We start from the raw sequence: 55,752 nt of genomic DNA, 5'->3' as shown, positions 1-55,752 counted from the left end.
TGCTCGACGGCGCGGGCGACCGCGGCCTGTGCGCGGGCGGCGACATCCGCGAGCTGCACGCGTCGGTCGTCGCCGGGCGGCAGGCCGACGCGCGCCGGTACTTCCGGCGCGAGTACGCGGTCGACGCGGCGCTCGCGGAGCTGCCGGTGCCCGTCGTGACGATCATGGACGGCATCACCATGGGCGGCGGTGTCGGCCTCGCGGCCCACGCGCCGGTCCGCGTCGTCACCGAGCGCTCGCGCGTCGCGATGCCCGAGACGCGGATCGGCTTCACGCCCGACGTCGGCGGGTCGTGGCTCCTCGCCCGCGCGCCCGGGCGGCTGGGGGAGATGCTCGCGCTCGGCGCGGTGACGATGGACGCCGCCGACGCGATCCACGTCGGGCTCGCCGACCACTACGTGCCGAGCGAGCGGCTGCCCGTGCTCGGCGCAGACCTCGCCGCGCTCGCGAGCGCGGGCGTCGACCCGCTCGACGTCGAGGCCGTGCGCGACGTCGTGCGGCGGCACGCCCTCCCGGCGCCGGTGTCCGGGCTCGTCGCGCGCCGCGCCGCGATCGACGCCGCGTACGCGGCGGGCACGGTGCCGGAGATCGTGGCCCGGCTGCGCGCGGCCGCCGCGGACGGCGACGAGCGTGCGGGCGCCGAGGCGGACGAGCTCGAACGGCTGTCGCCCACGGCGGTCACCGTCGCGCTCGCGGCCGTCCGCAGCGCGCGCGGCCTGCCCGACCTCCGCGCGGCGCTCGCCCAGGAGTACGGGCTCGTCTGCTGGTTCGTCGACACGCAGCCCGACCTCGTCGAGGGGATCCGCGCGCAGGTGGTCGACAAGGACCGCGACCCGTCGTGGCGCCCCGCGACGCTCGCGGAGGTCGACCCCGCGCTCGGCGCCGAGGCGCTCGCCTACGTGCCCGCGGAGGCGCTGTGGGACGACGCCCTCGGCCCGCGGCTCGCGCGCCGCGCGGTCGAGGCCGTGGTGCGCCGCTTCAGCGAGGGGGAGCCGACGCCCGACGAGCTCGCCGCGGCGCACGACGACCTCGTCGTCGAGCTCGTGGAGCGGCACGAGGACGGGAGCGTCGTCGTGCACCTCGCCGACACGTGCGGCGAGCACTTCCTCGACGGCTACTGGCCTGCCGTGCGGTTCGACGCCGTCGGTGACGTCCTCGAGGTCACCGTCGAGTCCTGAGCGGTCCCGGACGCACGACGGCCCGCCCCGGTCTCCCGGGGCGGGCCGTCATGTCGTGCGGGGTGCGGACCGCTCAGTCGGTCGGCGGGCGCAGGCGCGTCGCGTCGTCGATCTCGTCGTCGGGACCGGCCTGCGCGCCCGGGCCGTCCTGGCCCGCGGGGCCCGGCTGCGGCGGGAGCGGCTGGGTCGGTGCTGGCGGCTGGTGCGGCGGGAGCGGCTGGGTCGCGCCCGGCGGGACGGGCGGCTGGGCGGGCAGCGGCGTCGTCGGGGACGACTGCGGGTGCGGCGCGCCGGGGGGCGCGAACGGCGCGGCGCCCGGGTAGCCGCCCTGCTGCGGCGGTGCCGGCGGCTGGCCGCCGTACGGGCCACCCTGCTGGCCCGGGCCGGACGGCGTCCCGTAGCCCTGCGGCTGGCCGGGCTGGCCGGGGTACTGGCCCTGCTGGCCGGGGTACTGACCCGGCTGGCCCGGGGCTCCGGGGTACTGGCCCTGCTGGCCGGGGTGCGCGCCGGGCTGGCCGTACTGACCCGGGTACTGGCCCTGCTGGCCCTGACCGGGGTACTGGCCCTGCTGGCCGGGCTGGCCGGGGTAGGGCTGCTGGCCGGGGTACTGGCCCTGCTGGCCGGGCTGGCCCGGGTACTGACCCGGCGCGCCGTAGACGCCCTGCTGTCCGGGCTGGCCGGGGTACCCGCCCTGCGGGAAGCCCGTGCCCTGGCCGTCCTGCGTGCCGGGCTTCGAGCGGAGCACGAGCCACAGCACGAGGCCGATGATGCCGAGCAGCACGAGGCCGCCGACCAGGAACCAGATCCACGCCGACGAGCCGGACCCGTCGGAGCTCTCGGCGTCGGGCGCGGTCGCGCCGTCGTCGGTGCCCTCGTCCGTGCCCTCGTCCGTCCCCGAGCCCGCGGAGCCGCCGGGCACGGCCGAGCCGCGCGCCGTCATCTCGTTGACCTCGCCGACCACCGGGGTCCACGTCACGGTGTTGCCGTCGACCTCGCCGTTGGACTCCGCCACCTCGCCGGGGAACGTGATGGCGATCTTGATGTCGAGACCCTCCATCATCTGCCGCGACATCTCGTCGGTCGCCGCGTCACCCGTGTCCGGGTTGAACTCCTCGCCCGTCATGTCCATCGAGCCGCTCACGACGTAGTCGTCGCCCTCGCGGGTGACGGAGATCGAGTCGGCGGCGCCGGTGTCGAGCTGCGCGATCGGCTGGTCGGCGTAGGTGATCTTGGTGCCGGTGTAGCCGTCCTGCGCGTACGGCTCCTGCGTCGCGCCCTCCGGCATCTCGGACTCCATCTCGGAGCCCATCTGGTCCCAGAGCTCCTGGGGGTCCGAGCCCATCGACTCGGCGACCTCGTCCGAGAACGCCATGACGACGCTGCCGTCGAACGTGTCGTCCTCGTTGAGGGTGATGGCCATGTCCATCCTCATGCACCCCGTGAGGAACAGTGCGAGGGTGGCGAGGAGGGCACCGAGGCCGAGTCGTCTGCGCAAGGGTGAGGAGTTCACCCGCCCAGCATGTCGCGGATCGTCGCCCGGGGCGAGGGTCGATGCCGTTTTGAGACGGAATGCGGCCGGACTTCATCCGCTCCGGGGACGCGGGCGAGCGAGGAGAGGCCGCGCGGGGGTGCCGATCGAAGTTGAGCGGAATACACTCAACTTAGGAGTCGTTCCACTGGTCAGACCATCTTTTCGAGCAGCACACGGAGCACCTATGGAAACGAAGTTCACCACGATGTCGCAGCAGGCGATCGGCGAGGCGATCCAGACCGCGTCGGCCGCCGGCAACCCCCAGCTCGAGCCGACCCACCTCCTCGCCGCGCTGCTCACGCAGGAGGGCGGCGTGGCCGTCGGGCTCCTGGACGCCGTCGGCGCGGACAAGCAGGCCGTCGGGCAGAAGGTGCGCGCGGCGCTCGTCGCGCTGCCCACCGCGAGCGGCTCGGCCGTCGCGCAGCCGACGCCGTCGCGCGCCACGTCCGCGGCGCTCGACGCCGCCGCGAAGGAGGCCCAGGCGCTCGGCGACGAGTACGTCTCGACGGAGCACCTGCTCCTCGGCATCGCGGCCGGGTCGTCGCAGGCCGCGACGATCCTCCAGCAGGCCGGCGCGACCGCCGAGGCCCTGCGCTCCGCGCTGCCCGCCGTCCGCGGGAGCGCGCGCGTCACGAGCCCCAACCCCGAGGGCACGTACAAGGCGCTCGAGCAGTACGGGACCGACCTCACGGCGCGGGCCGCCGAGGGCAGGCTCGACCCCGTCATCGGTCGCGACTCCGAGATCCGGCGCGTCGTGCAGGTGCTCAGCCGCCGCACCAAGAACAACCCGGTGCTCATCGGCGAGCCGGGCGTCGGCAAGACGGCCGTCGTCGAGGGTCTCGCCCAGCGCATCGTCGCGGGCGACGTCCCGACCTCGCTCCAGGGCAAGCGCCTCGTGTCGCTCGACCTCGCGAGCATGGTCGCGGGCGCGAAGTACCGCGGCGAGTTCGAGGAGCGCCTCAAGGCCGTCCTGGAGGAGATCAAGTCCTCCGACGGCGAGGTCGTCACGTTCATCGACGAGCTGCACACCGTCGTCGGGGCGGGCGCGGGCGGCGAGGGCGCCATGGACGCGGGCAACATGCTCAAGCCCATGCTCGCGCGCGGCGAGCTGCGCCTCGTCGGCGCGACCACGCTCGACGAGTACCGCGAGTACATCGAGAAGGACCCGGCGCTCGAGCGCCGGTTCCAGCAGGTGTTCGTCGGCGAGCCCTCGGTGGAGGACACGGTCGCGATCCTGCGCGGGCTCAAGGAGCGGTACGAGGCGCACCACAAGGTGACGATCGCCGACTCCGCGCTCGTCGCGGCGGCGTCGCTCTCCGACCGGTACATCACCGGGCGCCAGCTCCCGGACAAGGCGATCGACCTCGTCGACGAGGCGGCGTCGCGCCTGCGCATGGAGCTCGACTCCTCGCCGATCGAGATCGACGAGCTGCAGCGCGCCGTCACGCGCCTCGAGATGGAGGAGGTCGTGCTGTCCGAGTCGACCGACCCCGCGTCGCTCGAACGGCTCGAGAAGCTGCGCGCCGACCTCGCGGACCGTCGTGAGGAGCTCGCAGCCCTCACCGCGCGGTGGGAGGCCGAGAAGGCGGGCCACAACCGCGTCGGCGACCTGCGCGCGAAGCTCGACGAGCTGCGCGTCCAGGTCGAGCGCGCGATCCGCGAGGGTGACCTCGAGACCGCGGGCCGCCTGCAGTACGGCGAGATCCCGCACGTGCAGCGCGAGCTCGACGAGGCCGAGGCGGCCGAGCAGGCCGACGACGCGTTCGCCGCGTCCGGCCCCGAGGCCGCCCCGATGATCGCGGACAAGGTCGGCGCCGACGAGATCGCGGAGGTCGTGTCCGCGTGGACGGGCATCCCCGCCGGCCGCATGCTCCAGGGCGAGAGCGAGAAGCTCCTGCACATGGAGGAGGTCATCGGGGAGCGCCTCATCGGCCAGCAGGCCGCCGTCCGCTCCGTGTCCGACGCCGTCCGCCGCTCGCGCGCGGGCGTCGCCGACCCGGACCGCCCCACGGGCTCGTTCCTCTTCCTCGGCCCCACGGGCGTCGGCAAGACGGAGCTCGCGAAGTCGCTCGCCGACTTCCTCTTCGACGACGAGCGCGCCATGGTGCGCATCGACATGTCCGAGTACTCCGAGAAGCACTCGGTCGCCCGGCTCGTCGGCGCGCCCCCGGGGTACGTCGGCTACGAGGAGGGCGGCCAGCTCACCGAGGCCGTCCGGCGTCGGCCGTACTCGGTCGTGCTGCTCGACGAGGTCGAGAAGGCGCACCCCGAGGTCTTCGACATCCTGCTGCAGGTGCTCGACGACGGTCGTCTCACCGACGGCCAGGGCCGCACGGTCGACTTCCGCAACGTCATCCTCGTGCTGACGTCGAACCTCGGCTCGCAGTTCCTCGTGGACCCGATGCTCGACGACGCGGAGAAGCGCGAGGCCGTCATGAGCACGGTGCGGGCGTCCTTCAAGCCCGAGTTCCTCAACCGGCTCGACGACGTCATCGTGTTCGAGCCGCTGACGATCGAGGAGCTCGGCCGGATCGTCGACATCCAGGTCGCCGCGCTCGGCCGGCGCCTCGCGGACCGGCGCATCACGCTCGACGTGACGACGGCCGCCCGCGAGTGGCTCGCGCTCGAGGGCTTCGACCCGGCGTACGGGGCGCGCCCGCTGCGCCGCCTCGTGCAGCGCGAGATCGGCGACCGCCTCGCGCGGATGCTGCTCTCGGGCGACGTCGCCGACGGCGACGTCGTGCGGGTCGACCGCGACCCCGAGGGCGACGGCCTCGCCCTCGGCACGGAGATCCTCACGGCCTGACCGACCAGCGGCCCGTGCCGCGCCCTGCCCCCGCGGGCGGGCCGCGGCACGGGCCGCGGCACGGGCCGCGGCGTCTTCGCGCCTCGGCGGTCCTCGGCGGTCCTCGGCCGCGCGTCCTCGCGGCGACCGGGACATACTCGGTCCGTGCCGACCGACGAGACGACCTCTTCCGCGACCACCTCCGCGCAGCGGCGGCCCGACGACGTCCCGCGCCGCTCCGCGGTCATCGTCAACCCGAACCGCGTCGAGGGGCTCGACGCGCTGCGCGAGCTCATCGTCGCGCGCCTCACGGACGCCGGGTGGCCCGAGCCCGCGTGGCTCGAGACCACGGCCGAGGACCCGGGGACGGGGCAGGCGCGCCAGGCCGTCGAGGACGGCGCCGAGGTGGTCTTCGTGAGCGGCGGCGACGGCACGGTCCGCGCCGTCGTCGAGGGGCTCGCGGGCACCGACGCCGCGCTGGCGATCCTGCCGGGCGGCACGGGGAACCTGCTCGCCGCCAACCTCGGGGTCCCGTCGGACGCCGAGGAGGGCATCCGGCTCGTGCTGCGCGGCGGTCGGCGCACGATCGACGTCGGGGTGGCCGACGGGCAGACGTTCGCGATCATGGCGGGCATGGGCCTCGACGCCGCGATGATGCAGGACGCGCCGACGGCGCTCAAGGCCCGCGCGGGCTCGATCGCGTACGTCTTCTCCGCGCTCAAGCACCTGGCCGACGACGAGATGCACGTCGAGGTCACCGTCGACGGGCGGACGCGCCGCCGTCGGGCGCGCACCGTCGTGGTCGGGAACGTCGGGCGGCTCCAGGCCGGGACGAACCTCCTCCCGGACGCGGAACCCGACAACGGCCAGCTCGAGGTCGCGATCATCGCGCCCCGGAACCTCCAGCACTGGGTCCAGCTCCTGTGGGGCGTGGTGCGCGGCAAGAGCCGGGTGCCGAGCCGCGAGGTCGTGCGAGGGCGCGAGGTGTCCGTCGTGTCCGACCGGCCGCAGCCCCGCCAGCTCGACGGCGACGTCATCGATCCGGACGAGCGGCTCGACGTCAGCGTCCGGCCCGACGCCCTGCACGTGTGCGTCTACCACCCCGAGGAGTCCGAGGACCTCACGCGCGGCGCTCCCGGCAACCGCTGAGCCTGTTCTGACCGGTGCGCCGACCTCGTGCGAGGGCGGGCGCGGGGGAGCACCGTAGGGCCATGAGCCCACGACCGCCCGAGCGTCCCGGCGCGCAGGAGTGGCTGCCCCGCGGCCGCGCCGTGCACGACGTCGAGGCGCTCGACCGGGCGGCGCACGACTGCCACGGGTGCGAGCTCTGGGCGGACGCGACGCAGGTCGTGTTCTCGCGCGGGTCGCACGACGCGCGGCTCGCGCTCGTCGGCGAGCAGCCCGGCGACCACGAGGACCGCGAGGGCGAGCCGTTCGTGGGCCCGGCCGGGCGCCTCCTCGACGACGCCCTCGACGCGGCCGGGCTCGCGGCCGACGACGTGTACCTGACGAACGCCGTCAAGCACTTCCGGTTCGAGCAGCGCGGCGGGCGACGCCTGCACAAGAGCCCGGACGTCGCGCACGTCCGCGCGTGCCTGCCGTGGCTCACCGCCGAGGTCGCCGCCGTGGGGCCGCGCGTCGTCGTCGCGATGGGCGCGACCGCGGGGCGCGCCGTCCTGGGGCGGCCCGTGCGCGTGACCGCCGAGCGGGGACGGGTCCTCGACCTCGGCGACGCGGAGCCGGCGTCACCGTTCTCCCTGGGCGCACCCGGCGGCGGTGGGCGCTCCGAGCCGTCCGACGGCGCCCGCCTGCCCCGGCCGACGGACGCGCCGCGCGTCGTCCTCACCACCCACCCGTCCGCGCTGCTGCGCGTGCGCGACCGCGCCCAGCGCGAGACGGCGTTCGCCGCGCTCGTCGACGACCTCCGTCTCGCGGCCGACGCGGCCGACGCGGCGGGCACGCGGTGAGCGCCCACCCGGCGGCCCCGCCCGGTGCGGGGCCGAGCACGCCGCCGCCCGGTGCGTCGCCGCACCCGGCACCGCGGGTCGTGGTGAACGCCCAGCGCTGGGAGGCCCTGACGTTCCTGCACTGGCCCGTCGACCCGGCCGTCGTGCAGGGCTGGCTCCCGCCCGGCCTCACCGTGCAGCAGGCGGGCGGGACGACGTGGCTCGGGGTGGTCCCGTTCTCCATGGCGGGCGTCCGGGTCCCGCCGCTGCCGCCGCTGGGCGCGTGGTCGGCGTTCCCCGAGCTCAACGTCCGCGTGTACGTGCGCGACCGTGCGGGCACCGAGGGCGTGTGGTTCCTCGGCCTGTGGGCGACGTCGCGTGCGTTCGTCGCCGCGACGCGCGCGGCCGGCGTCCCGTACCACCCGGCCCGCGCGGCGGTGCACGCGCGCGGCGACCGGGACAGGGCGCCGTCCGCGGTGCGCTACCGGTTCCGGTCCGACGGCCGCGGGCCCCTGCGCGTGCCGCACGAGCACCCGGGGCTGCGTGATCTCTCCCTGCACGCCGAGGTGCGCGCGCACGAGGAGGTGGACGCGTCGTCGGGCCTCGTGCGGTGGCTCACGGCACGGTGGTCCGCGTACGGCGCGCGGGCCGGGCGGCTGTGGCGGTTCCCCGTGGTGCACGAGCCGTGGTCCCTGCGGCGCGGCACCCTCGACGTCCTCGACACCGACCTGCTCGACCGCCTCGGGCTGCCGTCTGCCGACCCGCCGCTCGTGCACGTCGCCGCGCCGGTGCACGCCCGGTTCGCGGTCCCGCGGCCCGTGCGCTGAGTCAGGCGGCCGGGTCGACGATCCCGTGCCGGAACGCCCACACGACGAGCTGCACGCGGTCGCGCGCGCCCGTCTTCGTCATGGCCCGGCTCAGGTGCGACTTCACGGTGCTCGGTTCGAGGAACAGCGCCGTCGCGATCTCCGCGTTCGACGACCCCCGGCACAGCAGCGTCACGATGTCGAGCTCGCGCGGCGTGAGGAGCGCGGCCGCGTCGTCGTCCCGCGCCACCGGGGCACGACGCCGCGCGAACTCGCCGAGCACGCGGCGCGTGAGCGACTGGTCCACGAGGCCGTCGCCCGACGCGACGCGGCGGACGGCGTCCACGAGCACCTCCGGCTCCGCGTCCTTGAGCAGGAACCCGCTCGCCCCGGCCTCCAGCGCCCCGAACACGTAGTCGTCGAGGTCGAACGTGCTCACCACGAGGACGGGCACCGGGTCCGCGACGTCGGGCCCGGCGAGCGCGCGCGTCGCCGTGATGCCGTCGCCGCCGGGCATGCGCACGTCCATGCACACGACGTCGGGGCGCTCGCGGCGCGCGACCCGCACGGCGTCCGCGCCGTTCGACGCCTCGCCGACGACCTCCAGGCCCTCGCTCTCGAGGATGACGGTGAAACCGGCGCGGACGACGGCCTGGTCGTCCACCAGCACGACACGGGTCACGAGGCCTCCTGGGCGGGGGTGCGGGGGTCGCGCGCGGGGGCGCGGGGGACGGTCAGCCGGACGAGCCACGCGCCGTCGGGCGTGCGCCGCGCGTCGAGCGTGCCGCCGAGCACGGCCGCGCGCTCGCGCATCCCGACGAGGCCGTGGCCCGGTCGCGCGTCCTGCGGGGGAGCGGCGCGACCGGCGGGGTTGCGCACGGTCACGACGACGGCCGCCGGGCTCCACGCGAGCCGCACCGCGACCGGTCGCCCGGGTGCGTGCCGCCGCGCGTTGGCGAGCGCCTCCTGCAGCACGCGGTAGACGGCGATCTGCGCGGTGGGCGCGGGCTCCCAGGGCTCGCCCTCGGTCTCGACGGTGACCGTGGTGCCCGCCGCGCGCGCCGTCTCGAGGAGCGCGGGGAGGTCGGCGAGCGTCGGCTGCGGGGCCTCGCGCTCGTCGCCCTCGTCGTCGCGCCCGCGCAGGATGCCGACCACGAGGCGCAGGTCGTCGAGGGTCTCCCGGCCCTGCGACCGGATCCAGCGCACCGACTCCTTGGCGCGCTCCGGGTCGGCGTCGACGAGCCGTTCCGCCGCGGACGCCTGCACGACGATGCCCGAGAGGTGGTGGGCCGCGACGTCGTGCAGCTCGCGCGCCATGCGGGCACGCTCCTCGAGCACGGCCTGCGCGGCGAGCGCCTCGCGCTCGCGCTCGGCGCGCACCACGCGGTCGCGCAGCTCGGCGACGAGCTCGCGCCGCGTCGCGACGTACGAGCCGACGAGGGCCGCGCCCACGAACGTGAGGATCGCCGAGAGCAGCGCGCCGCCCACCTGGAGCGCGTGCTGCGCGGGCCCGGCCCCGGCGGGGACACCGAACCCGCCGAGCGCGAAGACGAGCAGGACCTGCGCGAGCGCCGCGAGCGCCGGCGCCCCGAGGCGCGCGCGGCGGGGCGCGTAGGCCCCGGCGGAGTAGGCGGCGACGAGCGTCGCCGGGGCCTGGAACCCGACGTACGGCGGCAGGAGCGCGGTGATCGCGACCTGCGCGACGACGGTCAGCGCGAGGCAGACCAGCGGCGCCCGACGGCGGAGCACGAGCGCTGCGGCCTGGCCGACGACGAGCGCGAGCACGGTCGCGCGCACGCCCGGGCCGATCACGCTCTCGCCCGGGCCCGCGCCGAACGTGGCGCCGACCTCCGTCGCGAGGACGCGCTCGATGCCGAGGAACAGCGCGACGGTCGCGAGGGCGACGACACCGGCCAGCACGGCGTCGCGGCCGGTGTCGGTGCGGACGCCGACCCGGTCGAGCGCGCGGCGCAGGGTCTCGGTCACGGTCCTCCTCCAACGGGCGACGGGTGCGGGGACGGGGTGCGCCGTCGGGCCCGCCCACCCTACGGGGCGGGCGGGCCGACGGCGCCGTGCGGCTCCCGGCCTGTGGACGACCGGGTCGTCGCGTCGGGAGCCGAGCCGGCTGTGGTCAGACGAGGTCGCGCCGGCGCAGGCTCACGGCGCCCCCGCCGAGCAGGAGCGCGGCCCACGCCGCGAGCCCGGCGAGGGCGGCGAGCGCGCCGAGCGGGGCCGCACCGCCGAGGAGCGTCGCGGCCGACCCGCCGGTCGACGCGAGCGCGCCCAGCCCGAGCGGGAGCCACTCGGCCGCGGCCGAGTCACCGCCGGACAGGAGCGTCACCGCGCCGCGGACGATCGGCTCGGCGAGCGCGAGCGCGGCGACCGTGACGACGCCCGCGACCTGGCCGCGCACGAGGGTGCCGATGCCGAGCCCGAGCCACGCGAGCAGGACGAGCACCGCGAGCCCGCGGGCCCAGACGCCGAGGACGTCGCCGGGGCCGAGCGCGAGGCCCGCGCCCGGCGTCGTGACGATCGCGATGAGCAGGCCCAGGGCGCCCAGGAGGGCGAGGACGACGCCCACGCCGAGCGCGACGGTCGCCGTCGCGCCCGCCTTCGCGCCGAGGATGCGCAGCCGTGACGGCTGGACGAGCGCCGTGGGCACGATGCCGCCCGTGCGGAAGTCGGTCGTCACGGCGAGCACGCCGAGCAGGAGCATGCACACGGTCGCGACGCCGACGGAGCCGGAGCCGCCGAGGCCGGTGCCGAGGAGGTCGAGCATCGAGCGCTGGAACGCGGGCTGCGAGACGTCGGCGAGCGCACCGAGGTCCGGCGCGAGCTCGGCCACCATCTCAGGCGGGGCCTGGAGCCCGACGGTCGTGCCGCTGCCGGCCGCGTCGGCGCTGCGCAGGATCGTGGGGAGCAGCAGGGTGAAGGCCTGGACGACGAGCATCCCGGCGACGGCGACGGCCGCGACGACCCACGTCGCGCGGGTCGTGCGGAGCTTGAGCATCTCGGCGCGGTACATCAGCGCACCCCTTCGGTCGTGGCGGTCAGGTCGAGGTAGAAGTCCTCGAGGGACTCCCCGTGCAGCAGCTCGTCGAGCGGCCCCTCCGCGACGACGCGCCCCTGCCCGACGACGACGAGGTCGTCCGCGACCTGCCGCACCTCGGACAGCACGTGGCTCGCGAGGAGCACGGTGCCGCCGTCGTCGGCGAACGCGCGGACGAGGTCGCGCAGCCAGCGCATCCCGGCGGGGTCGAGACCGTTGGCGGGCTCGTCGAGGACGAGGACCTCCGGGTCGCCGAGCAGCGCGGCCGCGATCCCGACGCGCTGCCGCATCCCCAGCGAGTAGGTGCGCACGCGGCGGTCCGCGGCGGGCGTCATGCCGACGAGCGCGAGCACCTCGTCGACGCGCCGCGCCGGGATCCGCCCGGCGGAGGCGAGCACGCGCAGGTGGTCGCGCCCCGTGCGTCCCGGGTGCAGGCCGCCCGCGTCGAGCAGCGCGCCGACGGTGCGGGCCGGGTGCGCCAGGTCCGCGAACGCGCGGCCGTCGAACGTCGCGGTGCCCGCGGTCGGGGCCGCGAGCCCGAGCAGGACGTGGAGCGTGGTCGTCTTTCCGGCGCCGTTCGGGCCGAGCAGCCCGACGACGCGGCCCGGCGCGGCGGTGAACGTCACGTCGTGCACGGCGTCGAACGCCCCGTACGCCTTGCGCAGCCCGGAGACGTGGATGGTGGTCATGCCGGTCCCTCCCTCGTGCGTCCCGCACGGGCCTCCCGTGCGGTGCCCTACCAGGCTGTCGCGCGGGCCCCCACCGGGTCTTGCGGCGCAGGGCGGAACCTGCGTTGCGACCTCCGTGGGAGGCGCGGCGCCGCCCCGCTGGACCGGGGGAGCCGTGGCGGGTATCGCCGCAGGTGAGGGCGTCGGGCGTGACACACGAGCCGGGATGGGGCAGGGTGGACGTCCACCCGACCGCCCCGGCGGGCAGCGTGTCGCGCCGTCCGCCCCCTCGACAGCCCCGGAAGGAGGCGACGTGCGCCGACGCCACGACCGGTCCGGACCCGCCGAGCGGGACCGCACCGCCCCCCTCCAGCGGCCCGCGCGCCGCACCGCCACGCCGTGGGTCACGGTCGCCGCCGGTGCCGGGGCGGTGACGCTCGTCGTCGCCGTCGCGGGCATGGTCGGTGCCGCGACGGGCGGTGGCGAGGCGGTCGTCGTCGGCGGGGTCTCTGCCGAGGGCGGCGCGAACGGCGAGGACACGGTCCCCGCGGTCACGCCGCGCCCCGACACCCCCCGCCCCGAGGTGACCCGCATCCCTCCGCCCGACGCGGCGGACGGCACGTCCGACGACGCGCGCCCGGCCCCGTCCCCGCGCCCGTCCGCGAGCGGCCAGGGAGAGCAGGCCGCGCCCGGCGCGCCCTCGCCCACCACCGAGCCCGCGCCCGCTCCCACCGCGTCCGAGCCGACCCCGGCACCGACCGAGCCCGCCCCGACGTCCTCCCCGACGACCGACCCCGGCACCGGGTCCGTCTCGTGGGTCCAGGAGCGGCTCCGGGTGCACGGTGCCGACGTCGCCGTCACGGGGACGATGGACGACGCCACGCGCACCGCGCTGCGGTCGTTCCAGAAGGCGCACGGCCTCACACCCGACGGCACCGTCACCGCGGCGACCGCCGAGGCCCTGCGCGCCGCGCCGCCCGACGTCGAGGACCCCACCGGACCTGGCCCGACGCCCCCGGCCGAGCCCGCGCCGACGCCCTCCACCGACCGGCCGTCGGTGGCGGTGCCCGGGCCGTCGTCGAGCGCCGACGAGCCCGCCCCGACGCTCGCCCCCGCACCCTGAACCTTCTCCGCCCGGGCGCGGGCACCCCGCCGGGCCGCACCGCGGTCGGTAGGGTGTGCCCTCGTCGGACGACGGACGGAGCAGTGCCATGACGAGCGCGGCCATCGGCGCCGGGCAGGACCGCACGGGCTCCCGCCGCGCCGCGGCGCCCGACCCCGCGCGCGGGTACGCGAAGGGGCGCGCCAAGCGCGAGGAGATCCTCCAGGCGGCCGTCGTGCTCTTCGGCGAGGTCGGCTTCCACGCCGCGTCGCTGCGCGAGCTCGCGTCCCGCGTGGGCATGTCCCACCCCGGGCTGCTCCACCACTTCCCGACGAAGACGGCGCTCCTCGAGGCGGTGCTCGACCACCGGGAGACCGTCGACCGCGCCGACCTCGAGGAGGACCTCGCGCGCGGGACCGACTTCTTCGACGCGCTCGTGCGGCTCGTCGAGCGCAACGCCCTGCGCCGGCCGATCGTCGAGCTGTTCACCGCGCTCGCGGCCGAGGCGACGTCGCCCGACCACCCGGCGCACGCGTACTTCGTCGAGCGCTACGAGTCGACGGTCGCGCGCATCGGCGAGCAGCTCTCCCGCCGCGCCCGGGCGGGCGGCCTGCGCGACGGCGTCGAGCCGGAGGTCGCGGCCCGCCAGCTCGTCGCGCTCATGGACGGTCTCCAGGTCCAGTGGCTGCTGTCCCTCGACCGCCCGCGGCCCGAGCGCGTCGACATGGCCGCGGACCTGCGCGCGTACCTGCGCCTCGTGCTGTCCGACGCCGAACGCTGACGGTGCCGGACCGGCGACGGTTCACCGGTCCGGCACCGAGCCTCCCCCTTCCGCGCCCCACCCGGCTCCGACGGCGGTCGAGAATCGCCCGATGACGAGGACGCTCGAGACGACCCACCCGGACGACTACCTGGAGCGCCTCGCGGCCTCCGACCTCGGGCGGCGCTCGAAGGCGGTGGCGACGGCGGCGCTCGACCTCGCCGAGGGACAGGCGGTGCTCGATCTCGGCTGCGGGCCGGGCGTCGACCTCCCGGCGTTCGCGGCCGCGGTCGGTGCGGGCGGGTCGGTGCTGGGCGTCGACCACGACCCGCGCGCCGTCGAGGCCGCGCGCGAGCGCGTCGCGGGTGCCGGGAACGTGCGGGTCGTCGTCGGCGACGCGCACGCGCTCGACCTCGGGACGGGCAGCGTCGACCGCGCGCACACGGACCGGGTGCTGCAGCACGTCACCGACCCGCGCGGTGTCGTCGAGGAGATCGCCCGGGTCCTGCGCCCGGGCGGGCGCGCGGTGCTCGCCGAGCCGGACTGGGGGACGCTGGCGATCGACGGGCCGGACGCGGGCACCACCGACGCGTACCAGGCGTTCGTCGTCGAGCAGGTCGTGCGCAACGCGTGGCTCGGACGCCGCCTGCCCGGCCTCGCCGAGCACGCCGGGCTCACGGTCGACCGGGTCGTCCCGCTGACGGCCGTCTTCCGCGACGTGGTCGAGGCGGACAGGTTCCTCGGCCTCGGACGGGTGGCCGAGAGGGCGCGGGAGGCCGGGTACCTCACCGACGAGGGCGCCCGCCGCTGGACCGACCACCTCCTGACGGCGCGGTTCTTCGCGTCCGTGACCCTCTTCGTGGTCGTTCTCGATCGCTGAACGACGACCGGGCACCCGGGCCGCGCACGGCAGGATGCCCGGATGACACACGTCTTCGAGCTGACGGCGGACGACGAGGCCCACGACGGGCAGACCGCGGGGGGCGGCGCAGCGGAGGCTCCGGCGGCCGACGAGCCGACCCCGCCGGCGGCCGTGACACCGGTGCTCGGGATCGGCGTCGTCCTCGTGGCGGGCTCTCTCCTCCTGCGGCCGGTGCAGCACGCCCTCGACGCGTACGCGGTGGACCGGTTCGGCAGCTACGACCCCGAGTCCTGGCAGGCGGGTGCGCTCGGCGTCGCCCTCGCGCTCCAAGTCGCCACCGCGGCGCTCGGTGCCGGGGCGCTCACGCTCGCGCTGCTGCGGGCCGCGCGCCTCCTCGACCGGCAGCGGGACGGCGTGGTCGACGGGCCGCGCACCGCCCGTGCCCCGTGGAGCCGCCTGGGCGCGACGGCCGCGTTCCTCGTGGCGGCGGCCACCGCCGCGCTGCTCCTCCTGCCCGACCGCTCCGAGCCGTCGTCCGTGGTCGTCCAGGACACCCGGGTCGGTCCGGACGGCGGGCTGCTCGTCGACATCCTGCCGGGCGGTGCCGACGAGCAGTGACCCCGGGTCAGGCAGCCTGCTTCGAGGGCGTGCCCCTCGCGTCAGCCGATCAGGTCCGCCGGGAGCGGGGCCTCGCTGCTCGCCAGGCACAGCCCGGTGCGGTCGCCGCCGCGCCAGGACGCCTCGGTCGGTGCCCACACCACGAGCCGCACGTCCTCCGGGGCATCCGGACCGAGGGTGTCGGGCGTGCACACGCGCGCCACCCGGCGGTCCACGGCGTCCTGGCCGGGCCAGACCTCGTCCGCGCCCAGGTCGGTGCGGCCGACGACCTGCGCCCGGTGCTCGTCGGCGCACGGGACGGCGCGCACGCGCGACACCTCGCCGTCGGGCGGGAGCTCGTCGAGGCACGTCCCCAGCACGAGCTGCACCGCGCTCACCGTGCGGGGCGCGTCCACGTCGCCCGCGAGCGGCGTGCGCGCCTGCTCGCCCTGCCACCAGGCGATCCCGCCCACCACCCATCCGAGCGTCGCGACGGCGCCGAGCACCATCCCGGTCACGGCCAGGCCGCGTCCGCGGGTGCCGCGGGAGCGGACGCGCGACAGGGCCGCGGCGCCGAGGCCGACCCCGACCGGCCCGAGCACCACGCCCGCGGGCACGCTCGCGACGGCGAGCGGCTCGACGCCGGGCGCCGCGGGCTGCCACCCGGGTGCGTAGTACGTCTCGGGGGCGAAGCCGGGCCGGTCGCCGGGCCCGGGCGGCGGCACGGGTGCCGCCGCACCCGAGGGGCCGTGCGGCGTCGGGCCGGGCCGGGGCGCGCCGGCTTCCGCGGCGCGAGGCTCCGCGGCCCCGGGCGCTCCCGAGGGGGGCGGGACGGGCGGGCGTCCCGAGGGCCCGGACGCGGCGTCGCCGGGCGGGGCGAAGAGGTCGTCGTCGCTCACGGTGCCGAGTCCCCGAGCGTGCCGGCGAGGACCACGAGCATCGCGAACGCCGTGCCGACCGCGCCGACGACGATCCCGGTCACCGCGAAACCGCGCCCGCGCGTGCCGTCGCGCATGACCTGGTTGAGCGCCACGATGCCCAGCACGAGGCCGACGAGGCCGGGGAAGCCCGCGCAGAGCACGAGGCTCGCGATCGACACGATCATGGACGCGAGCGCGAGCCCGTTGGTCCGCGGCGGGGGCGCGTAGGGCGCGCCGTACGGCGGCGGGTAGCCCCCGTAGCCCGGCGTCGGGTACGCCGCGGGCCCGGGCGGCGCCGCGTACCCGGGCGTCCCGCCGTACGACGGCGTCGCCCCGGGGGCGTAGGGGGAGCCGGGGCCGTAGGGCGACCCGGCGGGCGCGGCCGGCGCGCCGTACGGGGCGCCGGCGCCCGACGTGCTCCCGTACCCGCTCCCGCCGCCCGGCGTGCTCCCGTACCCGCCCCCGGCGCCCGACGGCGCGACGAACCCGCCGTCGTCCGGCGCGGCGGGGGCGTCCTCGGTGGGCGGGTGGTACGGCGTGAGCGGCGGCTGGTGCGGACGCCGCGGGGCGTACGGGTCGGCGGGCTCGTCGGGGGACCCGTACGGAGGGACGGGTGGCGTCGTCATGGACACACCGTAGCGAGGAGATGCGCCCTGCCCGGCCCAAACCCGCGGCTCGGACCCGCGGCCCGAGCCCGACGGCGGACGCCCCGGAGGTCAGCCCGCCAGGTCGACGACGACCGGCACGTGGTCCGACGCGCCCTTGCCCTTGCGCTCGTCGCGGTCGATCGTCACGCCCGTGACGCGCGCGCGGGCGGCGGGCGACAGGTACGCGAAGTCGATGCGCATGCCCTCGTTCCGCGGGAACCGCAGCCGCTGGTAGTCCCAGTAGGTGTAGGTGCGCTCGGCGGGGATCGCCTCGCGCGTGACCTCGGTGTACCCGGCGGCGCCGAACGCGGCGAAGGCGTCCCGCTCGGCGGGGGTGACGTGCGTCTTCCCGGCGAAGTACGCGACGTCCCACACGTCGGTGTCGAGCGGCGCGACGTTCCAGTCCCCGACGAGCGCGACCTGCGCCGCCGGGTCGGCGGCGAGCCAGCCCGCGGCCTGCGCGCGCAGCTCGTCGAGCCAGCGCAGCTTGTAGGCGTAGTGCGGGTCGCCGACCTCGCGCCCGTGCGGCACGTAGAGGCTCCACACGCGCACGCCCCCGCACGTGGCACCGAGCGCGCGCGCCTCCACCGTGTCGCCGAACGCGGGCTGGCCGGGGAACGACGTCTCGACGTCGTCGAGGCCCACGCGCGAGACGACGGCGACGCCGTTCCACTGGTTCACGCCGACGTGCGCGACCTCGTACCCGGCCGCCTCGAACGGCGCGACGGGGAACTGCGCGTCCGTGCACTTGGTCTCCTGGAGCGCGAGGACGTCGGTCCCCGTCCGCTCGAGGAACGCGACCGCGCGGTCGACGCGGGCACGGACGGAGTTGATGTTCCAGGTCGCGAGGCGCACGGGCCCCACCGTACGGCGTCGCGGGCGCGACCCGCAGCGACCCGCAGCGGCCCCGACGGTCAGGCGGGCCGGTAGCCGTTTTCCGGTCGCCCGGCCGCGCCGTACCGGGGTGCGACGTCGGCGCGCCCCGTCGCGACGAGGTGCTCGAGGTAGCGGCGCGCGCTCACGCGCGACATCCCGGTCCGCGCGGCGACCTCGCCCGCCGACGCGTCGCCCGCGTCGGCGCACGCGGCCCCGAGCGCCTCGACGACGAGCCGCAGGCTGCGCTCGGACAGCCCCTTCGGCAGCGCCGCGGCCTCCGGCGTCCCGCGCCGCACGAGGCGGTCGACGGCGTCCTGGTCGAGCTCGTCGCCCGCGGTGCGCAGCGAGTCGCGCAGACGGGCGACCTCGTCGAGCCGGCCGCGCAGCGCCGCGGCCGTGAACGGCTTGACGAGGTAGTGCTGCACGCCGCCCGCCATGGCCTGGCGGACGCTCTCCAGCTCGCGCGCGGCGGTCGTCGCGACGACGTCGACGGGCGGGGACGGCCGACGCCGGATCTGGCGCAGCACGTGCAGCCCGGTCGCGTCCGGCAGGTAGATGTCGAGCAGCACGACGTCCGGGTCGAGCACGGCGAACGCGCGCAGCGCCTCGGCCGCCGTGCGCGCCTCGCCCACGACGACGAAGCGCGGGTGCGACTCGACGAAGCCGCGGTGCAGGCGCGCGATCGTCGGGTCGTCCTCGACGACGAGGACGCGCAGCCGGTCGCCCGGCGGCGCCGTGGGCGCGCCGGTGGGGGCGGGGGAGCGGCCGGCGGGGATCACGACGCCGTCTCCGGCGTCCGGGCCCGGGCGCCCGCGGCGGCGTCGACGGGCTGCGCGGGGAGGGCCACCGCGACGCGCGCCCCGCCGAGCACGGAGGTGGTCACCTCCACCGTCCCGCCGCGGCGCGCGGCCACGCGCCGCACGAGGGCGAGGCCGATCCCGCGCCCGGGCGGGCCCGCCTTCGTGGTGTACCCGGCGGCGAAGACGTCGGCGCGCGAGCCCGCGGGGATGCCAGGCCCGTCGTCCTCGACGACGACGACCACCCGGTCGCCCGGCGTCGGGCCCGTGCCGTCGGGCGCGCGGTCGGTCACGAGCACGCGGACGCGGCCCCCGGGCCCGACGGCGTCGACCGCGTTGTCGACGAGGTTGCCGAGCACGGTGAGGGCGTCGCCGTGCAGGGCGGCGTCGTCGGGCCCCGCGGGCGCGGCGAGGTGCGCGGACGGCGACACCTCGAGGCGCGAGCCGCGCTCGCGCGTCGTCGTGGCCTTGACCAGGAGCAGCGCCGCGACCTCGGGGGAGTGGACGCCGGGCGCGACGCCCGACGCGGTGAGCAGCCCGCCGTGCCCGGCGCGCTCGATGAACGCGACGGCCTCGTCGGCCTGCCCGAGCTCCAGCAGGCCCGAGACGACGTGGAGCTTGTTGGCGAACTCGTGGGACTGCGCGCGCAGCGCGTCGGTGAGGCCGCGCGCGCCGTCCAGGTCGCGCAGGAGCGCGTGCAGCTCGGTGTGGTCGCGCAGGAGCAGCACGGTCCCGACGGCGCGCCCGTCGACGCGGGCCCGGTCGGCGCGCGCGAGCAGCACGCGCTCGCCCGCGAGGACGAGCGCGCCGCCCTCCTCGGGCCCGGCGGCGGGCGCGTCGGCGTCGTCGGCCGTCTCCGTGGTGTCGGGCACGAGCGCGAGGAGCTGCGGGTCGAGGACGTCGTGCGCGGGCCGCCCGACGGCGTCGGCCGCCGCGATCCCGAGGAGGCGCTGCGCCTCGTCGTTGACGAGCACGACCGCGCCGTCGCGGTCGAGCGCGACGACGCCCTCGGAGATGCCGTGGAGCATCGCGTCGCGCGTCTCGAGCAGCCGGCCGATCTCCTCGGGCTCGAGCCGGAAGATGCGGCGGCGCACGGCACGCGTCACGAACGCCGCGCACACCACGCCGAGCGCCGCCGCGACGCTGAGGGCCGCGAGCAGCCACCCGAGGTCGTCGGCGAGGTCGTCGGCCAGGTCGGACTCGAGGATGCCGACGCTCGCCGTCCCGACGACGTCGCCCTCGGGCCCGAACACCGGGACCTTGACGCGCCACGACTCGCCCAGCGTGCCGGTCTGCGTGCCCGTCCACACCTCGCCGGAGAGCGGGACCGACGGGTCCGTCGAGACCTTCTCGCCGATGCGGGTCGGGTCCGGGTGGGAGTACCGCACGCCCTCGTCGTCCGTGACGACGACGTACGTGACGTCGGAGGCCTCGCGGATGACCTCCGCGATCGGCTGGATCGTCGCGGCGGGGTCGTCGTCGTCGAACGCGTCGATGATCGCGGGCAGGCGCGCGACGGAGAACGCGACCGCGGTCATGCGGTCGAGGTAGGCGTCGCGGAGCTGGCGGTGCTGCAGGGTCGAGGCGACGGCCCCCGCCGACGCCACGACCAGGAGCACGATGGCGACCTGCAGCACGAGAAGCTGCACCCGGAGCGACACTGCTCGACCCACCGCACCAGTGTGCCCCAGGTCCGCCGCACCCGGGCCTCGGCCGTGACCACAACGACCGCAACCACCGGATCGACCACAACGTCCAGTACGACCGCAGCCCTCGCCGTGCCGCCCCGCGCTCCTAGGCTCCCCGGATCAGGTCGTGAGGCCCGCGCCGTTGCGGGCCCCGCTCAAGGAGGAGACATGCGATCCGTCGTCCGCCCGCGCTCCGGGCACACCGTCAGCCCGCGGCACGCACTCACCGCGACGCTCGCCGCAGGACTCGTCCTCGGTCTCGCCGCGTGCTCGGGCCTCGAGCCCGGCGCCCCCACGACGGGCGGCTCCGGCGACGCGTCCGGCGAGGCCGCCGCGTCCGTCGACGAGCTCGCGATCGTCGTCCCGGCAGACCCCGGCGGGGGCTGGGACCAGACCGGCCGCGCGATGCAGCAGGACCTCCAGGGTTCCGGGCTCGTGCGCACCGCGACCGTCACGAACGTCGGCGGCGCCGGCGGCACGGTCGGCCTCGCGTCGCTCGCCAACACCACCGACCCCCACACGCTGCTCGTCATGGGCCTCGTCATGGTCGGCGCGGTCGAGACCAACGAGTCGCAGGCCCGCATCGAGGACACCACCCCGATCGCGCGCCTCACCGAGGAGCCCCTCGTCGTCGTCGTGCCCGCGTCGTCGCCGTACCAGACGCTCGAGGACCTCGTCGACGACGTCGTGGCGAACGGCAAGTCCGTCTCCATCACCGGCGGCTCCGCCGGCGGGGCCGACCACATCCTCGCGGGGATGCTCCTCCAGGCGGCCGACGTGCCGTCGGCCGAGGTGGGCGGGCTCCTCAACTACGTCGCCTACTCGGGCGGCGGCGAGTCGCTCGCCGCGCTGCTCGGCAACAAGGTCAGCGCCGGGATCTCCGGCGTCGGCGAGTACGCGGAGCAGGTCAAGGCCGGGACCGTCCGGGCGCTCGCGGTCTCGGGCGCCGAGCGCACGGACCTGCTGCCCGACGTGCCGACCATGACCGAGGCCGGGTACGACGTCGAGCTCACGAACTGGCGCGGCGTCGTCGCGCCGGGCGACCTCTCCGACGAGGACCGCGCCGCCCTCGAGCTGCTCGTCAGCGAGATGGTCGCGTCCGACGAGTGGCAGGCGACGCTCGAGGAGAAGGGCTGGGACGACGCGTTCCTCGTGGGCGAGGAGTTCGACGGCTTCCTCACGGAGAACATCGCCGACATCCAGATGACGCTCACCGACGTCGGCCTGGTCACGCCGTGACGAGGCGTCGCGCCTCGCGCGAGGCGCCACCCGACGCGTCGCGCGAGCCGGGGTCGTCGCAGGCTCCGTCCGCGGGGTCGTCCGCCGCGGCTCCCGAGCCTGGACCGTCCGACGCCGAGCCCCGCCCCGGGCCGGCGCCGGCGACGGCCGTCGGCGACCCCGCCGACGGCCCGGCCGCCGGGGACCCCGCAGGCGCCACCCCCGCCGCGGGTCCCCGGCGGCGACCCGGCGAGCTCGTCGTCGCCGGCGTCACCGCCGCCCTCGGGGTGTTCGTGCTCCTCGACGCCGGGACGATCGTCGTGCCCGGCTCGGCGAACACGCTCGGTCCCCGGGCGTTCCCCTACCTCGTGGGCGCGATGCTGCTCGCCACCGGCCTCGTGCTGCTCGTCGCCGTCTGGCGGGGGCACGGCGGCCAGGAGGAGGACGGCGAGGACGTCGACCCCGACGCCCGCACCGACTGGCTGACCGTCGGTCTCCTCGGCGCGGTCCTGTTCGTGCACGTCTACGCGATCAACCTCGTCGGGTGGCCGCTCGCCGCGACGCTCCTGTTCGCCGGGGCCGCGATCGTCCTCGGCGCCCGCCCGTGGTGGCGCGCCGCCGTGCTCGGCCTCGTCCTGGCCCTGGTGATCCAGGTCCTGTTCGGGGGCGTGCTCGGGCTGTCGCTCCCGCCCGGCCCGCTCCTGGAGGGGGTGACCTGGTTCCGTGGATAACCTCACCGCGCTGCTCGACGGGTTCGCGACCGTCGTCCAGCCCGTCTACCTGCTCTACGCGCTGTTCGGCGTGTTCGTCGGGACCGCGGTCGGGGTGCTCCCCGGCATCGGCCCCGCGATGACGATCGCGCTGCTCCTGCCGCTCACGTACTCGCTCGACGCGACCGCCGCCATCATCGTGTTCGCCGGCATCTACTACGGCGGCATGTACGGCGGGTCGACGACGTCGATCCTGCTCAACACGCCCGGCGAGTCGTCGTCGATCGTCACGGCGCTCGAGGGCAACAGGATGGCCCGCATGGGCCGTGGGGCGGCCGCGCTCGCGACCGCCGCGATCGGCTCGTTCGTCGCGGGCACCATCGCGACCGTCGCCCTGACGTTCGTCGCGCCGTACGTCGCGCGCTGGGCCGTGCAGCTCGGCGAGCCCGACTACTTCGCGCTCATGGTCGTCGCGTTCGTGACCGTCGGCGCGCTGCTCGGGTCGTCGGTGCCGCGCGGCATGGCGTCCCTGTCGCTCGGTCTGTTCCTCGGGCTCATGGGCACCGACACGCTCACCGGCCAGCAGCGGTTCACGTTCGGCGTCCCGACGCTCGCCGACGGGATCGACGTCGTCATCGTCGCCGTCGGCCTCTTCGCGGTGGGCGAGGCGCTGTACGTCGGGTCGCGCCTGCGGCACGGTCCCGTGCACGTCATCCCCGTCGAGAAGGGCTGGCGCTCCTGGATGAAGCGCGAGGACTGGCGGCGGTCCTGGAAGCCGTGGCTGCGCGGGACGGCGATCGGGTTCCCCGTCGGCACCATCCCGGCGGGCGGCGCCGACGTCGCGACCTTCCTGTCCTACGCCGCCGAGCGCAAGTCCGCCGGGAAGCACAAGGACGAGTTCGGCAAGGGCGCGATCGAGGGCGTCGCGGGCCCGGAGGCGGCGAACAACGCCGCGGCGTCCGGCGTCCTCGTGCCGCTCCTCACGCTCGGCCTCCCGACGACGGCGACCGCCGCGATCATCATCGTCGCGTTCCAGTCGTACGGCATCCAGCCGGGCCCGCTGCTCTTCGAGAGCCAGTCCGCGCTCGTGTGGGCGCTCGTCGCGAGCCTCTACGTGGGCAACCTCATGCTCATCGTGCTCAACCTTCCCCTCGTGGGCATGTGGGTGAAGGTGCTCCAGATCCCGCGGCACTACCTCTACGCGGGCATCCTGCTGTTCGGCGCGCTCGGCTCGTACGCGCTGAACTTCTCCCCGGTCGACGTGCTCATCCTGCTCGTCATCGGCGCGATCGGGTTCTTCATGCGGCGCTACGGCTACCCCGTCGCGCCCATGGTCGTCGGCATGATCCTCGGGCCCATGGCCGAGGACCGCCTGCGCCGCTCGCTCGCGATCAGCCAGGGCGACCTGACGACGCTCGTCACCAGCCCGTTCGCCGCGACGGCCTACGCCCTCGTCGCCGTCGTGGTCCTCGCGGGCCTCTGGCTGCGCCGGCGCGAGCGCCGCACCGGCGCCGAGCTCGCGGCGCTCGCGGAGGACGTCCGCGTCGAGGCCCAGGACCAGGAGGTGCGCTGATGACCGTCGTCCTCGCCTACGCGCCCGGCGAGCTCGGGACCGCCGCGACGCGGGCCGCGGCCCGGGCGGCCGTCCTGCTCGGCGCCGGCGTCGTCGTGGTCAACACGACGCGCGGCGACCGGCTCGTCGACCCGCGCTGGGCCGACCACGACCAGCTCGTCGAGGTCGGCACGATCCTCGAGGAGGCGGGCGTCGAGCACGAGGTGCGGCACCTGCAGTCCTCCGCGCTGCCCGCGGAGGTCGTGCTCGGTGTCGCGGCCGAGGTCGACGCCGACCTGGTCGTCGTGGGGGTGCGGCACCGCACCCCCGTGGGCAAGCTCGTGCTCGGCTCCACCGCCCAGCAGATCCTGCTGGGCGCCGCGTGCCCCGTGCTCGCCGTGAAGCCGCCGGCCCGGTGACACGACTCCACCCCGCCTGCGGGCGCCCGGGTCACCCGGGCGCCCGTAGGCTGTGACCATGGCGACAGCACTCATCACCGGCGCGAGCGCCGGCCTGGGTTTGGAGTTCGCGTGGCAGCTCGCCACGGCGCGGCACGACCTCGTCCTCGTGGCGCGCGACGAGGCGCGCCTCGAGGAGACCGCACGGCAGATCCGCGCCGCGGCCGGGGTGCGCGTCCAGGTGCTGCGCGCCGACCTCTCCGTGCCCGACGACGTCGCGCGCGTCGCGGAGCGCCTCGCCACGGCCGGCGGCCCGGACGAGCGCCCGGTCGGCCTGCTCGTCAACAACGCGGGCTTCGCGACGCACCAGCACTTCGTCGGAGGTGACCTCGACGTCGAGCTCGAGGCGCTCGACGTCATGGTCCGCGCCGTCATGGTGCTGTCGCACGCGGCGGCGGGCCAGATGACGGAGCGCGGGCGCGGCGCGATCCTCAACGTCGCGTCGGTCGCGGCCCTCACCGCGGGCGGCACGTACGCGGCGGCGAAGGCGTGGGTGCGGTCCTTCACGGAGGGGCTCGCCGTCGAGCTGCACGGCACGGGCGTCACGGCGACCGTGCTGTGCCCCGGCTTCACGCACACCGAGTTCCACGACCGCGCGGGCATCGACAAGTCCGTGCTCCCCGACCTCGCGTGGCTCGACGCCGACCGGGTCGTCGCGGAGGCGCTCGCGGACGTGCGGCGGGGCGTCGTCATCTCCACGCCGTCGGTGCGGTACCGGGTCGCGTCGGCGGCCCTGCGCGCGATGCCGCGCTCCGCCGTCCGCGCGATCGGCAAGTACCGCTAGGCACGGGGCGGGCCCGATACCCTGGCGGTCGTGACTACCGACCCCGCCTCGACGCTCGCCTCGACCCCCCGCGAGCAGCTGCTCGGCCTCATCCGTGAGCTCGCCGTCGTGCACGGCCGCGTGACGCTCTCCTCGGGCAAGGAGGCGGACTACTACGTGGACCTGCGCCGCGTGACGCTGCACCACCGCGCGGCGCCGCTCATCGGCCACCAGCTCCTCGACCTCCTCGAGGAGCAAGGGCTCGGCACGGCGGAGATCGACGCCGTCGGCGGCCTGACGCTCGGCGCCGACCCCATCGCGACCGCCCTCCTGCACGCCGCCGCGTCCCGTGGTCAGGACCTCGACGCGTTCGTCGTGCGCAAGGCGGCCAAGGCGCACGGGATGCAGCGCCAGATCGAGGGCCCCGACGTCGCGGGCCGGCGCGTCGTCGTGGTCGAGGACACCACGACGACGGGCGGCTCGCCCATCACGGCGATCGAGGCCGTGCGCGCGGCCGGGGGCGAGGTCGCGGGCGTCGCGACGATCGTCGACCGTGCCACGGGTGCGGGCGCGAAGATCGAGGCGCTCGGCGTGCCGTACCACTTCCTGTTCAGCCTGGAGGACCTCGGCCTCGCCTGAGCCCCTCCCGCTCCGTCTCCCGCCGCTCGACGCGGCGCACCGCCCCGCGGCCCCTTGGGCCGCGGGGCGTCGTCGTGGCGGGAGGAGGCGCGCGTCACATCTCGATAGGTCAGGCTTACCTTGCTTTGGTGAGGCGACCCTTATATCGTCCGTCTCGGCGGAGCGTGAGCACGCTCCCTTCTCGGTCCCGCTCCCCGCCGGGACCTCGCCCGGACCAGCACGGGAGACCTTGTGCGCACTTCATCGCCGAGACGCGTCCGACGCGCCCTCGCCTCGTTCCTCGCCGCGGCGCTCGCCGCCGGCCTCACCGTCGCCGGCACCGGCGCCCCGGCCCAGGCGGCCGCGGCCGACGTGACCGGCGGGTCGGCCACCTGGAACTTCGTCGACTCGTGGACGTCGTACGTCACGGGCATCGCCCAGGGCACGATCACCCCGCCGCTCCAGGGCGGCCAGGCGTCCTACGGTCCCGCGTCCGGCAGCTACGACGCTGCATCCGGGACGGGATCGATCCGCCTCGGTGGATCGACCCGGTACGAGGGCCACCACGGCGCGCTCGACGTGACGATCTCCGACGTGCGGCTCGACCTCACCGGCCCGACGACGGGCGCGGTCTACGCGGACTTCGCGGGCACGGTGAACGCCGGTGCAGGCAACGACGTCAAGGTCGCCGACGTCACGGTGACCGCGACGCGGGCCGGTGACGAGGTCACGTTCATGGCGGACGGGACCGTCGTCGGGACGCTCGGGAACGTCTCGCCGTACTTCGCGTCGTACGCGGGCAAGCCCCTGTCGACCCTGACCGCCCGCGTCGTGTCGCCCGAGCCCGTGGCGCCCGCGCAGGCGACGACGACCACGCTCGCCGCGGCGCCCGCGGGCACGTCCGCGGCCGGGGCGAGCGTGATGCTCACCGCGACCGTCGCGCCCGCCGCCGCGGGCACGGTCGAGTTCCGCGACGGCGGCACCGCCCTCGGCACCGCTCCCGTGGCCGACGGCGTCGCGCGCCTCGAGACCGCGGCCCTCGCCCCGGGCAGCCACCAGCTGAGCGCCGCCTTCGCGCCCGCCGACCCGGCCGCGTTCGTCGCCTCGGCCTCCGCGGCCGTCGCGCACACGGTGACCGCTCCGGAGCCGGAGCCGGAGCCCGAGCCCGAGCCGGAAACTGCCGTCGACCCCGCGGTCACGGTGTCGCCGTCGACGCCCGTCGACCCGGCCGTGGAGAACACGTTCACGATCCAGGGCACCGGGTTCGTCGGCGCGGGCGCCGCGAACGGCACCTACGTGCTCCTCGGCGACGCCGCGATCTGGGACGGCAGCGGCCCCCTCGTCGCGAGCGGCTGGCTCGCCCAGGGCTGGGTCATGCCGCAGCAGGTGCGCGACGGCGCGTTCACGACGACGCTGACCGTCCCAGCCGGAAAGCTCGACCCGGCGAAGCAGTACGTGGTGGCGACGTCCGCCGCGCACGGCCTCTCGGCGACCGACCGCAGCCTCGACACGTTCACGCCCGTCGCGGTCCAGGGCGGCACGGCGCCCGAGCCGGTCTGGGAGCCGCGGATCACTCTCTACGCCGCTGACGGCACGACGCCGCTCGGGGACGCGCCCGTCCGCCCGGACGACAGGATCGTCGTCAAGGGCTCGGGCTTCGACCCGGCCGCGAACGTCGCGCCGGCGGGCAACCGCCCGCCGATCTCCGGCGGCATCCCCGCCGGCACCTACGTGGTCTTCGGCAGCTTCGCGACCGACTGGCGCCCGTCGGAGGGTGCCCCGTCGAGCGCGCGCACGGCCGGCTCGCAGCAGTGGGCCCTCTCGTCCGCGGTGCTCGACCAGGTGGACCCGCGCTACCAGTCCGCGATCCGGGGGCAGTGGGCCGAGCTCGCGCCGGACGGCACGTTCACCGCCGAGCTCGTCGCGAGCGAGCTCGAGCGCGAGGGCGGCCGGTACGGCGTCTACACGTACGCCGCGGGCGGCACGGTCAACGCCGCGCAGGAGCTGTACGCGCCCGTCGCGTTCACGACGGAGCCCGAGGCGCCCGTGTGGGAGCCCGAGATCTCGGTGCTCGCCGCGGACGGCACGACGCCCCTCGGCGACACCCCGGTCGCGGTGGGCGACACGATCGTCGTCCGGGGCACCGGCTTCGACCCGGCGGCGAACGTCGGCGGCCGCGGCGTCCCGATCCCGGCGACGCTCCCGCAGGGCACCTACGTCGTGTTCGGGAGCTTCGCCGAGCAGTGGCGGCCGTCCGAGGGCGCCGCGGCGTCGACCCGCAAGGTCGGCTCGCAGGTGTGGGCCCTCGCCGAGCCCGTGCTCGACCAGGTCCCCGCGCAGTACCAGTCGGTGGTCCGGGCGCAGTGGACGGACATCACGCCGGACGGCACGTTCGAGGCACGCCTCGTCGTGAAGAACCCCGCCGCGCTCGAGGGCGGGCGCTACGGCGTCTACACGTACGGCGCCGGCGGCGTGAGCAACGCCGCGCAGGAGCTCTTCGTCCCCGTCGCGTATGACGCGCCGGGCACGCTCACCGTCACGCCCGCGTCCACCACGGTGGAGGCCGGCTCGACGGTACGCCTCGCCGTGCGCGGCCTCGCTGCGGACGACGCGGTCAAGGCCGTGACGCTCGGCGGCGCCCCGGCGTCGTACTCCCGCGACGGCGCGACGCTCGTGCTCACGGTCCCCGCCGACACCGCCGCCGGGCCCGTCTCCGTGGTCGTCACGTCGGAGCTCGGCCGGACCGGCAGCACCACGCTGACCGTGACCACCCCGGTCCCCGGCGGCGAGGCGAAGGCGACCACGACGACGCTCGCGTCGTCCGCGACGTCGGTCGTCGAGGGCACGGCGGTGACGCTCACCGCGACGGTCGCGCCGAAGGCCGCCGGCACGGTCCGGTTCGTCGCGGGCGGCACGACCCTGGGCACCGCGACCGTCACGGACGGTGTCGCGACGTTCCGGGCGGGCCCGCTCGCCGTCGGGTCGCACGCCCTGAGCGCGACGTTCGTCCCCACGGACGCCACCGCCTACCGCGACTCCACGTCCGCGCCGGTGACGGTCGCGGTGACCGCCGCGCCGGTGACCCCGGCGCCGACGACGGCCGGCAGCCTCACGTGGGGCGTCAAGGAGTCGTTCCGCAGCTACATCGTGGGCCCGGTCGCGAAGGGCGGCGCGACGGCGACGAGCGGCGCGAGCGTCGTCGACGGCGTCTTCCGCTTCGGCCAGGCCGACGGCGGCACGTGGACCGCGGCGAGTGGCCGGGGGACGGCCCGGTACGCCGGGACGGTCCGCTTCACCGGCCACGCGGGCGCGCTCGACCTCACGCTGTCGAACCCGGTGGTCGAGGTCACCGGCCCGGGCACGGGTCGCCTGCTCGCGGACGCGCGCTCCACGGGGCTGGACGGCTCGACGTTCGACCGCACGGGCGTCGCCGTCGCGACCCTGGCGCTCGGCACGCCGACGACGAGCGCGGACGGGGCCGTGACGTTCCGGGACGCGGCCGCGACGCTCACGGCGGACGGCTCGCTCGCGTTCGTCGGCTTCTACCCGGCCGGGACGGCGCTCGACCCCGTGACGTTCACGGTCGGGGCGAAGGCGACCGCGCCGGGCGACGGCGGCACCATCGGCACCCCGGACGACGGCTCGACAGGCGGGTCGGTGGACCCGGAGAAGGCGACGCTCTCGGTGGCGCAGGCACGCCCGGGCGACGAGGTGACGATCAGCGGCGTCGGGTTCGGCGCGCGCGAGTCGGGCATCCGCACGGAGCTGCGCTCGACGCCGCGCACGCTCGCGACGGGCACGACCGCGAACGCCGGCGGCGCCGCGACGTCGACCGTGACGATCCCGAAGGACGTCGCCCCGGGCGAGCACACGCTCCTCCTCGTCGGTGCGGACCACACGGCGTCCGCGCCCATCACGATCGTGGGCGCCGGCACGACCGGCACCGGCTCCGGTTCGGGCGGCGCGGCGGAGCAGTGCTTCGCGCAGGGCGTCAACGGCGCGACCCTCTCGTGGGGCGTGAGCGACCGGTTCCGGTCGTACGTCACCGGCCCGATCGCGAAGGGCTCGGTCTCGACGGACGGCGTGCGGGACGGCGGCTCGGCGTTCACGTGGAGCGGCGGCAAGGGCTCGTTCAACACGGACCTCGGCAAGGGCCGCGCGAGCTTCGGCGGGTCGGTGTCGTTCTCCGGGCACGAGGGCATCCTCGACCTGCGGATCAGCAACCCGCGGGTGGTCGTGGACGGTTCGTCGGGCACGCTCGTGGTCGACGTGCAGAGCAGCGACATGGAGGGCAACAAGTCGTCGTCGACCGGCGTCGCGTTCGCCAGCCTGGACCTGTCGGGGAAGAAGGCGACGTCGGGCTCCACGATCACGTGGAGCGGCGTCCCCGCGACCCTCACGGCCGCCGGCGCGAAGGCGTTCGCCGGATTCTACAAGGCCGGGACCGCGCTCTCGCCGGTGACGGTCAGCTTCCCGGTCGGCGGCGACGTCGAGTGCGACGCCTACTCGGGGGCCCTCGCCACCACCGGCTCCGACGCCGGGAGCCTCGCGCTCCTGGCCGGGACGCTGCTGCTCACCGGTGCGGCCCTCCTGGCGGTGCGCCGCCGCCGCGCCGGTCGCGCGGAGGTGGCCGCGGCCGCCTGACCCGGTCCCCGGCACGACGACGCCCGGTCACCTCGCGGTGACCGGGCGTCGTCGTGCGTGCGGGGCACCCCGGGGAGCTGGACCGGCCGGACCGGCCCGGCGGCCCTCAGACGAGGTCGACGAGGTCCGCGACGGAGTCGACGACCTTGCTGGGCCGGAACGGGTAGCGGTCGACGTCGGACATCGTCGTGGAGCCCGTCATGACGAGGTAGGTGTACAGGCCCGCCTCGATGCCCGCGACGACGTCGGTGTCCATCCGGTCGCCGATCATCGCGGTCGTCTCGGAGTGGGCGTCGATGCGGTTGAGCGCGGAGCGGAACATCATCGGGTTGGGCTTGCCGACGAAGTACGGCTTGCGGCCCGTCGCCGACGTGATCATCGCCGCGACGGCGCCCGTGGCGGGCAGCGGGCCCTCCTGCGACGGCCCGGTCGTGTCGGGGTTGGTACAGATGAACCGCGACCCGCCCAGCACGAGGCGGATCGCCTTGGTGATCGCCTCGAACGAGTACGTGCGCGTCTCGCCGAGCACCACGTAGTCCGGGTCGGACTCGGTGAGCGTGTAGCCGGCCTCGTAGAGCGCGGTCGTCAGCCCGGCCTCGCCCACGGCGTACGCGCTGCCCTGGGGGATCTGGTCGGTGAGGAACTGCGCCGTCGCGAGCGCCGACGTCCAGATCGACTCCTCCGGCACGTCGATGCCCGACGTCGCGAGCCGCGCCCGCAGGTCGCGTGCCGTGAAGATCGAGTTGTTCGTGAGGATGAGGAACGGCCGGCCCTTGTCGCGCAGCGCGCGCACGAACTCCGGGGCGCCGGGGATCGCGTGGCCCTCGTGGACGAGCACGCCGTCCATGTCGGTGAGCCAGCTCGTGATCTCTCGGGTCATGTCAGGCGTCCTTCCCGTCCGTGTCGGCCTGGCCGACGGCGGTCGCGTCCTCCGCGACCCCGGTCCTCTGCTGGGCGTCGGCCGCGATCTGCGCCTCGAGCGCCGCCGCCCGCTTCTCCGCCCGCCGCCCGCGCCAGACCTCGACGACCATGGGCAGCACGGACAGGAAGACGATGAGGAGGACGAGCGCCTCGATGTTCTCCTTGACGAACGTGATGTTCCCCAGGAGGTAGCCGAGCCACGTGAGGCCGACGGCCCAGAGCAGCGCGCCGAGCGCGTTGAAACCGACGAAGTGCCGGTAGTGCATCTTGCCGACGCCCGCTGCGACGGGGGCGTACGTGCGCACGATGGGCACGAACCGCGCGATGACGATCGTCCGGCCGCCGTACTTCTCGAAGTAGGCGTTCGTCTGGTCGATGTACTTGCGCTTGAAGAACCGGGAGTCGGGCCGGTCGAACACCTTGGGCCCGACGGTGCGTCCGATGAGGTACGCCGTCTGGTCGCCGAGGAACGCCGCGGCGAACAGCAGGACGAGCAGCACGGGCAGGCTGATCTGCAGCGACTCCTGCGCGACGAGCGCGCCCGCGGTGAACAGCAGCGAGTCGCCCGGCAGGATCGGGAAGAGCAGGCCCGTCTCGATGAAGATGACGACGACGATCCCGACGAGCGCGGCGTCGCCGAAGCGCTCGATGAGCGTCATCGGGTCCATCCAGTCCGGGCCCAGGGCGGCGACCGGTCCGGCGGCGCCGAGGCTCGCGGCGTGCGCGGCCCCCGGGAGGGCGGAGGCGAGCTCGGCGAGGGTGGTCACGGGTCACCAGCGTAGCCGGGCGCGGCCGCGCGGCCCGGCGGTGGGTGTGCACCCGCCGTGGAGGTCCGGCGACGGCGGGCCTGCAGGTCCCGGCAGAATGTGCGCCATGGCGAGCAGCGCGGGCGAGGCGGGCGAGCGGGAGGCGGACGAGCGCGAGGTCGGCGTGGGCCCGTGGCCCGGCGGCCCGGAGTCGTGGCCCCGCGTCCCGGACCCCGCCGGACCGCCCGGGGCGACGCGCCTCGACCCCCGGTACGACCCCGAGCTGCTCGCGCACGGCGACCGCCGCAACGTCGTCGACGCCTACCGGTACTGGACGGTCGAGGCCGTCGTCGCCGACCTCGACGCGCGCCGCGACCCGGCCCGCCGGCTCCACGTCGCGATCGAGAACTGGGCGCACGACCTCAACATCGGCTCCGTCGTCCGCACCGCCAACGCGTTCAACGCGGCCGGGGTGCACGTCGTGGGGCGACGGCGGTGGAACCGCCGCGGCGCCATGGTCACCGACCGCTACCTGCACGTGCACCACCACGCGTCGGTGGCGGACCTCGCGGTCTGGGCGGCGGGGGAGGGCCTCCCGCTCCTGGGGGTCGACAACGTCCCGGGGTCGGTGCCGATCGAGGGCTACGCGCTGCCGGCGTCGTGCGTGCTGCTCCTCGGCCAGGAGTCGGCCGGGCTGACGCCCGAGGCGGTCGAGGCGTGCCGCGCGGTGCTCCACATCACGCAGCACGGGTCGACCCGATCGATCAACGCCGGCGCCGCCGGCGCGATCGCCCTGCACGCCTGGGCGGCGCAGCACCTGGGGCCCACAGGGCCGCCGAGGTAGAGGCGTGGTCATCCGGGGACCACAGGTCGAACGGCCCTGACCTCGCGCTGTCATCCATGCCAGACTTTGACCTGACAGTCCACCCCGCACGACTCCACAGGAGCTCCGCATGCCCATCGCAACCCCCGAGGTCTACGCCGAGATGATCGACCGGGCGAAGGCAGGCTCGTTCGCCTACCCGGCCGTCAACATCACCTCGTCGCAGACCATCACCGCCGCGCTCCAGGGCTTTGCCGAGGCCGAGTCCGACGGCATCATCCAGGTCTCCGTGGGCGGCGCCGAGTACGGCTCGGGTTCGACGGTCAAGGACCGCATCGCCGGTTCGCTCGCGCTCGCGGCGTACGCGCGCGAGGTCGCGAAGAACTACCCGGTGCAGATCGCGATCCACACCGACCACTGCGTCAAGAAGAACCTCGACTCCTGGGTCCGCCCGCTCCTGGCCATCGAGGCCGAGCAGGTGAAGAACGGCGGCCTGCCGACGTTCCAGTCGCACATGTACGACGGCTCGGACGTCCCCCTGGACGAGAACCTCACCATCGCGGCCGAGCTGCTCGAGCTCTCGCAGGCGGCGCGCACGATCCTCGAGATCGAGGTCGGCGTCGTCGGCGGCGAGGAGGACGGCCACGAGGCCGAGATCAACGAGAAGCTCTACACGACGGTCGAGGACGGCCTCGCGACGATCGAGGCGCTCGGCACGGGCGAGAAGGGCCGCTACCTGACGGCCCTCACGTTCGGCAACGTGCACGGCGTGTACAAGCCGGGTGCGGTCAAGCTCCGCCCGGAGATCCTCAAGGAGATCCAGGAGGCCGTCGGCGCGAAGGTCGGCAAGGAGAACCCGTTCGACCTGGTCTTCCACGGCGGCTCCGGCTCCACGGCCGAGGAGATCTCGGCGGCGGTGGACTTCGGCGTCATCAAGATGAACATCGACACCGACACGCAGTACGCGTTCACGCGCCCCGTCGTCGGCCACATGTTCTCGAACTACGACGGCGTCCTGAAGATCGACGGCGAGGTCGGCAACAAGAAGGCCTACGACCCGCGCGCCTGGGGCAAGCTGGCCGAGGCCGGCATGGCCGCGCGCATCATCGAGGCGTCGCAGCAGCTGCGCTCCGCGGGCAACAAGATCCGCTGACGCCGCACGGCCCGGAGTCCGCTCCGGGCCCGCGTCGCACGAAGGCCCCCGGTCCGTGAGGACCGGGGGCCTTCGTCGTGCTGCGGCCGCGCGCGCCCGACGACGGGCGTCAGGCGGCCACGAGCGTCAGTCGGTCGTGCCCGCGCCGTTGCCGGGAGGCTCGTCGAGGTCGAAGCCGGGGTCCACGTCGACGATGTCGAGCAGCTCGCCGATGCGGGTCACCTCGAGGAGGAACCGCACCGTGGGCGGGGCGCGGAGGACGCGCACGCGGTGCGGGCCGCGCGACGCGAGACGTGCGAGGAACGCCACACCCGACGAGTCCATGAAGGTCACGTGGTGGGCGTCGATCTCGACGGGCAGGCCGGAGTCCTCCGCCGCGGCGGTCGCCTCCTGGAGGTCGGCGCCGAGGTCGGCGTCGATCTCGCCCGAGAGCACGATGCGGGCTCGCGTCGTGCCCACGATGACGTGCACGCTCGCGGGGTCGCCCGCTCCTGCGGGGTCGCCGGCGACGCCGACCGGGCGGTCTGCGGCCGGGGGTGTACCTTCGCGCACCGGCGCTCCTCTCTGGCGTGGTCCGGACCGGTTCCGGTCTCGGGAAGCACCAATCTACGGTTGAATGTCCAGTCGGGACAGTAACGCGACCGTGGCGTCCGTTTCCAGACGATCGACGCTCGGACCGTCGGAGGTGACGATGGGCAGCTCGCCGGAGCTCGGCACCGACCTGCCCGCGCACGTCCAGGAGCTGTGCACGCGCGCGATGGACGCCACCGGGGTCGCGATGTTCGTCACGGGCCCGCGGTCGGCGGAGATGCCGATCGTCTGGGTCAACCGCGCGTTCGAGCGGCAGACCGGGTTCACCGCCGCCGAGGTGCTCGGCCGCAGCCCCCAGGTCCTCGAGTCGCTCCTCGCGAACCCCGTCGACGCGCAGCAGCTCCGCGCCGCCGTGGCCGACGAGCGCGAGCTCACCTACACCGTGCGCACCTTCCGGCGCGACGGGGTCGCGGTGTGGACGCAGCTCTCGCTCGCGCCCCTCACCGGCCCCGACGGCGCGGTGACCCACTGGGTCGGTGCGCAGGTCGACGTCTCCGAGCACCTCGACCGGTACGCCGCCCAGGTCGCGTCGCTCGCGCTCGAGCGGCGCGAGCGCGCGGTGCTCGACGTCGTCGCCCGCAGCTCCGACCTCCTCGCCGACCTCGACCAGCCGTACGCGCTGCGCGACATCACGGCGCTGCTCGCGGGGTACGTCGTCGACTGGGCGGGCTTCTACCTCAACGACGACGGGCTGCGGTACGCGGAGGGCGTCGACACGGCGGCGCCCCCGAGCGGTCGTGGCCAGCGGCACGGCCGCTACACGCCCGGCGTCCTGCCCCTGGCCCCGGGCGTGCACACGACCGACGCGCTCGGCGACTCGGCCTCCGTCACCGGCTCGGTGCCGCGCGTCCGCGTGGACGTGCCGGACCGCGTCCAGGACGTGCTCGACGGGCGCATCGAGGGGCCGGTGACGCTCGACCTCTCCGCCACGTACCCGCAGTGGTCCGCCTCGGGCTGGCTCCAGCGCGACCTCCACCACCGGCTCTCCGGGCTGCCGCGGCGGCCGGGGTCCGTGACCGTGTCCGCCGTCCCGGGGCGACGGCGCATCCTCGGCCTGCTCGTCACGGGCGACCTGCCCGACACTCCGCCGCAGGGGTTCGGCTCCGACGCGGAGGCCCGCGAGGGCGTACGCACGCTGCTGCAGGTCATCGCGCGCCGTGCCGGGACCGCGATCGACAACGTGCGCCTCTACGCGCGCGAGCACCGCCTCGCCGAGACGCTCCAGCGCGCGATGCTCCCCGAGCAGGCCGACGTCACGGGCCTCGACGTGTGGACGTACTACGCGCCGAACTCCGAGCACGCCCAGGTGGGCGGCGACTGGTACGACGTCCTGCAGATCGCGCCGGACGTCGTCGGCCTCGTCATCGGTGACGTCGTGGGGCACGACGTCGAGGCCGCGGCCGCCATGGGCCAGCTCCGCTCGGTGGTGCGCTCGTACGCCTACGAGCTCACGACGCCCGGCCCCGTGCTCGAGCGCGTCGACCAGCTCGTCCAGGGCATGCGCATCCCGCGCTCCGCGAGCCTCGTGTACGCGGCGCTCACGCAGCCGGACGCCGCGCAGCCCGAGGACGCATGGCGGATCGAGTACTCGCGCGCCGGCCACCTGCCGCCGCTCCTGCTGCGCGACGGCACCGTGACGCAGCTCGACGACGCCGGGGGAGCGCTCGTCGGCTTCGGCGGCCGCAGCCGCTCGACGGGCGTCGCGACGCTCCTGCCGGGCGACACGCTCGTCTTCTACACCGACGGCCTCATCGAGCGCCGCGACCGCGCCCTGCGGGTCGGGCTGGAGGCGCTCGTCGCGGCGTCCGAGGCGGTCACGGCCGTCGACGCCGCGGGCGTGGGCGAGGAGCTGCTGTCGCGCCTGGCCGACGCCCCCGAGGACGACGTCGCGCTCGTCGTCGTGCGCATCCCCGACCCGCAGCGGGACGCGTCCGCCGTCGTGCTCAGCCCGCGCAGCCGCCGCTGGCTCCTGCCGAGCGAGCCGGCGTCGATCGGGCGTGCGCGGCACGCCGTCGTGCGCACGTGCCAGGCCTGGGGCGTGCGGGAGAGCGCCAACGCGGAGCTCGTCGTCTCGGAGCTCGTCGCGAACGGCGTGCTGCACGGGTGGGGCCACCTCGCGCTGCGCCTGTTCGACACGGGCGACGGCATCCGCGTCGAGGTCGAGGACTCCAACCCGGCGCCCCCCGTCCCGACGGACGGGCACCCGAACCGCATGGGCGGCTTCGGCATGCAGATCGTCGAGCGGCTCGCCGACTGGGGGTGGCGCCCGACGGCGTCGGGCAAGCTCGTGTGGGCGACCCTGCGGCCCTCGGGGCGCTAGGACGGCCCGCGGGCGTCAGGCCGGGGGCTCGACCTTGGCGAAGCCGGACGGCGGCGTCGCGGGCTCGCAGCGGTGGTCGTTGTCGATGCGGAACAGCTCGAGCGCGCCGCACACCTCGAGCACGAACAGGTCCCGGTCGTCGCAGCCGCGCAGCACCGTCGCACCGCCGCGCTTGCGACCGGCGTCGGCGAGCGAGATGAGGAACGCCGCGCCGGTGGAGTCCATGAACGTCACGCGGCACATGTCGATGACGAGGAGCTGACGGCGCAGCCCGACGACGCGTGCCGCGATCTCCGGGAACTGGTCGCGCTCGGCGAGATCGAGGTCTCCGGCGATGACGAGGGTCGTCGTCGCGGGGGACGTGGCGATCTCGATCATGCCCACGACTCTAGACGCCGCCCGGGTGCGTCGCGCGCCCACCCGGCGGTCGCCGGGCGGACGCGCGGCCGGTCAGCGCAGCGCACGCACCTCGTCGGCCGAGGTCCCGGAGTCGCGCAGGAACTGCTCGCAGCGTTCCGCCTCCTCGACCTCGCCGAGGTACGCGGCGCACTCGGCGAGGGCCAGGAGCGCGCGCAGGAAGCCCTGGTTCGGCACGTGGTCGGCCGGGATCGGTCCCTGGCCGCGCCAGCCGGCGCGCCGCAGGGAGTCCAGCCCGCGGTGGTAGCCGGTGCGCGCGAACGCGTAGGCCGTCACCGCGCCGCGCGAGCCGTTCTCGTGGAGGAAGTCCTCGGCGAGGTAGGCCCAGGCGAGCGAGCTCGCGGGCGAGCGGCCCGCGATCTCGTACGGGTCGCCGTCGGCCGCGATGGCGTCGCGGACGTGCGCGTAGTCGTCGGGGAGGCGGACGGGTGCGGGGCCGTCGAGGAGGTTCGGGTGGGTGTCGCTCATGAGGCCATTCTGCCCATCCCGGGCGTGACGCGGTCGATAGCCGCCTCGAAGGTCAATTTCCGCCATCCGACCGGTAAACTCGGCGCCGGTCCCCGGGTCTCTGCCGCCCGGGTGACGCCTCGGGCCCGCGGGCCCGGCGCCGTCGGGCACGCCGTGCCCGCTCCGCTCCGGACGCCGGTGCGCGCCCACGACCATGACCGGCCCGAGGAACAGGCAGCGCGAAAGTGGGGATTCCATGCCAGGCGTGGTGCTCGTCGGTGCCCAGTGGGGCGATGAGGGCAAGGGCAAGGCGACCGACCTCCTCGGGTCCCGGGTCGACTACGTGGTCAAGTTCAACGGCGGCAACAACGCCGGCCACACGGTCGTCATCGGGGACGAGAAGTACGCGCTCCACCTGCTGCCGTCGGGCATCCTGTCCCCGGGGGTCACGCCGGTCATCGCGAACGGTGTCGTCGTCGACATCGAGGTGCTGTTCCAGGAGCTCGACGACCTGATCTCGCGGGGCGTGGACGTCTCGCGCCTGCTCGTCTCGGGCTCCGCGCACGTGATCGCCGGCTACCACCGCACGATCGACAAGGTGAGCGAGCGGTTCCTCGGCAAGCGCCGCATCGGCACGACGGGCCGCGGCATCGGGCCGGCGTACGCGGACAAGATCAACCGCGTCGGCATCCGCATCTGGGACCTGTTCGACGAGAAGATCCTCGCGGAGAAGATCGAGGGCTCGCTCGACCAGAAGAACCACCTGCTGGTGAAGGTCTACAACCGCCGTGCCATCACCGTGGACGAGACCGTGGCCGAGCTGCTGCAGTACGCCGACCGGCTCAAGCCGATGGTGGCGGACACGGCGCTCGAGCTGAACAAGGCGCTCGACGCGGGCAAGAACGTCCTCTTCGAGGGCGGGCAGGCCACGATGCTCGACGTCGACCACGGGACGTACCCGTTCGTCACGTCGTCCAACGCGACCGCGGGCGGCGCGCTCACGGGCTCGGGCGTCGGGCCGACGCGCATCAGCTCCGTGATCGGCGTCATCAAGGCGTACACGACGCGCGTGGGCGAGGGCCCGTTCCCGACCGAGCTGTTCGACGCGAACGGCGAGTACCTGCTCAAGCAGGGCGGCGAGTACGGCGTGACGACGGGCCGCGCGCGCCGCTGCGGCTGGTACGACTCGGTGATCGCGCGCTACGCGACCCGCGTCAACGGCATCACCGACATGGTGCTCACCAAGCTCGACATCCTCACGGGCTTCGAGAAGGTCCCGGTCTGCGTCGCGTACGACGTCGACGGCGTCCGGTACGACGAGATGCCGCTCGACCAGACCGCGTTCCACCACGCGAAGCCGATCTACGAGGAGCTCGACGGCTGGTGGGAGGACATCTCCGGCGCCCGCACGTTCGACGACCTGCCGGTCAACGCGCAGCGCTACGTGCACGCGCTGGAGGAGATGTCGGGCACGCGGATCTCCGCGATCGGCGTCGGCCCGAGCCGCGACGCGATCATCCCGCGCCACGACCTCATCCACTGAGCCGACGACGCCCGCCGACCACGGCCCGGACGCCCCGCGGGGCGTCCGGGCCGTCTCGGTAGACTCGGCGCCCGTGAAGATCCTCGTCGTCGGGACCGGTGCCCGCGAGCACGCCATCGTCCACGCCCTCGCGCACGAGGCCGACCGCCCGGGCGCGGAGCGCCACGAGCTGCACGCCGCCCCGGGGAACCCGGGCATCGGGGACCTCGCGACGCTGCACGCGGTGGACCAGAACGACGGCGCCGCGGTGGCCGCGCTCGCGACGGACCTGGGCGTCGACCTCGTCGTCGTCGGCCCGGAGGCGCCGCTGGTCGCCGGCGTCGGGGACGCGGTGCGCGAGGCCGGCGTCCCCGTGTTCGGGCCGAGCGCCGAGGCGGCGCGGCTCGAGGGCTCCAAGGCGTTCGCGAAGGACGTCATGGCCGCCGCGTCGGTCCCCACGGCGCTCGCGCACGTGTGCACCGACGTCGACGAGGTCGCGGCCGCAATCGACGCGTTCGGCGCGCCCTACGTCATCAAGGACGACGGCCTGGCCGCGGGCAAGGGTGTCGTCGTCACGGAGGACCGCCAGGCCGCGCTCGAGCACGCCGCCGCGTGCTTCGCGACGCCCCGCCGCGCGGCGGACGGCACGCCCGAGGACCCGTGCGTCGTCGTCGAGGAGTACCTCGACGGTCCCGAGGTCTCCCTCTTCTGCGTGAGCGACGGCGCGACGGTCGTGCCGCTCGCGCCCGCCCAGGACTTCAAGCGTGCGTTCGACGCCGACGCGGGCCCGAACACGGGCGGCATGGGCGCGTACAGCCCGCTGCCGTGGGCGCCCGAGGGCCTGGTCGAGGAGGTCGTCTCGCGCGTCGCGCAGCCGACGATCGACGAGATGGCGCGGCGCGGCACCCCGTTCGTCGGCGTGCTCTACGTGGGCCTCGCGCTGACGAGCCGCGGCACGCGCGTCGTCGAGTTCAACGCGCGCTTCGGCGACCCGGAGACGCAGTCCGTGCTCACGCGCCTCGCGACCCCGCTGTCCGCGGTCATGCTCGCGGCGGCCCAGGGGCGGCTCGCCGAGGTCGGCCCGCTGCGCTGGCACGACGACGCGTCGGTCACCGTCGTGGTCGCGGCGCACGGCTACCCGGGCGCCGTCCGCGGCGGCGACCCGATCACGGGGATCGACGCGGCGGAGGGCGTCGAGGGCGTGCACGTGCTGCACGCGGGCACGTCGCGCGCGGACGACGGCGGCCTGGTCGCCTCGGGCGGCCGCGTGCTGTCGGTCGTGGCGCGCGGCGCGGACCTGGCCGAGGCGCGCCGCCGGGCGTACGCCGCGGTCGACCGCATCGTGCTCCCGGGCTCGCACCACCGCACCGACATCGCGGCGCGGGCCGCCGCGGGCGAGGTCACGCTCGCGGGCTGACAACCCCGCCGTCGAGCACGGCACGGCGCTCGTTCTCCGCGGGGGAGCGACCGCCGTGCCGTGCTCAGCACCTCAGGGGCGAGGCGTCAGGCGCGGCGCCACTTCTGGGCCGCGGTGCCGTTGCACGTCCAGATCTGGAGCTTGGTGCCGTCGGCGCTGTTGCTGCTCGGCACGTCGACGCACTTGTTCGCCAGCACCGACACGAGGTCGCCCGCGCCGCTGAGCACGAACTTCTGGGCCGCGTTGCCGCTGCAGTTCGCGAGCTGGAGCGCCGTGCCGTCGGCCGTGGCCGCCCACGCGACGTCCATGCACTTGCCGCCCGCGCGGACGGTGCCGTCGGCCTCGAACGTCCAGCGCTGCGCGCTCGACCCGTTGCACGTCCACAGCTGGAGGCGCTTGCCGTCGCTGAAGTCGGACCCGGGGACGTCGATGCACTTGCCCGCGAGCCCCACGAGCGCGCTGCCCGACCCGCCGCCCGTGGTCACGAGCGACAGGCCGTAGGCCGACAGGATCGGGTTGACGGGCTGGTAGATGAACTTGCCGCCGTTCGAGCAGTCGTTGATCCTGCCCGAGGTGACGCCCTGCGCCTGGTTGCCGGAGATCACCGACCCGCCCGAGTCGCCGCCCTCCGCGCACGCGCTGCCGCGCACGAGGCCGGGAACGTCGCCGTTGCCGTAGTTGACGGTGATGTTCTTCTGCTCGATGACGCCGCAGCGCCAGCCGGTCGTGGCGCCCGAGCGGCACACCGACGCACCCACGGGCGCCTCGGCCGAGCCGGCGACGTCGACGGTGCCGCCGGCGTAGTTGTTCACCCGCGGGACGGGGGAGAACCCGGCGTCGACGCGCACCCACGCGTAGTCGTGGCCGGGGAACGACGCCGCCTGGACCGTCCCCATGCGCGCCCAGCTCGCGGTGAGCACCTCCTTGCCCGCCGCGCCGCAGTGCCCCGCCGTGACGAAGCCGCCCTGGACGGCGAACCCGATCGAGCAGGCCGAGCCCGACGACGCGCCCGGGTCCCGGGTGATGTAGCGGTCGCCGCCGCGCACGTCGGCCGTGAGCTCGTACGGCGCCGCGAGGACCTCGGTGCGCACCGCGGCGGCGTCGACCCCGGACGCGGCGACGAACGCCTGCGCTGCCGCGGGGTCGAGCGACTCGACGACCACCTCGTTCGTGGTGACGTCGACGTACCAGGCCTGGACGGCGTCGGGGGTGGTGGTCGCGTCGAGCCGGGCCGCGACGTCGTCGAGCTCGGCCAGGCCGTGCTCCACGACGACGGCCGTCGCACCGGCCGCCTCGACGTCGGCGACCGCCGCCGGGTCGGTCACGGCGACGACGGGGGCGCCCGCCTCGGCGTCGACCCACGTGCCGGCGTACGCCGTCCCGAGACCCTCGCTCAGTGCGCGCTCGACGGTGGCCGTCACGGCGTCGAGCGCGAGCCGGTCGGCGACGCCCGCGGCATCGAGCCCCAGGTCGCGCTCGAGAGCGCGGAGCTGCCCCTCCGACAGGTCGTCGGGGCCGGGGACGGCCGCGCCCGCGGTCGTCGGTGACGGGCTCGGGCTCGGTGCGGACAGGGGCGCGCCCGCGGGGCCGAGAGCGTCCGCGTGCGCGGTCGTCGCGAGGCCCACGCTCGCGACGACCACCCCCACTGCGGCCGCTAGCGCTGTCAGGCGATGGTGCATCGTGCGGTGGTGCATCGTTGCCTCCTCCGTGCGGATGGGGCCCGCCGCCGTCGGCAGGCCCGGACAGCTGCGCACGCGCCCCCGCAGGAGTCGCTCCGGTGCGGCCCCCTGACGGCGGGAGAGCGCTCCCACGGCCGTCCTGACGAGCAGGCTAGCGGCACGCCGGTCGATCGGCACGCGCGACGGGTGTGGTGCGGAGGACGTCCGGCGCGGGGAGCGCCGGGCTGGTGCCCGATCAGGGCTCGAACGTCTCCTCGGCGAGAAGGCCCGGCGACGAGCCGAGCAGCGAGCGCGTGATGCGCTCGGCGTCGGCGGTCATCTCGTGCACGGCGGACCCGAGGTCCTCGTCTCCCACGTCGTGCCCGGCCTCGACCGCGCGCAGCACGGCGCGCCGGACCACCTCCTTGACGAACGAGGCGGTCACGCCGTCCGTGCGGTCGGCGGCGTCGGCGAGCGCACCGGAGGTGAACGGCAGTTCGCCGCGGTAGAGCTCGAACAGCCGGAGCCGCGCCGACGCGTCGGGCAGGGGGATCTCGACCGCGAGGTCGACCCGGCCGGGGCGCTGCGCGAGCGCGCGCTCGAGGAGGTCGGCGCGGTTCGTCGTCAGGACGAACGCGACGTCGGAGTCGCTGCCGAGTCCGTCCATGGCGTCCAGCACCTCGAACAGCAGGGGCTGCGGGCCGTCGTGGAACGAGCGGTCCTCGGCGATGAGGTCGCAGTCCTCGAGCACGACGATCGCGGGCTGGAGCGCACGGGCCGTCTCCGCGGCGAGCCGGACGAGCCGGAGCGCACCCCCTGCGAGGACGATCACGGTCGTGCCCGGGCTCTCGCCGACGAGGTGGCGGACGGTGTGGGTCTTGCCCGTCCCCGGCGGACCGTAGAGCAGGACGCCGCGCTTGAGGTGCTGACCCGCCGCGAGGAGCTCCGAGCGGTGCCGCGCGACGCCGAGCACCTGACGCTCGATCCTGCTCAGCGTGCCGTCCGGGAGCACCACGTCGGTCGCCGGGACCCGGTCCCGCGGCAGGAACGTCATGCCGCCGGCCTGCGCGCCGTAGTCCGACGCCGTGAACGTCACGACCTGGCCGCGCAGCACGCTGTGCTCGACCATGGCCGCCCGGAGCTCGGCGAGGAGCGACAGGGCGGCGTCCTCCTGGGGACACATGACCTCGACGCTGCCCTCGTCGCCGTGCCGCGGGTTCGCCGCGCGCTGCAGGAGCGCGACGGGCGTGCCCGCGTACGCGAAGAGGTGCAGACCGAAGGAGACGGTGCGGCGCTCGCTCTCGGGGCCCGTCGCCGCGCGCGCGTAGTCCACCGCGCCGACGGGAAACTGGCGCCACAGGGCGGAGTGCTCGACGATCTCGGAGAAGGACGTGTGCATCCGCTGCTCGCCGCCACCGACGCCGACGACGCGGCCACCGCCGTGGCGGGCGACGACGGCCTCGATCGCGACGTCCGCGTCGACGCCGCGCAGAGCGGACACCGTCTCGGTGACGACCGCGATCGAGCGCGGGTCGGTGCCGAGGTGCTCGCGCAGCACGTCCGCGACGGACGGCCCGGCGTCGGTCCGCTGCCGCTGGGCCTGCTCGTTGGCGGTCTCCATGAAGGCCGAGAAGGTGGCGAGGAAGTCGCGCACCCCCGGGTCGTGCGTCGCGCGCTCGGCGTCCTCGCCCTGGTCGAGCGTGCCGTCGAGCGCGCCGCCGGGGGCGGCTCCCGAGATGGACGAGGGGCCGGGTTCGAGTCGCATGGTGCGACACTAGGGGCCGTGACCCACACCCCGCAGGACCCCGGCTCGGCCCTCTCGCTCGGCGAGGCCGACGCCCTCGACACGGCCGCGCTCGACCTGCCCGGCTGGACGCACGCGTACTCCGGCAAGGTGCGCGACCTGTACACGCCGGACCTGCCGGCCGTCGGGGGCGTGCACCCCCTGGGCGACGTCGTGCTCGTCGTCGCGAGCGACCGGGTGAGCGCCTACGACCACGTGCTGTCGCCCGGTATCCCGGACAAGGGCGTCGTGCTCACGCAGCTCAGCCTGTGGTGGTTCGAGCAGCTCGCCGACCTCGTGCCGAACCACGTCGTCTCGACCGCCGTCTCGGCGGTGCCGGGCGACGGCCTCGTGCCCGACGTCGTCGCCGGCCGCGCGATGATCTGCCGCCGCCTCGACATGTTCCCGGTCGAGTGCGTGGCGCGCGGGTACCTGACGGGCTCCGGCCTCGTGGAGTACCGCGCGGGCGGCGAGGTCTGCGGCGTGCAGCTGCCCGACGGCCTCGTCGACGGGTCGCGCCTGCCCGAGCCGATCTTCACGCCGGCGACGAAGGCTGCCGTGGGCGAGCACGACGAGAACGTCTCGTTCGACGTCGTGGCCGAGCAGATCGGCCTCGACGACGCCACGCGCCTGTGCGACCTCACGCTCGCCGTGTACGCGCGCGCCGAGGAGATCGCGCGCGAGCGCGGCGTGATCCTCGCGGACACCAAGCTCGAGTTCGGCGTGGACCCGGCGACGGGGGAGACCGTGCTCGGCGACGAGGTGCTCACGCCCGACTCGTCGCGCTTCTGGCCCGCGGACCAGTGGGAGCCGGGTCGCGCGCAGCCGAGCTTCGACAAGCAGTTCGTGCGCGACTGGCTCACGTCGCCCGCGTCGGGCTGGGACCGCGCCGCGGACACCCCGCCGCCGTCGATCCCGGCCGACGTCGTCGCGCGCACCCGCGCGCGCTACCTCGAGGCGTACGAGCGGCTCACCGGGTCGACGCTCGCCTGACGCCTGACGCCTGACGCCTGACGCCTCACGCCGTCCGGAGGGTGCCGGGCCGGAGGTAGGTGTGCCCGCTCGGCGCGGTCCACCGTACCGACCCGTCGGCGAGCAGCGCCGGGCGCCAGCCGTCGCGTGCGCGGACGACCCGGTGGTGGCGGCACAGGGCGACGAGGTTGTCGGCCCCGTGCGCGGACTCCGCGTCGTCGTCCATCCCGGTGCCGGTGCCCGTGCCTGTGACCGGCCGCGGGGCGACCACGTGGTCGAGGTCGCAGCGGAACGCCGGTACGCGGCAGCCCGGGAAGACGCACGTCCCGTCGCGCGCGAGGACGCGGGCCACGGTGGCCGGCGCGGGCCGTGAACGGCCGCGGTCGATCGTCGGGACGGGTGCTGCCGGTGCGTCCATGGGGAGCCTCCGTGCGTCGTCGGGCGAGGTGTCGTGCGAGGGCGGGGAAGGGGCAGGACCCCGTCCTCGCACCGTGCTCGAGCGTGCGTCTCGAACACGTGTTCGAGACTAGCCCCACCCTCCGACACGCGCCGGACGCTTGCGCACATAGGTCGCCGAGCGATATATATCGACCATGGTCTCCTCGGCCCCGTTCCGCATGACGGAGCAGGCGTACCTCGTGCTCCTCGCCCTCAGCGGGGAGCCGCTCCACGGCTACGCCGTCATCCGGTCGGTGCGCGACCTCTCCGACGGCCGCACCCGCCTCGGCGCGGGCACCCTCTACGGGAACCTCGACCGCCTCGTCGCGGCCGGTCTCGTGGAGCCGACGGGCGAGGAGGTCGTCGACGGCCGACTGCGTCGCTACTACCGCGCGACCGACGACGGGCGCCGTGCCGCCCGCGCCGAGACCTTGCGCCTCGCCGAGCTCGCGGAGCGTGCGCGCCGGTCGCTCTCCCGCGGTGCCGGTCGGGGTGCCGCCGACGGTCTCGCCGGGAGCGGCGCGTGACCGGGCGGCGGGCCGCCGCCGACGGCGCGCAGCCCGGCCGCCCTGCCCGCGGGGCGCGCGGCGCCGACCGGTACGAGCGGTCCGCACGGATCTGGCTGCGCGCCTACCCCCGGCGCTGGCGCGACCTGCACGGGGACGAGGCGCTCGCCGTCCTGCTCGACCTGGCGCCCGAGCCGGACGACGGCGCCGCTCCCCGCGGCATCGGCGCCCGCGAGGCGTGGGGCCTCGTCCGCGCGGGGTGGGCGCTGCGGTGGCGCGAGCACCCGCCGCTCGGGCGCTGGCTGCTCTACCGGTCGCTCGACCTGCGGCTCCCCGCGCGGTACTGGTGGTGGGTCGCCGACGACATCCACGGGGCGCTCTACCCGTGGCGCGTCACCCTGGGCAGCCTGGGGAGCGCGCTGGCGATCCTCTACGGGTGGCCCGTCCTGAGCCACGTCCTCTTCTCGAACGACGTCAACCGGCCCGAGCTCTGGTTTGCGGTTCTCCTCATGGCGGTCTCGCTCCTGAGCGGGTTCCTGTTCCGGCGGTCCCACGTCGACCGGGCCTGGCGCAAGCACGTGCTCGACGGCAACATCCCGGTCGACACCCCGGACCGGCGCCGCACCGCGGGCGGCTGAGCACGCCCGCTCATCGTGCGGACGCCCGACCGGGCGGGTGCGCGCGCCCGCTAGACTGAGCGCGGAATCCCGCCGTCGGCTCCCGCTCGTCCCGTCCCCCCCGGGCGTCCTCGACGCCCGTGACGTGGCCGGGATCCCGGAGCCCCGGCCCTCCCAACACTCTCGCCAAGGAGCCCCCGTGGGACGCGTCGTCGTCGAGGTCATGCCCAAGCCCGAGATCCTGGACCCGCAGGGCAAGGCCGTCGTCGGGGCGCTGCCGCGCCTCGGCTTCACCCAGTTCACGTCCGTCCGCCAGGGCAAGCGGTTCGAGCTCGAGGTCGAGGGCCCGGTGACGCCGGAGGTCCTGGCCGCCGCCGAGGAGGCCGCGGTGAAGCTCCTGTCGAACCCCGTCATCGAGGACGTCGTGCGCGTCGCCGACATCGAGACGGACGCCGCCGCGACGATCACGTCGCAGGGTCTCGCCTGATGACCGCCTCGGCTCTCGCGACGGCCACGGTCGGTGTCGTCACCTTCCCCGGCACGCTCGACGACCGCGACGCCGCGCGCGCGGTGCGCCTCGCGGGCGGCGAGGCCGTGTCGCTCTGGCACGCCGACGCCGACCTCCACGGCGTGGACGCGGTCGTCCTGCCCGGCGGCTTCTCCTACGGCGACTACCTGCGCGCGGGCGCGATCAGCCGCTTCGCGCCGGTCATGGAGTCGATCGTGGACGCCGCGAAGGGCGGCATGCCCGTGCTCGGCATCTGCAACGGCTTCCAGATCCTCACCGAGGCGCACCTGCTCCCGGGATCGATGGTCAAGAACGACCACCTGCACTTCGTGTGCCGCGAGCAGGTCCTCGTGGTCGAGAACGCCGACACCGCCTGGACGCGCGACTACACGGCCGGCCAGCGCATCACGATCCCGCTGAAGAACCAGGACGGGCAGTTCGTCGCCGACGAGCGGACGCTCGACGAGCTCGAGGCCGAGGGCCGCGTCGTCTTCCGCTACGACGGCTGGAACCCGAACGGGTCGCGCCGCGGCATCGCGGGCATCTCGAACGCGGCGGGCAACGTCGTCGGCCTCATGCCCCACCCGGAGCACGCCGTCGAGCCCGGCTTCGGCCCGGCCGCCGAGGCCGGCCCGCGCGCCGGCACCGACGGCCTCGGGTTCTTCACGTCCGTCCTGGGCGCGCTCGTCCGCGCGTGACGCTCCCGCGCGTCCTGCCCGACGCCGTCGGGCGCCCCGGGACCGGGGTCGTCACCGTGGCGACGGTCCCGGCGGACGACGCCGCGGCCGAGCGGCTGCGGTCGCGGCAGCAGGCGGAGCTCGCGGTGCGCTACGGCGAGCCCGACGCCGGCACGTTCGCCCCCGAGGCGGCGCTCGCGAACGTCGTGGTCCGGGAGGACGGCGAACCGGTCGCGTTCGTCGCGCTGCGCGACGTCTCCGGCACGCCGGACGGACGGGGCGGCACGCACCCCGCGCGGACCGGCGAGGTGAAGCGCCTGTACGTCGAGCCCGCCCACCGGGGTCGCGGGCACGCACGCACCGCGATGCGCGCGCTGCACGAGCGCGCGGTCGCCGCGGGCCTCGACCGGCTCGTGCTCGAGACGGGCACGCTCCAGCCGGAGTCCATCGACCTCTACCTCGCGCTCGGGTACGTGCCGATCGAGTCGTACGGCCACTACGCCGGGCAGCCGCTGTCGCGCTGCTTCGCGCTCGACCTGCGCGTGTCGCCCGCCGCTGCGTCGGATGCCGCCGGAGCGCGGACCGCCGCGCCGGATGCCACCGGACCGCGGGGCGCTGCGCCGGACGGCGCGGGGTCAGGGTCCGGCACCGCGGCGGGCGGCCCGGTCGTCGGGGGAGCCGCGGTCGAGCTCCGTGCCGTCCCGTGGGACGACCCCGACGCGGCCGCGCTGCGCCGCGAGATGCACGAGACGTCGTCGGCCGTCCTGTACCCGGAGCTCTTCGGCCGCCTCGACTCCGCCGGGGGGTTCGAAACCGTGGACGCGCACCTGGGAGTCGACGTCGTGGTGACCCTCGTGGCGTACCGGGACGGCGAGGCGCTCGGGTGCGCGTCGCTGCGACGGCCCGAGCCCGGCGCGCCGCAGGACGCGCTCGAGGTGAAGAAGGTGTTCGTGCGCGAGAGCGCGCGCCGCACGGGGACCGCGCGTCGGCTCCTCGACGGGCTGGAGACGGCGGCGCGTGAGCGCGGGACCTCCACGCTCTTGCTCGAGACGGGCATCCGCCAGCCCGGCGCCATCGCGCTCTACCGCTCGCTCGGCTTCCGTGCCGTCGCGCACTTCCCGCCCTACGACGGCGACAACCACGTCGCGCTGTGCTTCGCCAAGCCGCTGACCTGAGGCGATACCCCGCCGTGCCGCATATGACCGCGCTGTCCGGTTCCGCTAGGGTGGACCGGTGATCCCCCTCGCGTCCGGCGCCCACTCCGTGGCCTCCGTCGTCCTCGAGCTGCTCGGGTGGGTCTCCGCAGCCGTGACGCGGGTGCCCGGACGGATCGGTGCGCTCGCGGCGGAAGTGCGGGAGACCGCGGCGGGCTGGGGCCTCCCGGTCGGCGAGGTCACCGACCTCTACGCCGACTTCCCCGTCCGCCTCGCGCTCGCCGTCGGCGCCGTCGCTCTGGTGTGCGCGATGGTCGCCCTCGTCCACGGCCTGCGGCAGCGGCCCGGCGCCGCGGGCACCGAGGGCGACACCGGGCGCGTCACCGAGAGCTGAGCAGCGGCGCGACCTCGTGGCCGAGGAAGCGCACGAACGTCTCGACGTCGGGCTCGTCCGCGGTCGGCTGGACCGCCACGGCCGTCGCGCCCGCCTCCGCGAGAGCCAGGACTCCCGCCGCCACCGCGTGGGCGTCGCCCGCGGCGCCGATGCCCCGACCGGGCTCCGCGCCCCACACCGGCAGCTCGCGGTCGACCCGTGCCTGCGCGTCCGGTCCCGTCGCCGCGATGAGCGTCGCGTGGACGTCGAACCCGGGGCCCGCGCCGCCCTCGCGCGCGACGGCCGCCGCACCCCGCACGTCTTCGGGGGTCAGCGCGTTCGTGAGGATGAGACCGTCGCCGAGCTCGCCGGCCAGCGCGAGCGTCCGCGGCCCGGACCCGCCCAGCCACAGCGGGACGGGCTCCGTGGGCGGCCAGTCGAGCCGGACGGCGTCGAGCGTGACGTACCGGCCGTCCGTCGTGACCTCCTCGCCCGCGAGCAGGCTCCGCAGCGCCGTCGCGTGCTCGCGCAGGAGCGTCAGCGGCGACGCGACGCGCACCCCCGCCTGCCCCATCCACTCCTGGACGCCGTGCCCGACCCCCGCGACGAGGCGACCGGGGAACATCCGCGCGAGCGTCGCCACCTCCATCGCCGTGATCGTCGTGCTGCGCAGCGGGGCGGGCATGAGCCCGATGCCGACGCGCACGCGGTCGGTCCACGCCAGGGCAGCGGCCGCCGAGGCGAGGCCGGACTGCTTGAAGCAGTCCTCCCACACCCAGAGGTCGTCGAGGCCGGCGTCCTCCGCCGTCGTCGCGAGCCGCCGCAGGCTCTCGGGTGCGTGGGTGGGCACGAACGCGATACCGAGCCGTGGTGTCGTCATCCCGTCATCGTGCACCGTGGCACCGACAGTCAGCCGTCGCGGCTCGGGGTGCCGGGGGTGTCGTCGGCCGCGTCCCCTCCGATGTCGGCGATCGGGCCGGTGCTGGTGCCGGTGCCCGCGTCGGTGTCTGGGCCGGCGAGGAACGCGAGCTGCGCGGCGACGGACTGCCGGGCGGCTCCTCGCACCGCGGGGTCGACGTCGGCGTAGACCCGCGCGACCACCTCGTCGACCGCGCCCGGCGCGTCCGGGGCCAGGCCGAGCGCGGTCAGCGCGGCCCGCACCTGGACGAGACGCTCGTGACGGTGCTCCCGGTACGCGCGCACGCGCGCCGCGAGGTCGTCGACGACCGGTCCGTGGCCGGGGAGGCCGGTCACCAGGCCTGGACCGCCCGCCACGGCCTCGATCGCGTCGAGGCTCGCGAGGTAGGCGCCGAGCGACCCGTCGGGCGCCGCGATCACCGTCGTCCCCGCCCCGAGCACCGTGTCGCCCGTGAGGACGGTCGTGCCCGACGGCGTCCGCGCGCCCTCGTCCGCCGCGGTCCCGGAGCCCGCGGTGCCGGTGCCGGAGCCCGCTGGGCCCGGGTCCGCCGTGCGGCGGGCGCGGTCGTCGGTCGAGGCGACGGGGCCGTCGTCGGGCAGGACGAGGCAGACCGAGTCGGCGGTGTGGCCGGGCGTGGCGAGGACCGCGACCCGCAGGCCTGCGGCCTCGATCACCTCGCCGTCGCGCAGCGGCGCGCCGCCGTGGCAGTGGTCCGGGTCCGCGGCCCGCACGGGGGCGCCGGTGCGCGCGCGCAGGCCGGGGGACCCGGCCGTGTGGTCGGCGTGGCGGTGGGTCACGAGCACGAGCTCGACCGGCCCGGCGGCGGCGAGCGCGTCGAGGTGGGTCGCGTCTTCGGGCCCCGGGTCCACGACGACGCACGACGCCGAGCCCGGCGCGCGCAGCACGTACGAGCGCGTGCCGTCGAGCGTCATGGGGCCGGGGTTGTCGGCGCGCAGGACGGCGGCGAGGCGCGTGACGGGCGTCGGAGCGCTCATGTCACGCGCGGTGCCGCAGGACCGCCGGGCGGCCCTCGTCGTCCCACTGGGCGAACCGCGCGTCGATCAGCGGCGCGACGAGGTCGTACGTCTCCCACGTGTCCGGGACGCGGTACACGTCTTCGGGCTCCCCGTCGCCAGGGCTCACGGCGTCCACGTAGTCCTCGAGGTAGAGGCCGCCGTCGCCCTCGTCCTCGTCGTCGCCCGCGTAGTAGGCGTTCGCGAACGCCGTGCCGACGTCGCCGAGGTCGTGGTCGACGAGCTTGCCGTCGCACGACTCGTGCACGAACGCGCCCGGCGTGACGGTGCGCTCCCGCAGCGCGGCGAGCTCGTCCTCGGAGTCCTCCTCGAGCCCCGGGGACGCGTGCCCCGCGAGCACCGCCCACGCGAGGAACATGCCGATGTGCGTCGCCCCCGCCTCGGGACCGGCCTCGGGCGGGTAGCCCTCGCCGCCGGAGTGCCAGGACGCGTCGTCGTACTTCGTGGTCATGCGCGCGACGCTACCGCCTCCCACCGACGCCGCAGCGTCCCCGCCACCGCGCCGACGCCGACCACGACGTCGCTCCGCGTCGAGCACGACCTTGCTGTCGCGACGGGGCGCACGGCGACAGCAACGTCGTGCTCGGCGGGGAGGGTCACGCGGCGAGCTCGCCCGCGAGGAGCTCGAGCGTGCGCGCGCGGCCCGGCGTCGCGTCGAGCGCCTCGTCCGCACGGGACGCGGCGACGGGCACGACCATGACCTCGTCCACGCCGTGCCGCTCGGCGAGCCGACGGACCTCGGCCGCCGCGGCGTCGGGCGTCCCGACGGCCCAGCGGCGCAGGCTGTCCTCGACCATCTCCCCGGCCGCACCGTCGAGCGGCGCGGCCTGCGCCTCCTCGACGGTCTCGAGCGCGGTGAGCGCCTGCCCGGTGCGCAGGCGCGCCATCATGCGGGCCTGGGGGAGTGCCCGGGCGCGCGCCTCGTCGTCGGTCTCCGCGACGACGGCGTTGAGGGTGAGGAACGTGCGGGGCTCGGGGAACGCCTCGCTGGGGCGGTAGCCCTCGCGGTACAGGGCGAGGATCTCGTCGACGCCCTGGCCCGAGAAGTGGTTCGCGAACACGTACGGCAGGCCCAGCTCGGCGGCGAGGCGCGCGGAGTAGTCGCTCGACCCGAGCAGCCAGACCGTCGGGGTGCCGTCCGCGGCGGGCGTCGCGTGCACGTCGTAGACCTGCCCGCTCGTGAGGCGCAGCGTCGCGCCCTGCGGGCTCATGAGCGCGAGGATGTCCGTGACGTGCTGGGGGAAGCGGTCGACGTCGGCCGTGGGGCCGGTGATGCGCAGGAGCTGCGTGACGACCGGGTCCGAGCCGGGGGCGCGGCCGAGGCCCAGGTCGACCCGCCCCGGCGCGATCGCCTCGAGCGCCGCGAACTGCTCGGCCACGACGAGCGGCGCGTGGTTGGGCAGCATGACGCCGCCGGAGCCGACGCGGATCCGGTCCGTCACCGACGCCGCCGCGGCGATCATCACGGGCGGGGTCGAGGCCGCGACCGCGGGCATGTTGTGGTGCTCGGCGAACCAGTAGCGCTCGAAGCCGAGCCGGTCGGCGAGGCGCACGAGGTCGAGCGACGCTCGCACCGCCTGGGTGCTGGACTGGCCCGAGCGGACGGGCACGAGGTCGAGGACGGACAGGCGGGGGGTCTGGGTGCTCACCCTGGTGCCAACCGGCCACCCCCGTGCCTCATTCCCCGGGGCGACCGCGCACGCCTGCCAGGATGGTCGCCATGGACGTCCCCTCGATGATCATGGGCGCCGCCGTCGCGTCCGTCGCCTGGATCGTGCTCGTGCCCTGGGGCCGCCTCAAGGAGCTGCGCGAGCGGGATCAGGCGGAGCGTACCGAGGACTGACCGCCGGGCAGCGGAGTCCGCAGCCCGCTCGCCCGGTGGACCGGGCTCGTCACCGCGGTGCGCACGGCGTCCTCGGAGCCGACGACGCGCACGAACGACTGCGCGCGCGTCACCGCCGTGTACAGCAGCTCGCGCGTGAGCAGCGGCGAGGTCGCGGGCGGCAGGACGAGCGTGACCCGGTCGAACTGGCTGCCCTGCGCGCGGTGGACCGTCATGGCGTGCACGGTCTCCACGGGCGGCAGCCGGTGCGTGCGCACGCGCAGCGGCGCGCGCGGGTCCCCGAACACGGCGACGACCCCGCCCGAGGGCTCCGCGACGAGCACGCCGGTGTCGCCGTTGTAGAGGCCGACCTCGGCGTCGTTCGTCGTGACGAGCAGGGGGCGCCCGGCGACCCACGGGGAGTCGGTCGCGTGGTGGCCGGTCGCCTCCTCGACCCACGCCTCGACCTGCGCCGCCCACCGGCCGCGCCCCGCGGGCCCGCGCCGGTGCGCCACCATGACGCGGTGCCGCGCGAGCGCGTCGAGCGCGGCGGCCGCGTCCCCGGCGCGCGCGGCCTCGACGAGCAGGGTCCCCGCCGCGACGGCGTCCGCGCGGACCGCGGCCAGCGCCGCGTCGTCGGGCTCGTCGTCGGGCGTCTCGAGGAACTCCACGGACCCGTGCCCCGCGCGCAGCAGGGCGAGCGTCGCCTCCGCGTCCTCGGCCCGGATCGCGGCGGCGAGCGGCAGGATCTCCGAGTCGCGGTCCTGCCGGTGGACGGTGCGCAGGCGGACGACGCCGTTGCCGAGCACCGCCCGGTCGTCGACCTCGCCGTCCGCGGGCGGCGGCGCGTCGGCGAGCGCGGTCTCGGCCGCCGCGAGCACGACCGGTGCGGTGGCCGGCGGCGTGACGGGCTCGCGGTGCACGAGGTCGCCGAGCACGGCACCGGCCTCCACCGAGGCGAGCTGGTCCGGGTCCCCGACGAGCACGAGCCGCGCGTCCGGCCGCAGCGCCTCGAGCAGCCGCGCCATGAGCGGCAGCGCGACCATCGACGTCTCGTCGACGACGACGACGTCGTGCGGCAGGTGGTGGTGCGCGTCGTGGCGGAACCGGGTGCTGCTGCCCGGCCGGTACCCGAGCAGGCGGTGCAGCGTCGTCGCGACGGGCGTCCCGACGCGCGCGCGGTCGGCCGCTTCCCCGAACCCGGCGACGACCTCGCGCACCGCCTCCTGGAGCCGTGCGGCCGCCTTCCCGGTCGGGGCGGCGAGCGCGACACGCAGGGCCGTGCCCTGGTCGGCCAGGGCGTTCGCCCCCGCGCGCGACGGAGCGGGCGCCGGCGCGACCGCGGGGCGGGCAGCGTCGTGCGGGACGGCGTCGTGCAGGACGGCGAGCAGCCGCGCGACCGTCGTCGTCTTGCCGGTGCCGGGGCCACCCGTGAGGACGGTGAGCCGGCGCGTGGCGGCGTGCGCGGCGGCGAGCCGCTGGCGCGTGTCCTCCGCCGCGGGGAAGAGGCGGGCCAGCGCGGCGTCGAGGCGGTCGGCGTCGACCGGCAGGTCGGGCGCCGCGAGCCGGCCGTCGACGTCGTGCCGGACCGCGAGCTCGTCGCGCCAGTAGCGGTCGAGGTACAGCGCGCCCCCGACCCAGCGCGCGGGCCGGTCGGGTGCGCCCTCGACCCCGACGGCGACGAGCGGGCTGCGCGCGACGGCGTCGACCCACGCGGTGCGGTCCGGCCACGGCAGGTCGGCGGCATCGGTCCGGGCGGCCTCCTCGTCCTCGGGCAGCGCCAGGGAGCCGAGGTCGTCGAGGCGCACGCACACGGAGCCGCTGCGCACGGCACGGACGGCGAGCGCGACGGCGAGCAGCACCCGGTCGTCGTGCTCGCCCGTGAGCCGGCCGAGCCGCAGCGCGACGCGCACGTCGGCGGCCGAGACCACGCGCGCGACGTTGAACGGCGCCAGGCCCGCCGGCACGCCGACGGCGAGCCGCGGGTCGCCCTCGTCGACCGCGTCGCCCGCAGGAGGAGCGGTGGGCCGAAGCGCCGACCCGGGAGTGGTCGTGGTCATGCGCGACCTCCGTCGAGCAGGGCGGACAGGGCGACGACGAGCCCGGGCGGCGGGCTCCAGGCGACGACCCCGTACGGGGTGCCGTCGGGGCCGCGGGGCGTGTCCGGGCCGGCCATGCCGCGCACGAACAGGTACGCCCCGCCGGCGAGGTCGCGGTCCGGGTCGTAGTCGCGCACGCGCCACCGCAGGTAGCGGTGGAGCGCGACGAGGTAGAGCACGAGCTGCAGCGGGTAGTGCGAGGCGAGCATCGCGTCGCGCATGGCGTCGGGGTGGTAGTCGCCCACGGCTAGGGGGACCCCGGGCGGCCCGACGCGGTTCGTCTTGTAGTCGACGACGAGGTACCGGCGGCGGCCCGTGCCCGGAGCCTCGCCCGGAGCGCCGTCGGGGCCCGGGGCGGGCACGCGCAGCACGGCGTCGATCGAGCCCGTGAGGTAGCCGCGCAGCGGGACGCCGCCGGTGCCCGTACCGGTCTCGGACTCGTCGGCCAGCGCCGTGAGCAGGTCGGGGTAGCGCGCGAACGGGTCGTCGGCGGGCAGGTGCGCCCGCAGGACGTCCGCGAGGTCGCGCAGCGTCGCGGGACGCACGCCCTCCGTCTCGTCGCCCCCGGCGAGCGGGAGCTCGAACTCGAGCTCGGGCAGCCGGTCGCGCGGGTCGACGTCGGCGAGCGTGAGCCCGCCCGCGATCGGGCCGAGCGGCGTC

At 75.8% G+C, this 55,752-nt stretch carries 53 protein-coding genes (2 of these 53 running past the window's edge); 29 read left to right on the top strand and 24 right to left on the bottom strand.

The window, feature by feature from the left end; translation table 11 throughout:
- Window positions 1-1,178: the 3' portion of an enoyl-CoA hydratase/isomerase family protein gene (locus ACPCUX_RS10745; RefSeq protein WP_423388730.1), read on the top strand. 154 nt of this gene lie to the left of the window's left edge; the window shows 1,178 of its 1,332 coding nt (coding positions 155-1,332); its start codon lies beyond the left edge, outside the window; the stop codon is at window positions 1,176-1,178.
- 73 nt (window positions 1,179-1,251) lie between these two features.
- On the opposite strand, the gene ACPCUX_RS10740 is transcribed toward ACPCUX_RS10745, so the two are convergent.
- A complete protein-coding gene (locus tag ACPCUX_RS10740) occupies window positions 1,252-2,598 on the bottom strand; it encodes an LppM family (lipo)protein (protein WP_423388729.1) in 1,347 nt (448 codons plus the stop codon).
- 295 nt (window positions 2,599-2,893) lie between these two features.
- Between ACPCUX_RS10740 and clpB the strand changes: the two genes are divergently transcribed.
- From clpB to ACPCUX_RS10720, 4 genes are all read left to right on the top strand, one after another.
- Entirely contained in the window at window positions 2,894-5,515 is a 2,622-nt protein-coding gene (gene clpB / locus ACPCUX_RS10735; protein ID WP_114553772.1) for an ATP-dependent chaperone ClpB, read from the top strand.
- A gap of 144 nt (window positions 5,516-5,659) precedes the next feature.
- Complete coding sequence (locus ACPCUX_RS10730) at window positions 5,660-6,643, top strand: diacylglycerol/lipid kinase family protein (RefSeq protein ID WP_409141265.1); 984 nt, start codon at window positions 5,660-5,662, stop codon at window positions 6,641-6,643.
- 62 nt (window positions 6,644-6,705) lie between these two features.
- On the top strand, window positions 6,706-7,461 hold the full coding sequence (locus ACPCUX_RS10725) for a UdgX family uracil-DNA binding protein (protein WP_423388728.1): 756 nt from the start codon (window positions 6,706-6,708) through the stop codon (window positions 7,459-7,461).
- Window positions 7,458-8,267 (top strand): YqjF family protein, encoded by an 810-nt coding sequence (locus ACPCUX_RS10720; RefSeq protein WP_423388727.1) that lies wholly within the window; start codon window positions 7,458-7,460, stop codon window positions 8,265-8,267. The genes ACPCUX_RS10725 and ACPCUX_RS10720 overlap by 4 nt, the downstream gene beginning before the upstream one ends.
- Before the next feature lies 1 nt (window position 8,268).
- On the opposite strand, the gene ACPCUX_RS10715 is transcribed toward ACPCUX_RS10720, so the two are convergent.
- The 4 genes from ACPCUX_RS10715 to ACPCUX_RS10700 all read right to left on the bottom strand — a co-directional run bounded on the left by ACPCUX_RS10715 (window position 8,269) and on the right by ACPCUX_RS10700 (window position 11,984).
- A complete protein-coding gene (locus ACPCUX_RS10715) occupies window positions 8,269-8,928 on the bottom strand; it encodes a response regulator (protein WP_171467380.1) in 660 nt (219 codons plus the stop codon).
- Window positions 8,925-10,232, bottom strand: coding sequence for a sensor histidine kinase (locus ACPCUX_RS10710; RefSeq protein WP_144721400.1), 1,308 nt, complete (start codon window positions 10,230-10,232; stop codon window positions 8,925-8,927). Before ACPCUX_RS10710 ends, ACPCUX_RS10715 begins: the two co-directional genes overlap by 4 nt.
- 145 nt (window positions 10,233-10,377) lie before the next feature.
- On the bottom strand, window positions 10,378-11,271 hold the full coding sequence (locus ACPCUX_RS10705) for a hypothetical protein (RefSeq protein ID WP_171467382.1): 894 nt from the start codon (window positions 11,269-11,271) through the stop codon (window positions 10,378-10,380).
- Window positions 11,271-11,984: an ABC transporter ATP-binding protein gene (locus ACPCUX_RS10700; protein WP_085386649.1), complete on the bottom strand. Its 714-nt coding sequence runs from the start codon at window positions 11,982-11,984 to the stop codon at window positions 11,271-11,273. The genes ACPCUX_RS10705 and ACPCUX_RS10700 overlap by 1 nt, the downstream gene beginning before the upstream one ends.
- A gap of 292 nt (window positions 11,985-12,276) precedes the next feature.
- On the opposite strand from ACPCUX_RS10700, the gene ACPCUX_RS10695 reads away from it, so the two are divergent.
- The 4 genes from ACPCUX_RS10695 (at window position 12,277) to ACPCUX_RS10680 (ending at window position 15,305) form a co-directional block, all read left to right on the top strand.
- Window positions 12,277-13,086 carry a peptidoglycan-binding protein gene (locus tag ACPCUX_RS10695; RefSeq protein WP_085386648.1) on the top strand — a complete coding sequence of 270 codons (810 nt, stop codon included), beginning with the start codon at window positions 12,277-12,279 and terminating at the stop codon, window positions 13,084-13,086.
- Window positions 13,087-13,174: 88 nt separating this feature from the next.
- Window positions 13,175-13,846, top strand: coding sequence for a TetR/AcrR family transcriptional regulator (locus tag ACPCUX_RS10690; RefSeq protein WP_423388726.1), 672 nt, complete (start codon window positions 13,175-13,177; stop codon window positions 13,844-13,846).
- Between the two features lie 91 nt (window positions 13,847-13,937).
- The gene (locus ACPCUX_RS10685; RefSeq protein ID WP_423388725.1) at window positions 13,938-14,705 is read left to right on the top strand and encodes a methyltransferase domain-containing protein; all 768 of its coding nucleotides are present in this window, start codon (window positions 13,938-13,940) and stop codon (window positions 14,703-14,705) included.
- A 42-nt stretch (window positions 14,706-14,747) separates the two neighbouring features.
- Window positions 14,748-15,305 (top strand): hypothetical protein, encoded by a 558-nt coding sequence (locus tag ACPCUX_RS10680; protein ID WP_423388724.1) that lies wholly within the window; start codon window positions 14,748-14,750, stop codon window positions 15,303-15,305.
- Between the two features lie 41 nt (window positions 15,306-15,346).
- On the opposite strand, the gene ACPCUX_RS10675 is transcribed toward ACPCUX_RS10680, so the two are convergent.
- The 5 genes from ACPCUX_RS10675 to ACPCUX_RS10655 all read right to left on the bottom strand — a co-directional run bounded on the left by ACPCUX_RS10675 (window position 15,347) and on the right by ACPCUX_RS10655 (window position 20,197).
- On the bottom strand, window positions 15,347-16,183 hold the full coding sequence (locus ACPCUX_RS10675) for a DUF4190 domain-containing protein (RefSeq protein WP_423388723.1): 837 nt from the start codon (window positions 16,181-16,183) through the stop codon (window positions 15,347-15,349).
- On the bottom strand, window positions 16,180-16,830 hold the full coding sequence (locus ACPCUX_RS10670; RefSeq protein ID WP_061267150.1) for a DUF4190 domain-containing protein: 651 nt from the start codon (window positions 16,828-16,830) through the stop codon (window positions 16,180-16,182). The genes ACPCUX_RS10675 and ACPCUX_RS10670 overlap by 4 nt, the downstream gene beginning before the upstream one ends.
- 90 nt (window positions 16,831-16,920) lie before the next feature.
- Window positions 16,921-17,706 carry an exodeoxyribonuclease III gene (locus ACPCUX_RS10665; RefSeq protein ID WP_144682043.1) on the bottom strand — a complete coding sequence of 262 codons (786 nt, stop codon included), beginning with the start codon at window positions 17,704-17,706 and terminating at the stop codon, window positions 16,921-16,923.
- Window positions 17,707-17,765: 59 nt separating this feature from the next.
- Window positions 17,766-18,506, bottom strand: coding sequence for a response regulator (locus ACPCUX_RS10660; RefSeq protein WP_423388722.1), 741 nt, complete (start codon window positions 18,504-18,506; stop codon window positions 17,766-17,768).
- Entirely contained in the window at window positions 18,503-20,197 is a 1,695-nt protein-coding gene (locus ACPCUX_RS10655) for an ATP-binding protein (protein ID WP_423388721.1), read from the bottom strand. The genes ACPCUX_RS10660 and ACPCUX_RS10655 overlap by 4 nt, the downstream gene beginning before the upstream one ends.
- A 183-nt stretch (window positions 20,198-20,380) precedes the next feature.
- Between ACPCUX_RS10655 and ACPCUX_RS10650 the strand changes: the two genes are divergently transcribed.
- The 7 genes from ACPCUX_RS10650 to ACPCUX_RS10620 all read left to right on the top strand — a co-directional run bounded on the left by ACPCUX_RS10650 (window position 20,381) and on the right by ACPCUX_RS10620 (window position 30,175).
- Window positions 20,381-21,451: a Bug family tripartite tricarboxylate transporter substrate binding protein gene (locus ACPCUX_RS10650; RefSeq protein WP_423388720.1), complete on the top strand. Its 1,071-nt coding sequence runs from the start codon at window positions 20,381-20,383 to the stop codon at window positions 21,449-21,451.
- On the top strand, window positions 21,448-22,161 hold the full coding sequence (locus ACPCUX_RS10645) for a tripartite tricarboxylate transporter TctB family protein (protein WP_423388719.1): 714 nt from the start codon (window positions 21,448-21,450) through the stop codon (window positions 22,159-22,161). The genes ACPCUX_RS10650 and ACPCUX_RS10645 overlap by 4 nt, the downstream gene beginning before the upstream one ends.
- A complete protein-coding gene (locus tag ACPCUX_RS10640; RefSeq protein ID WP_021482991.1) occupies window positions 22,154-23,713 on the top strand; it encodes a tripartite tricarboxylate transporter permease in 1,560 nt (519 codons plus the stop codon). Before ACPCUX_RS10645 ends, ACPCUX_RS10640 begins: the two co-directional genes overlap by 8 nt.
- Window positions 23,713-24,111: a universal stress protein gene (locus ACPCUX_RS10635; RefSeq protein ID WP_061267146.1), complete on the top strand. Its 399-nt coding sequence runs from the start codon at window positions 23,713-23,715 to the stop codon at window positions 24,109-24,111. Before ACPCUX_RS10640 ends, ACPCUX_RS10635 begins: the two co-directional genes overlap by 1 nt.
- A gap of 58 nt (window positions 24,112-24,169) precedes the next feature.
- Window positions 24,170-24,934, top strand: coding sequence for an SDR family NAD(P)-dependent oxidoreductase (locus tag ACPCUX_RS10630; RefSeq protein ID WP_085386641.1), 765 nt, complete (start codon window positions 24,170-24,172; stop codon window positions 24,932-24,934).
- Between the two features lie 30 nt (window positions 24,935-24,964).
- A complete protein-coding gene (gene pyrE / locus ACPCUX_RS10625) occupies window positions 24,965-25,552 on the top strand; it encodes an orotate phosphoribosyltransferase (RefSeq protein WP_051876890.1) in 588 nt (195 codons plus the stop codon).
- A 231-nt stretch (window positions 25,553-25,783) separates the two neighbouring features.
- The gene (locus tag ACPCUX_RS10620; protein ID WP_423388718.1) at window positions 25,784-30,175 is read left to right on the top strand and encodes an HtaA domain-containing protein; all 4,392 of its coding nucleotides are present in this window, start codon (window positions 25,784-25,786) and stop codon (window positions 30,173-30,175) included.
- A gap of 106 nt (window positions 30,176-30,281) precedes the next feature.
- Here ACPCUX_RS10620 and ACPCUX_RS10615 read toward each other — a convergent pair whose 3' ends face one another.
- A complete protein-coding gene (locus tag ACPCUX_RS10615) occupies window positions 30,282-31,055 on the bottom strand; it encodes an HAD-IIA family hydrolase (RefSeq protein WP_021482670.1) in 774 nt (257 codons plus the stop codon).
- Window position 31,056: 1 nt separating this feature from the next.
- Window positions 31,057-31,764: a VTT domain-containing protein gene (locus ACPCUX_RS10610; RefSeq protein ID WP_082774328.1), complete on the bottom strand. Its 708-nt coding sequence runs from the start codon at window positions 31,762-31,764 to the stop codon at window positions 31,057-31,059.
- A 205-nt stretch (window positions 31,765-31,969) separates the two neighbouring features.
- Between ACPCUX_RS10610 and ACPCUX_RS10605 the strand changes: the two genes are divergently transcribed.
- Window positions 31,970-32,686 (top strand): TrmH family RNA methyltransferase, encoded by a 717-nt coding sequence (locus ACPCUX_RS10605; protein ID WP_423388717.1) that lies wholly within the window; start codon window positions 31,970-31,972, stop codon window positions 32,684-32,686.
- 109 nt (window positions 32,687-32,795) lie between these two features.
- Complete coding sequence (gene fbaA / locus ACPCUX_RS10600; RefSeq protein WP_021482032.1) at window positions 32,796-33,818, top strand: class II fructose-bisphosphate aldolase; 1,023 nt, start codon at window positions 32,796-32,798, stop codon at window positions 33,816-33,818.
- A 126-nt stretch (window positions 33,819-33,944) separates the two neighbouring features.
- Here fbaA and ACPCUX_RS10595 read toward each other — a convergent pair whose 3' ends face one another.
- On the bottom strand, window positions 33,945-34,370 hold the full coding sequence (locus ACPCUX_RS10595; protein WP_021482033.1) for an STAS domain-containing protein: 426 nt from the start codon (window positions 34,368-34,370) through the stop codon (window positions 33,945-33,947).
- Between the two features lie 139 nt (window positions 34,371-34,509).
- Here ACPCUX_RS10595 and ACPCUX_RS10590 point away from each other — a divergent pair, with 139 nt between their 5' ends.
- Window positions 34,510-36,729: a SpoIIE family protein phosphatase gene (locus ACPCUX_RS10590; RefSeq protein ID WP_378226731.1), complete on the top strand. Its 2,220-nt coding sequence runs from the start codon at window positions 34,510-34,512 to the stop codon at window positions 36,727-36,729.
- 15 nt (window positions 36,730-36,744) lie between these two features.
- Here the strand turns inward: ACPCUX_RS10590 and ACPCUX_RS10585 are convergent, their stop codons facing one another.
- Complete coding sequence (locus tag ACPCUX_RS10585) at window positions 36,745-37,107, bottom strand: STAS domain-containing protein (protein WP_043653881.1); 363 nt, start codon at window positions 37,105-37,107, stop codon at window positions 36,745-36,747.
- Window positions 37,108-37,179: 72 nt separating this feature from the next.
- A complete protein-coding gene (locus tag ACPCUX_RS10580) occupies window positions 37,180-37,614 on the bottom strand; it encodes a DUF3151 domain-containing protein (protein WP_043653884.1) in 435 nt (144 codons plus the stop codon).
- A gap of 235 nt (window positions 37,615-37,849) precedes the next feature.
- Here ACPCUX_RS10580 and ACPCUX_RS10575 point away from each other — a divergent pair, with 235 nt between their 5' ends.
- Both ACPCUX_RS10575 and purD read left to right on the top strand, forming a co-directional pair.
- Window positions 37,850-39,136: an adenylosuccinate synthase gene (locus tag ACPCUX_RS10575; protein ID WP_021482868.1), complete on the top strand. Its 1,287-nt coding sequence runs from the start codon at window positions 37,850-37,852 to the stop codon at window positions 39,134-39,136.
- A 73-nt stretch (window positions 39,137-39,209) separates the two neighbouring features.
- A complete protein-coding gene (gene purD, locus ACPCUX_RS10570; RefSeq protein WP_423388716.1) occupies window positions 39,210-40,532 on the top strand; it encodes a phosphoribosylamine--glycine ligase in 1,323 nt (440 codons plus the stop codon).
- An 86-nt stretch (window positions 40,533-40,618) separates the two neighbouring features.
- Here the strand turns inward: purD and ACPCUX_RS10565 are convergent, their stop codons facing one another.
- Both ACPCUX_RS10565 and ACPCUX_RS10560 read right to left on the bottom strand, forming a co-directional pair.
- Window positions 40,619-42,226, bottom strand: a complete 1,608-nt coding sequence (locus tag ACPCUX_RS10565; RefSeq protein WP_423388715.1) for a ricin-type beta-trefoil lectin domain protein — start codon at window positions 42,224-42,226, stop codon at window positions 40,619-40,621.
- Window positions 42,227-42,446: 220 nt separating this feature from the next.
- Entirely contained in the window at window positions 42,447-43,955 is a 1,509-nt protein-coding gene (locus ACPCUX_RS10560) for an AAA family ATPase (RefSeq protein ID WP_423388714.1), read from the bottom strand.
- A 96-nt stretch (window positions 43,956-44,051) separates the two neighbouring features.
- On the opposite strand from ACPCUX_RS10560, the gene ACPCUX_RS10555 reads away from it, so the two are divergent.
- Window positions 44,052-44,966 carry a phosphoribosylaminoimidazolesuccinocarboxamide synthase gene (locus ACPCUX_RS10555; protein WP_423388741.1) on the top strand — a complete coding sequence of 305 codons (915 nt, stop codon included), beginning with the start codon at window positions 44,052-44,054 and terminating at the stop codon, window positions 44,964-44,966.
- A gap of 25 nt (window positions 44,967-44,991) precedes the next feature.
- Here ACPCUX_RS10555 and ACPCUX_RS10550 read toward each other — a convergent pair whose 3' ends face one another.
- On the bottom strand, window positions 44,992-45,363 hold the full coding sequence (locus tag ACPCUX_RS10550; RefSeq protein WP_034655283.1) for an HNH endonuclease: 372 nt from the start codon (window positions 45,361-45,363) through the stop codon (window positions 44,992-44,994).
- A gap of 175 nt (window positions 45,364-45,538) precedes the next feature.
- Here ACPCUX_RS10550 and ACPCUX_RS10545 point away from each other — a divergent pair, with 175 nt between their 5' ends.
- The 6 genes from ACPCUX_RS10545 to ACPCUX_RS10520 all read left to right on the top strand — a co-directional run bounded on the left by ACPCUX_RS10545 (window position 45,539) and on the right by ACPCUX_RS10520 (window position 49,239).
- Window positions 45,539-45,910 carry a PadR family transcriptional regulator gene (locus ACPCUX_RS10545; RefSeq protein WP_232322633.1) on the top strand — a complete coding sequence of 124 codons (372 nt, stop codon included), beginning with the start codon at window positions 45,539-45,541 and terminating at the stop codon, window positions 45,908-45,910.
- Entirely contained in the window at window positions 45,907-46,527 is a 621-nt protein-coding gene (locus ACPCUX_RS10540; protein ID WP_423388713.1) for a hypothetical protein, read from the top strand. Before ACPCUX_RS10545 ends, ACPCUX_RS10540 begins: the two co-directional genes overlap by 4 nt.
- 178 nt (window positions 46,528-46,705) lie before the next feature.
- Window positions 46,706-46,993, top strand: coding sequence for a phosphoribosylformylglycinamidine synthase subunit PurS (gene purS / locus ACPCUX_RS10535; RefSeq protein WP_021483374.1), 288 nt, complete (start codon window positions 46,706-46,708; stop codon window positions 46,991-46,993).
- Window positions 46,993-47,712, top strand: coding sequence for a phosphoribosylformylglycinamidine synthase subunit PurQ (gene purQ / locus ACPCUX_RS10530; RefSeq protein WP_034654359.1), 720 nt, complete (start codon window positions 46,993-46,995; stop codon window positions 47,710-47,712). Before purS ends, purQ begins: the two co-directional genes overlap by 1 nt.
- Complete coding sequence (locus ACPCUX_RS10525; RefSeq protein WP_051028523.1) at window positions 47,709-48,866, top strand: GNAT family N-acetyltransferase; 1,158 nt, start codon at window positions 47,709-47,711, stop codon at window positions 48,864-48,866. The genes purQ and ACPCUX_RS10525 overlap by 4 nt, the downstream gene beginning before the upstream one ends.
- 58 nt (window positions 48,867-48,924) lie before the next feature.
- A complete protein-coding gene (locus tag ACPCUX_RS10520; protein ID WP_034654362.1) occupies window positions 48,925-49,239 on the top strand; it encodes a hypothetical protein in 315 nt (104 codons plus the stop codon).
- Here the strand turns inward: ACPCUX_RS10520 and ACPCUX_RS10515 are convergent.
- From ACPCUX_RS10515 to ACPCUX_RS10500, 4 genes are all read right to left on the bottom strand, one after another.
- The gene (locus ACPCUX_RS10515; RefSeq protein ID WP_171467390.1) at window positions 49,226-50,098 is read right to left on the bottom strand and encodes an LLM class flavin-dependent oxidoreductase; all 873 of its coding nucleotides are present in this window, start codon (window positions 50,096-50,098) and stop codon (window positions 49,226-49,228) included. The genes ACPCUX_RS10520 and ACPCUX_RS10515 overlap by 14 nt on opposite strands.
- A 29-nt stretch (window positions 50,099-50,127) precedes the next feature.
- Window positions 50,128-51,132: an MBL fold metallo-hydrolase gene (locus ACPCUX_RS10510; RefSeq protein WP_423388712.1), complete on the bottom strand. Its 1,005-nt coding sequence runs from the start codon at window positions 51,130-51,132 to the stop codon at window positions 50,128-50,130.
- Between the two features lies 1 nt (window position 51,133).
- Window positions 51,134-51,622 (bottom strand): hypothetical protein, encoded by a 489-nt coding sequence (locus ACPCUX_RS10505; protein ID WP_423388711.1) that lies wholly within the window; start codon window positions 51,620-51,622, stop codon window positions 51,134-51,136.
- 145 nt (window positions 51,623-51,767) lie between these two features.
- Window positions 51,768-52,820 carry an LLM class flavin-dependent oxidoreductase gene (locus tag ACPCUX_RS10500; RefSeq protein ID WP_423388710.1) on the bottom strand — a complete coding sequence of 351 codons (1,053 nt, stop codon included), beginning with the start codon at window positions 52,818-52,820 and terminating at the stop codon, window positions 51,768-51,770.
- A gap of 71 nt (window positions 52,821-52,891) precedes the next feature.
- On the opposite strand from ACPCUX_RS10500, the gene ACPCUX_RS10495 reads away from it, so the two are divergent.
- On the top strand, window positions 52,892-53,014 hold the full coding sequence (locus ACPCUX_RS10495; protein WP_021483523.1) for a hypothetical protein: 123 nt from the start codon (window positions 52,892-52,894) through the stop codon (window positions 53,012-53,014).
- Here the strand turns inward: ACPCUX_RS10495 and recD are convergent.
- Both recD and ACPCUX_RS10485 read right to left on the bottom strand, forming a co-directional pair.
- Window positions 52,990-55,053, bottom strand: a complete 2,064-nt coding sequence (gene recD / locus ACPCUX_RS10490; RefSeq protein ID WP_423388709.1) for an exodeoxyribonuclease V subunit alpha — start codon at window positions 55,051-55,053, stop codon at window positions 52,990-52,992. The two genes, ACPCUX_RS10495 and recD, sit on opposite strands and share 25 nt — an antisense overlap.
- A protein-coding gene (locus tag ACPCUX_RS10485; protein ID WP_423388708.1) for a UvrD-helicase domain-containing protein crosses the window boundary here: on the bottom strand, window positions 55,050-55,752 show its final stretch. 2,840 nt of this gene lie beyond the right edge of the window; the window shows 703 of its 3,543 coding nt (coding positions 2,841-3,543); its start codon lies beyond the right edge, outside the window; the stop codon is at window positions 55,050-55,052. The genes recD and ACPCUX_RS10485 overlap by 4 nt, the downstream gene beginning before the upstream one ends.

The organism is Cellulosimicrobium sp. AB352 (assembly GCF_049538415.1).
Classification (GTDB): Bacteria; Actinomycetota; Actinomycetes; order Actinomycetales; family Cellulomonadaceae; genus Cellulosimicrobium; species Cellulosimicrobium funkei.
This window is presented reverse-complemented; position numbering and strand designations above follow the sequence as displayed.

Bases quoted from the DNA above. Each gene is read 5' to 3' on its own strand.
- ACPCUX_RS10740 (WP_423388729.1), bottom strand. From the start codon at position 2,598: ATGGCCATCACCCTCAACGAGGACGACACGTTCGACGGCAGCGTCGTC.
- clpB (WP_114553772.1), top strand. From the start codon at position 2,894: ATGGAAACGAAGTTCACCACGATGTCGCAGCAGGCGATCGGCGAGGCG.
- ACPCUX_RS10725 (WP_423388728.1), top strand. From the start codon at position 6,706: ATGAGCCCACGACCGCCCGAGCGTCCCGGCGCGCAGGAGTGGCTGCCC.
- ACPCUX_RS10705 (WP_171467382.1), bottom strand. From the start codon at position 11,271: ATGTACCGCGCCGAGATGCTCAAGCTCCGCACGACCCGCGCGACGTGG.
- ACPCUX_RS10700 (WP_085386649.1), bottom strand. From the start codon at position 11,984: ATGACCACCATCCACGTCTCCGGGCTGCGCAAGGCGTACGGGGCGTTC.
- ACPCUX_RS10690 (WP_423388726.1), top strand. From the start codon at position 13,175: ATGACGAGCGCGGCCATCGGCGCCGGGCAGGACCGCACGGGCTCCCGC.
- ACPCUX_RS10685 (WP_423388725.1), top strand. From the start codon at position 13,938: ATGACGAGGACGCTCGAGACGACCCACCCGGACGACTACCTGGAGCGC.
- ACPCUX_RS10680 (WP_423388724.1), top strand. From the start codon at position 14,748: ATGACACACGTCTTCGAGCTGACGGCGGACGACGAGGCCCACGACGGG.
- ACPCUX_RS10670 (WP_061267150.1), bottom strand. From the start codon at position 16,830: ATGACGACGCCACCCGTCCCTCCGTACGGGTCCCCCGACGAGCCCGCC.
- ACPCUX_RS10650 (WP_423388720.1), top strand. From the start codon at position 20,381: ATGCGATCCGTCGTCCGCCCGCGCTCCGGGCACACCGTCAGCCCGCGG.
- ACPCUX_RS10635 (WP_061267146.1), top strand. From the start codon at position 23,713: ATGACCGTCGTCCTCGCCTACGCGCCCGGCGAGCTCGGGACCGCCGCG.
- ACPCUX_RS10630 (WP_085386641.1), top strand. From the start codon at position 24,170: ATGGCGACAGCACTCATCACCGGCGCGAGCGCCGGCCTGGGTTTGGAG.
- ACPCUX_RS10615 (WP_021482670.1), bottom strand. From the start codon at position 31,055: ATGACCCGAGAGATCACGAGCTGGCTCACCGACATGGACGGCGTGCTC.
- ACPCUX_RS10610 (WP_082774328.1), bottom strand. From the start codon at position 31,764: ATGGACCCGATGACGCTCATCGAGCGCTTCGGCGACGCCGCGCTCGTC.
- ACPCUX_RS10605 (WP_423388717.1), top strand. From the start codon at position 31,970: ATGGCGAGCAGCGCGGGCGAGGCGGGCGAGCGGGAGGCGGACGAGCGC.
- fbaA (WP_021482032.1), top strand. From the start codon at position 32,796: ATGCCCATCGCAACCCCCGAGGTCTACGCCGAGATGATCGACCGGGCG.
- ACPCUX_RS10590 (WP_378226731.1), top strand. From the start codon at position 34,510: ATGGGCAGCTCGCCGGAGCTCGGCACCGACCTGCCCGCGCACGTCCAG.
- ACPCUX_RS10585 (WP_043653881.1), bottom strand. From the start codon at position 37,107: ATGATCGAGATCGCCACGTCCCCCGCGACGACGACCCTCGTCATCGCC.
- ACPCUX_RS10580 (WP_043653884.1), bottom strand. From the start codon at position 37,614: ATGAGCGACACCCACCCGAACCTCCTCGACGGCCCCGCACCCGTCCGC.
- ACPCUX_RS10575 (WP_021482868.1), top strand. From the start codon at position 37,850: ATGCCAGGCGTGGTGCTCGTCGGTGCCCAGTGGGGCGATGAGGGCAAG.
- ACPCUX_RS10565 (WP_423388715.1), bottom strand. From the start codon at position 42,226: ATGCACCACCGCACGATGCACCATCGCCTGACAGCGCTAGCGGCCGCA.
- ACPCUX_RS10560 (WP_423388714.1), bottom strand. From the start codon at position 43,955: ATGCGACTCGAACCCGGCCCCTCGTCCATCTCGGGAGCCGCCCCCGGC.
- ACPCUX_RS10550 (WP_034655283.1), bottom strand. From the start codon at position 45,363: ATGGACGCACCGGCAGCACCCGTCCCGACGATCGACCGCGGCCGTTCA.
- ACPCUX_RS10545 (WP_232322633.1), top strand. From the start codon at position 45,539: ATGGTCTCCTCGGCCCCGTTCCGCATGACGGAGCAGGCGTACCTCGTG.
- purQ (WP_034654359.1), top strand. From the start codon at position 46,993: ATGACCGCCTCGGCTCTCGCGACGGCCACGGTCGGTGTCGTCACCTTC.
- ACPCUX_RS10515 (WP_171467390.1), bottom strand. From the start codon at position 50,098: ATGACGACACCACGGCTCGGTATCGCGTTCGTGCCCACCCACGCACCC.
- ACPCUX_RS10510 (WP_423388712.1), bottom strand. From the start codon at position 51,132: ATGAGCGCTCCGACGCCCGTCACGCGCCTCGCCGCCGTCCTGCGCGCC.
- ACPCUX_RS10505 (WP_423388711.1), bottom strand. From the start codon at position 51,622: ATGACCACGAAGTACGACGACGCGTCCTGGCACTCCGGCGGCGAGGGC.
- ACPCUX_RS10495 (WP_021483523.1), top strand. From the start codon at position 52,892: ATGGACGTCCCCTCGATGATCATGGGCGCCGCCGTCGCGTCCGTCGCC.
- recD (WP_423388709.1), bottom strand. From the start codon at position 55,053: ATGACCACGACCACTCCCGGGTCGGCGCTTCGGCCCACCGCTCCTCCT.